The sequence below is a fragment of the Streptomyces sp. NPDC104309 genome (assembly GCF_055584025.1).
Map to the genome: position 1 here is coordinate 56,052 of NZ_JBVJMV010000024.1, position 55,183 is coordinate 111,234.

At 71.0% G+C, this 55,183-nt stretch carries 58 protein-coding genes and 1 riboswitch (1 of these 59 running past the window's edge); of the genes, 34 read left to right on the forward strand and 24 right to left on the reverse strand.

The features are described 5' to 3' along the window. The 6 genes from ACZ68L_RS29640 to ACZ68L_RS29665 all read right to left on the reverse strand — a co-directional run. A protein-coding gene (locus ACZ68L_RS29640) for a putative cobaltochelatase (RefSeq protein ID WP_469582667.1) crosses the window boundary here: on the reverse strand, positions 1–400 show its 5' end (the start). The gene continues 1,610 nt to the left of window position 1, outside the view; the window shows 400 of its 2,010 coding nt (coding positions 1–400); the start codon lies at positions 398–400; its stop codon lies off the left edge, out of view. 169 nt (positions 401–569) lie between these two features. After that, positions 570–4,235: a cobaltochelatase subunit CobN gene (gene cobN / locus ACZ68L_RS29645; RefSeq protein WP_469582839.1), complete on the reverse strand. Its 3,666-nt coding sequence runs from the start codon at positions 4,233–4,235 to the stop codon at positions 570–572. 8 nt (positions 4,236–4,243) lie between these two features. Further along, positions 4,244–5,785 (reverse strand): cobyric acid synthase, encoded by a 1,542-nt coding sequence (locus ACZ68L_RS29650; protein WP_469582670.1) that lies wholly within the window; start codon positions 5,783–5,785, stop codon positions 4,244–4,246. Then, on the reverse strand, positions 5,782–6,795 hold the full coding sequence (locus ACZ68L_RS29655; RefSeq protein WP_469582671.1) for a cobalamin biosynthesis protein: 1,014 nt from the start codon (positions 6,793–6,795) through the stop codon (positions 5,782–5,784). The genes ACZ68L_RS29650 and ACZ68L_RS29655 overlap by 4 nt, the downstream gene beginning before the upstream one ends. A gap of 145 nt (positions 6,796–6,940) precedes the next feature. After that, a riboswitch (cobalamin riboswitch) is annotated at positions 6,941–7,069 on the reverse strand. A gap of 172 nt (positions 7,070–7,241) precedes the next feature. Beyond that, positions 7,242–7,472, reverse strand: coding sequence for a hypothetical protein (locus ACZ68L_RS29660; protein ID WP_404246999.1), 231 nt, complete (start codon positions 7,470–7,472; stop codon positions 7,242–7,244). A 35-nt stretch (positions 7,473–7,507) separates the two neighbouring features. Then, complete coding sequence (locus tag ACZ68L_RS29665; RefSeq protein WP_469582674.1) at positions 7,508–8,785, reverse strand: inorganic phosphate transporter; 1,278 nt, start codon at positions 8,783–8,785, stop codon at positions 7,508–7,510. A gap of 263 nt (positions 8,786–9,048) precedes the next feature. Here ACZ68L_RS29665 and ACZ68L_RS29670 point away from each other — a divergent pair, with 263 nt between their 5' ends. The 3 genes from ACZ68L_RS29670 (at position 9,049) to ACZ68L_RS29680 (ending at position 12,413) form a co-directional block, all read left to right on the forward strand. Then, positions 9,049–9,708 (forward strand): class II aldolase/adducin family protein, encoded by a 660-nt coding sequence (locus ACZ68L_RS29670; protein WP_469582677.1) that lies wholly within the window; start codon positions 9,049–9,051, stop codon positions 9,706–9,708. 81 nt (positions 9,709–9,789) lie between these two features. Further along, the gene (locus ACZ68L_RS29675) at positions 9,790–10,917 is read left to right on the forward strand and encodes an alpha/beta hydrolase (RefSeq protein ID WP_469582680.1); all 1,128 of its coding nucleotides are present in this window, start codon (positions 9,790–9,792) and stop codon (positions 10,915–10,917) included. A gap of 185 nt (positions 10,918–11,102) precedes the next feature. Continuing rightward, positions 11,103–12,413, forward strand: coding sequence for a hypothetical protein (locus tag ACZ68L_RS29680; protein ID WP_469582842.1), 1,311 nt, complete (start codon positions 11,103–11,105; stop codon positions 12,411–12,413). A gap of 48 nt (positions 12,414–12,461) precedes the next feature. On the opposite strand, the gene ACZ68L_RS29685 is transcribed toward ACZ68L_RS29680, so the two are convergent. Beyond that, on the reverse strand, positions 12,462–12,875 hold the full coding sequence (locus ACZ68L_RS29685; RefSeq protein ID WP_469582683.1) for a VOC family protein: 414 nt from the start codon (positions 12,873–12,875) through the stop codon (positions 12,462–12,464). Between the two features lie 192 nt (positions 12,876–13,067). After that, positions 13,068–13,958, reverse strand: a complete 891-nt coding sequence (gene ypfJ, locus ACZ68L_RS29690; RefSeq protein WP_469582686.1) for a KPN_02809 family neutral zinc metallopeptidase — start codon at positions 13,956–13,958, stop codon at positions 13,068–13,070. Between the two features lie 269 nt (positions 13,959–14,227). On the opposite strand from ypfJ, the gene ACZ68L_RS29695 reads away from it, so the two are divergent. The 3 genes from ACZ68L_RS29695 (at position 14,228) to ACZ68L_RS29705 (ending at position 17,378) form a co-directional block, all read left to right on the forward strand. Beyond that, positions 14,228–15,826 carry an ABC-F family ATP-binding cassette domain-containing protein gene (locus ACZ68L_RS29695; protein WP_469582690.1) on the forward strand — a complete coding sequence of 533 codons (1,599 nt, stop codon included), beginning with the start codon at positions 14,228–14,230 and terminating at the stop codon, positions 15,824–15,826. Positions 15,827–16,168: 342 nt separating this feature from the next. Next, on the forward strand, positions 16,169–16,390 hold the full coding sequence (locus ACZ68L_RS29700; protein WP_469582694.1) for a helix-turn-helix domain-containing protein: 222 nt from the start codon (positions 16,169–16,171) through the stop codon (positions 16,388–16,390). A gap of 196 nt (positions 16,391–16,586) precedes the next feature. After that, positions 16,587–17,378 carry an enoyl-CoA hydratase/isomerase family protein gene (locus ACZ68L_RS29705; protein WP_469582697.1) on the forward strand — a complete coding sequence of 264 codons (792 nt, stop codon included), beginning with the start codon at positions 16,587–16,589 and terminating at the stop codon, positions 17,376–17,378. Between the two features lie 51 nt (positions 17,379–17,429). On the opposite strand, the gene ACZ68L_RS29710 is transcribed toward ACZ68L_RS29705, so the two are convergent. Beyond that, positions 17,430–18,134, reverse strand: coding sequence for a hypothetical protein (locus ACZ68L_RS29710; protein WP_469582698.1), 705 nt, complete (start codon positions 18,132–18,134; stop codon positions 17,430–17,432). 92 nt (positions 18,135–18,226) lie between these two features. Between ACZ68L_RS29710 and ACZ68L_RS29715 the strand changes: the two genes are divergently transcribed. Genes ACZ68L_RS29715 through amaP form a run of 5 tightly spaced genes read left to right on the forward strand, consistent with a single transcriptional unit; the run spans position 18,227 to position 20,550 of the window. Next, on the forward strand, positions 18,227–18,700 hold the full coding sequence (locus ACZ68L_RS29715; RefSeq protein ID WP_469582701.1) for an Asp23/Gls24 family envelope stress response protein: 474 nt from the start codon (positions 18,227–18,229) through the stop codon (positions 18,698–18,700). A gap of 32 nt (positions 18,701–18,732) precedes the next feature. Continuing rightward, on the forward strand, positions 18,733–18,924 hold the full coding sequence (locus ACZ68L_RS29720) for a hypothetical protein (protein ID WP_469582704.1): 192 nt from the start codon (positions 18,733–18,735) through the stop codon (positions 18,922–18,924). Positions 18,925–18,929: 5 nt separating this feature from the next. Beyond that, on the forward strand, positions 18,930–19,283 hold the full coding sequence (locus tag ACZ68L_RS29725; protein WP_469582706.1) for an Asp23/Gls24 family envelope stress response protein: 354 nt from the start codon (positions 18,930–18,932) through the stop codon (positions 19,281–19,283). After that, positions 19,280–19,966, forward strand: coding sequence for a DUF6286 domain-containing protein (locus ACZ68L_RS29730; RefSeq protein ID WP_469582709.1), 687 nt, complete (start codon positions 19,280–19,282; stop codon positions 19,964–19,966). The genes ACZ68L_RS29725 and ACZ68L_RS29730 overlap by 4 nt, the downstream gene beginning before the upstream one ends. A gap of 5 nt (positions 19,967–19,971) precedes the next feature. Beyond that, the gene (gene amaP / locus ACZ68L_RS29735; RefSeq protein WP_469582712.1) at positions 19,972–20,550 is read left to right on the forward strand and encodes an alkaline shock response membrane anchor protein AmaP; all 579 of its coding nucleotides are present in this window, start codon (positions 19,972–19,974) and stop codon (positions 20,548–20,550) included. 81 nt (positions 20,551–20,631) lie between these two features. Here amaP and ACZ68L_RS29740 read toward each other — a convergent pair whose 3' ends face one another. From ACZ68L_RS29740 to ACZ68L_RS29765, 6 genes are all read right to left on the reverse strand, one after another. Beyond that, positions 20,632–21,387 carry an SDR family oxidoreductase gene (locus ACZ68L_RS29740; protein WP_469582714.1) on the reverse strand — a complete coding sequence of 252 codons (756 nt, stop codon included), beginning with the start codon at positions 21,385–21,387 and terminating at the stop codon, positions 20,632–20,634. A gap of 5 nt (positions 21,388–21,392) precedes the next feature. Then, complete coding sequence (locus ACZ68L_RS29745; protein ID WP_469582717.1) at positions 21,393–23,192, reverse strand: glycoside hydrolase family 15 protein; 1,800 nt, start codon at positions 23,190–23,192, stop codon at positions 21,393–21,395. Positions 23,193–23,312: 120 nt separating this feature from the next. Then, entirely contained in the window at positions 23,313–24,137 is an 825-nt protein-coding gene (locus ACZ68L_RS29750; protein ID WP_469582843.1) for an SURF1 family cytochrome oxidase biogenesis protein, read from the reverse strand. Positions 24,138–24,209: 72 nt separating this feature from the next. Beyond that, positions 24,210–24,443 carry a hypothetical protein gene (locus tag ACZ68L_RS29755; protein ID WP_072482991.1) on the reverse strand — a complete coding sequence of 78 codons (234 nt, stop codon included), beginning with the start codon at positions 24,441–24,443 and terminating at the stop codon, positions 24,210–24,212. Between the two features lie 63 nt (positions 24,444–24,506). Further along, the gene (locus tag ACZ68L_RS29760) at positions 24,507–25,505 is read right to left on the reverse strand and encodes a DEDDh family exonuclease (protein WP_469582720.1); all 999 of its coding nucleotides are present in this window, start codon (positions 25,503–25,505) and stop codon (positions 24,507–24,509) included. A 29-nt stretch (positions 25,506–25,534) separates the two neighbouring features. Beyond that, positions 25,535–26,209 (reverse strand): TetR/AcrR family transcriptional regulator, encoded by a 675-nt coding sequence (locus tag ACZ68L_RS29765; RefSeq protein WP_469582723.1) that lies wholly within the window; start codon positions 26,207–26,209, stop codon positions 25,535–25,537. Between the two features lie 218 nt (positions 26,210–26,427). Between ACZ68L_RS29765 and ACZ68L_RS29770 the strand changes: the two genes are divergently transcribed. The 6 genes from ACZ68L_RS29770 to ACZ68L_RS29795 all read left to right on the forward strand — a co-directional run bounded on the left by ACZ68L_RS29770 (position 26,428) and on the right by ACZ68L_RS29795 (position 32,513). Continuing rightward, entirely contained in the window at positions 26,428–27,228 is an 801-nt protein-coding gene (locus tag ACZ68L_RS29770) for an acetoacetate decarboxylase family protein (protein WP_469582725.1), read from the forward strand. Beyond that, on the forward strand, positions 27,225–28,109 hold the full coding sequence (locus tag ACZ68L_RS29775; protein ID WP_469582727.1) for an SDR family NAD(P)-dependent oxidoreductase: 885 nt from the start codon (positions 27,225–27,227) through the stop codon (positions 28,107–28,109). The genes ACZ68L_RS29770 and ACZ68L_RS29775 overlap by 4 nt, the downstream gene beginning before the upstream one ends. A 10-nt stretch (positions 28,110–28,119) precedes the next feature. Continuing rightward, positions 28,120–29,397: an amidohydrolase family protein gene (locus ACZ68L_RS29780; RefSeq protein WP_469582730.1), complete on the forward strand. Its 1,278-nt coding sequence runs from the start codon at positions 28,120–28,122 to the stop codon at positions 29,395–29,397. Beyond that, complete coding sequence (locus ACZ68L_RS29785; protein WP_469582733.1) at positions 29,397–30,632, forward strand: amidohydrolase family protein; 1,236 nt, start codon at positions 29,397–29,399, stop codon at positions 30,630–30,632. Before ACZ68L_RS29780 ends, ACZ68L_RS29785 begins: the two co-directional genes overlap by 1 nt. A 25-nt stretch (positions 30,633–30,657) precedes the next feature. Next, positions 30,658–31,371: a VIT1/CCC1 transporter family protein gene (locus ACZ68L_RS29790; RefSeq protein WP_469582736.1), complete on the forward strand. Its 714-nt coding sequence runs from the start codon at positions 30,658–30,660 to the stop codon at positions 31,369–31,371. 236 nt (positions 31,372–31,607) lie between these two features. Beyond that, complete coding sequence (locus ACZ68L_RS29795) at positions 31,608–32,513, forward strand: DUF2199 domain-containing protein (protein ID WP_469582739.1); 906 nt, start codon at positions 31,608–31,610, stop codon at positions 32,511–32,513. Positions 32,514–32,687: 174 nt separating this feature from the next. On the opposite strand, the gene ACZ68L_RS29800 is transcribed toward ACZ68L_RS29795, so the two are convergent. Then, entirely contained in the window at positions 32,688–33,272 is a 585-nt protein-coding gene (locus tag ACZ68L_RS29800) for a TerD family protein (RefSeq protein WP_469582742.1), read from the reverse strand. Positions 33,273–33,633: 361 nt separating this feature from the next. On the opposite strand from ACZ68L_RS29800, the gene ACZ68L_RS29805 reads away from it, so the two are divergent. From ACZ68L_RS29805 to ACZ68L_RS29815, 3 genes are read left to right on the forward strand one after another with little or no spacing between them, the layout of a single operon-like run. Further along, positions 33,634–34,512 carry a sterol desaturase family protein gene (locus ACZ68L_RS29805; RefSeq protein ID WP_469582744.1) on the forward strand — a complete coding sequence of 293 codons (879 nt, stop codon included), beginning with the start codon at positions 33,634–33,636 and terminating at the stop codon, positions 34,510–34,512. Continuing rightward, on the forward strand, positions 34,509–35,198 hold the full coding sequence (locus ACZ68L_RS29810; RefSeq protein ID WP_469582747.1) for a lysoplasmalogenase: 690 nt from the start codon (positions 34,509–34,511) through the stop codon (positions 35,196–35,198). The genes ACZ68L_RS29805 and ACZ68L_RS29810 overlap by 4 nt, the downstream gene beginning before the upstream one ends. A gap of 21 nt (positions 35,199–35,219) precedes the next feature. Beyond that, entirely contained in the window at positions 35,220–36,263 is a 1,044-nt protein-coding gene (locus ACZ68L_RS29815; RefSeq protein WP_469582750.1) for a zinc-dependent alcohol dehydrogenase family protein, read from the forward strand. 188 nt (positions 36,264–36,451) lie between these two features. Here ACZ68L_RS29815 and ACZ68L_RS29820 read toward each other — a convergent pair whose 3' ends face one another. Continuing rightward, on the reverse strand, positions 36,452–37,987 hold the full coding sequence (locus tag ACZ68L_RS29820; protein WP_469582753.1) for a S8 family peptidase: 1,536 nt from the start codon (positions 37,985–37,987) through the stop codon (positions 36,452–36,454). A gap of 323 nt (positions 37,988–38,310) precedes the next feature. Between ACZ68L_RS29820 and ACZ68L_RS29825 the strand changes: the two genes are divergently transcribed. The 3 genes from ACZ68L_RS29825 to moaA all read left to right on the forward strand — a co-directional run bounded on the left by ACZ68L_RS29825 (position 38,311) and on the right by moaA (position 41,549). After that, positions 38,311–38,676, forward strand: a complete 366-nt coding sequence (locus ACZ68L_RS29825) for a DUF485 domain-containing protein (RefSeq protein WP_469582756.1) — start codon at positions 38,311–38,313, stop codon at positions 38,674–38,676. Beyond that, entirely contained in the window at positions 38,673–40,313 is a 1,641-nt protein-coding gene (locus ACZ68L_RS29830; protein ID WP_469582760.1) for a solute symporter family protein, read from the forward strand. Before ACZ68L_RS29825 ends, ACZ68L_RS29830 begins: the two co-directional genes overlap by 4 nt. Before the next feature lie 246 nt (positions 40,314–40,559). Beyond that, positions 40,560–41,549: a GTP 3',8-cyclase MoaA gene (gene moaA, locus ACZ68L_RS29835; RefSeq protein ID WP_469582846.1), complete on the forward strand. Its 990-nt coding sequence runs from the start codon at positions 40,560–40,562 to the stop codon at positions 41,547–41,549. An 80-nt stretch (positions 41,550–41,629) separates the two neighbouring features. On the opposite strand, the gene ACZ68L_RS29840 is transcribed toward moaA, so the two are convergent. Further along, complete coding sequence (locus ACZ68L_RS29840; RefSeq protein WP_361452713.1) at positions 41,630–41,887, reverse strand: hypothetical protein; 258 nt, start codon at positions 41,885–41,887, stop codon at positions 41,630–41,632. A gap of 404 nt (positions 41,888–42,291) precedes the next feature. Continuing rightward, a complete protein-coding gene (locus ACZ68L_RS29845; RefSeq protein WP_469582761.1) occupies positions 42,292–42,657 on the reverse strand; it encodes a DUF3099 domain-containing protein in 366 nt (121 codons plus the stop codon). Between the two features lie 245 nt (positions 42,658–42,902). Between ACZ68L_RS29845 and ACZ68L_RS29850 the strand changes: the two genes are divergently transcribed. After that, positions 42,903–43,178, forward strand: coding sequence for a GlsB/YeaQ/YmgE family stress response membrane protein (locus ACZ68L_RS29850; protein WP_376275484.1), 276 nt, complete (start codon positions 42,903–42,905; stop codon positions 43,176–43,178). A gap of 98 nt (positions 43,179–43,276) precedes the next feature. On the opposite strand, the gene tyrS is transcribed toward ACZ68L_RS29850, so the two are convergent. From tyrS to ACZ68L_RS29870, 4 genes are all read right to left on the reverse strand, one after another. Further along, the gene (tyrS, locus tag ACZ68L_RS29855) at positions 43,277–44,542 is read right to left on the reverse strand and encodes a tyrosine--tRNA ligase (protein ID WP_469582764.1); all 1,266 of its coding nucleotides are present in this window, start codon (positions 44,540–44,542) and stop codon (positions 43,277–43,279) included. A 220-nt stretch (positions 44,543–44,762) separates the two neighbouring features. Next, positions 44,763–46,157: a metallopeptidase TldD-related protein gene (locus ACZ68L_RS29860; protein WP_469582767.1), complete on the reverse strand. Its 1,395-nt coding sequence runs from the start codon at positions 46,155–46,157 to the stop codon at positions 44,763–44,765. Between the two features lie 82 nt (positions 46,158–46,239). Further along, on the reverse strand, positions 46,240–47,811 hold the full coding sequence (locus ACZ68L_RS29865) for a TldD/PmbA family protein (protein ID WP_469582769.1): 1,572 nt from the start codon (positions 47,809–47,811) through the stop codon (positions 46,240–46,242). A gap of 310 nt (positions 47,812–48,121) precedes the next feature. Further along, positions 48,122–48,310, reverse strand: a complete 189-nt coding sequence (locus tag ACZ68L_RS29870; protein ID WP_469582772.1) for a DUF397 domain-containing protein — start codon at positions 48,308–48,310, stop codon at positions 48,122–48,124. Here ACZ68L_RS29870 and ACZ68L_RS29875 point away from each other — a divergent pair. From ACZ68L_RS29875 to ACZ68L_RS29900, 6 genes are all read left to right on the forward strand, one after another. Continuing rightward, on the forward strand, positions 48,280–48,690 hold the full coding sequence (locus ACZ68L_RS29875) for an ATP-binding protein (protein WP_469582775.1): 411 nt from the start codon (positions 48,280–48,282) through the stop codon (positions 48,688–48,690). The genes ACZ68L_RS29870 and ACZ68L_RS29875 overlap by 31 nt on opposite strands. Before the next feature lie 137 nt (positions 48,691–48,827). Continuing rightward, positions 48,828–49,112, forward strand: a complete 285-nt coding sequence (locus ACZ68L_RS29880; RefSeq protein ID WP_266362518.1) for a type II toxin-antitoxin system Phd/YefM family antitoxin — start codon at positions 48,828–48,830, stop codon at positions 49,110–49,112. A gap of 5 nt (positions 49,113–49,117) precedes the next feature. Then, positions 49,118–49,501: a PIN domain-containing protein gene (locus ACZ68L_RS29885; protein ID WP_469582847.1), complete on the forward strand. Its 384-nt coding sequence runs from the start codon at positions 49,118–49,120 to the stop codon at positions 49,499–49,501. Between the two features lie 153 nt (positions 49,502–49,654). Next, on the forward strand, positions 49,655–50,374 hold the full coding sequence (gene fabG / locus ACZ68L_RS29890) for a 3-oxoacyl-[acyl-carrier-protein] reductase (RefSeq protein ID WP_351083715.1): 720 nt from the start codon (positions 49,655–49,657) through the stop codon (positions 50,372–50,374). Between the two features lie 5 nt (positions 50,375–50,379). After that, positions 50,380–51,147 (forward strand): enoyl-ACP reductase FabI, encoded by a 768-nt coding sequence (gene fabI, locus ACZ68L_RS29895; protein WP_469582779.1) that lies wholly within the window; start codon positions 50,380–50,382, stop codon positions 51,145–51,147. 168 nt (positions 51,148–51,315) lie between these two features. Further along, complete coding sequence (locus tag ACZ68L_RS29900; protein ID WP_469582782.1) at positions 51,316–51,693, forward strand: hypothetical protein; 378 nt, start codon at positions 51,316–51,318, stop codon at positions 51,691–51,693. Between the two features lie 42 nt (positions 51,694–51,735). Here the strand turns inward: ACZ68L_RS29900 and ACZ68L_RS29905 are convergent, their stop codons facing one another. Next, positions 51,736–52,410: a FadR/GntR family transcriptional regulator gene (locus ACZ68L_RS29905; RefSeq protein ID WP_469582785.1), complete on the reverse strand. Its 675-nt coding sequence runs from the start codon at positions 52,408–52,410 to the stop codon at positions 51,736–51,738. Positions 52,411–52,624: 214 nt separating this feature from the next. Here ACZ68L_RS29905 and ACZ68L_RS29910 point away from each other — a divergent pair, with 214 nt between their 5' ends. The 4 genes from ACZ68L_RS29910 (at position 52,625) to ACZ68L_RS29925 (ending at position 55,015) form a co-directional block, all read left to right on the forward strand. Then, complete coding sequence (locus ACZ68L_RS29910) at positions 52,625–53,929, forward strand: CynX/NimT family MFS transporter (RefSeq protein ID WP_469582787.1); 1,305 nt, start codon at positions 52,625–52,627, stop codon at positions 53,927–53,929. Positions 53,930–53,955: 26 nt separating this feature from the next. Then, positions 53,956–54,066, forward strand: coding sequence for an SGM_5486 family transporter-associated protein (locus tag ACZ68L_RS29915; RefSeq protein ID WP_361452851.1), 111 nt, complete (start codon positions 53,956–53,958; stop codon positions 54,064–54,066). A 149-nt stretch (positions 54,067–54,215) separates the two neighbouring features. After that, positions 54,216–54,422 (forward strand): hypothetical protein, encoded by a 207-nt coding sequence (locus tag ACZ68L_RS29920; protein WP_469582790.1) that lies wholly within the window; start codon positions 54,216–54,218, stop codon positions 54,420–54,422. A gap of 74 nt (positions 54,423–54,496) precedes the next feature. After that, a complete protein-coding gene (locus ACZ68L_RS29925; RefSeq protein WP_361452677.1) occupies positions 54,497–55,015 on the forward strand; it encodes a SixA phosphatase family protein in 519 nt (172 codons plus the stop codon). The last annotated feature ends 168 nt before the right edge of the window (positions 55,016–55,183 follow it).

Sequence of the window (55,183 nt, forward strand, 5' to 3'; positions counted from 1 at the left end):
GGATTCCGCGGTGCGAATCGGCGAGGAGGCCCGGTTCGAAGGACTTCACCCCTTCGGCGAGTGCTCGCTCGATGTCGAGCGCGCCGACGAGCCGGTCCTCCGAGGCACCCACGGGCAACTCGACCATACGGGCGCGGCGCAGCGTGCCCGGCCCCGGCTCATGCGGCCCGTCCGGGCACGCCGGGTCGGGTCCGGCCGGGTCGCACGAGAAGCGGCACCCGGGGACGACGTCCACCTCTGGCATGAGCGCCGAAAGGGCGCGTACGGCGGTGCTCTTGGCGGTCCCTTTCTCACCCCGCACAAGAACGCCGCCCACTTGCGGTGACACTGCGTTGAGCAGCAGTGCCAACCGCAGATCGTCCTGTCCGACGATGGCAGTGAAGGGATAGGGCGTGCTCATGCGGTGATCACTCCTTCGGCTGATTCATGGCAGCGCGTTGCGGGCACAGGCTGTGAGTTCGCCATGGTGGAAGCCTGGTCCCCGCCCCAGTGGGGATGGTCCGCGGTCCAGCAATTGCGGACGCAGTTCGCCGTCGTGCTCCCCGCCGCCGCGGGGATTTCATGGGAGATCACTCCTCTCCCTCCAGATCACCCTCGAGCTCGAGGTAGGTCTCCCGGAGCCGGTCCAGGGTCTCCTGGTCCGGCTCGGCCCACAGCCCCCGCTCGGCCGCCTCCAGCAGCCGCTCCGAAATCCCGCGCAGCGCCCAGGGGTTGGACTTCTTCATGAAGTCCCGGTTGGTCTCGTCGAACACGTACTCCGCCGACAGCTTCTCGTACATCCAGTCGTCGACGACCCCCGCCGTGGCGTCGTACCCGAAGAGGTAGTCCACGGTCGCGGCCATCTCGAAGGCGCCCTTGTACCCGTGCCGGCGCATGGCGGCCATCCACCGCGGGTTCACCACCCGCGCCCGGAACACCCGGTGCGTCTCCTCGCCCAGCGTCCGCGTCTTCACCTGGTCGGGCGTGGCGCTGTCGCCGACGTACGCCTCGGGCGACTCGCCGGTCAGATGCCGCACCATGGCGACCATGCCGCCGTGGTACTGGAAGTAGTCGTCGGCGTCGACCAGATCGTGTTCCCTGGTGTCGACGTTCTTCGCCGCCACCGCGATCCGCCGGAACGCCGTCTCCATGTCGCCGCGCGCCGCCCGCCCGTTGAGCCCGCGCCCGTACGCGTAACCGCCCCAGACCGCGTACACCTCGGCCAGGTCGGCGTCGCTGCGCCAGTTCCGCGCGTCGATCAGCGGCAGCAGCCCCGCCCCGTACGCCCCCGGCTTGGACCCGAAGATGCGGGCCGTGGCCCGCCGCCGGTCACCGTGGGCCGCCGTGTCCTCGTCGACGTGCGCCCGGACATGGTTGGCGTCGGCCGGCTCGTCCAGCTCCGCCACCGTCCGGACCGCGTCGTCGATCAGCCCCACCACATGCGGGAACGCGTCGCGGAAGAACCCGGAGATCCGCACCGTCACATCGATGCGCGGGCGCCCCAGCTCACTCACCGGCACGACCTCGAACCCGGTCACCCGCCGTGACGCGTCGTCCCACACCGGTCGGCAGCCGAGCAGCGCCAGGATCTCCGCGATGTCGTCGCCCTGCGTACGCATGGCGGAGGTGCCCCACACGGTCAGGCCGACCGACTTCGGGTAGTCGCCCGTGTCGGCGAGATACCGGGCGATCAGCGAGTCGGCGAGCGACTGACCGACCTCCCACGAGAGCCGCGACGGGATTGCCTTCGGGTCCACGGAGTAGAAGTTGCGTCCCGTCGGCAGCACGTTGACGAGCCCGCGCGTGGGGGAGCCCGACGGACCCGCCGGTACGAAGCCACCGTCCAGGGCCCGCAGGATGTGGTCGATCTCGTCCGTCGTCCGCGCCAGCCGGGGTACGACCTCCTCGCACGCGAAGCCCAGCACGGCCACCGCGTCCGGGAGTTCGGAGCCCAGCACGTCCCGTACCAGCCCCGCCACGGCGGCGATGTCCCAGCCGCGCTCCTCCATGCCCTCGGCGAGTCGGCGGCACAACTGCTCCAGCAGATCGATCGCGTCGGCGCCGGTGCGCGCCGGACCGTCGACCAGCTCGGTCAGCTCGGCCGGCACCTTCACCGCGGCGCCGGGCTCGGCCAGCAACTCCTTCTCGCCGAGCCCGAAGTGCCCGGCGATCGAGGCCCGCAGCCCCGGCAGCGCGTTCGCCGTGCCGCCCCACACCTGGGAGGCGCGCAGCACGGCCAGCACCAGGTTGACCCGCGCCTCGTCGACGGGACCGCCACCGAGGATGTGCAGGCCGTCGCGGATCTGGACGTCCTTGATCTCGCAGAGGTAGCCGTCGATGTGCATGACGAACGAGTCGAAGTCGTCGTCGCCCGGCTGTTCGTCGACATGGAGGTCGTGGTGCAGCTCGGCGGCCTTCACCAGCGTCCAGATCTGTGCCCGCACCGAGGGAGCCTTCGTCGGGTCGAGATCGCTGACCAGCGCGTACTCGTCGAGCAGCTGCTCCAGCTTGGCCAGGTCGCCGTAGGTGTCGGCACGGGCCATCGGCGGCACCAGATGGTCCACCACCGTGGCGTGTCCGCGCCGCTTGGCCTGGGTGCCCTCGCCCGGGTCGTTGACGATGAACGGGTAGATCAGCGGCAGTTCGCCGAGTACGGCGTCCGGGCCGCAGCCCGCGGACAGACCGAGGCCCTTGCCCGGCAGCCACTCCATCGTGCCGTGCTTGCCCATGTGGACGACGGCATCGGCGCCGAAGCCCCCCTCCGATGGTGCGACCTCCAGCCAGCGGTACGTCGCCATGTAGTGGTGCGACGGCGGCATGTCGGGGTCGTGGTAGATCGCGATCGGGTTCTCGCCGAAGCCGCGCGGCGGCTGGATCAGCACCACCACGTTCCCGAACTGCAACGAGGCGAGGACGATGTCGTCCCCGTCCACGTACAGCGAACCCGGCGGCTCGCCCCAGTGCTCCAGCATCGAGTCGCGCAGCTCCGGTTCCAGCGTGTCGAACCAGGCCCGGTAGTCGGCGAGCGGCACCCGCGCGGGTGCCGCGGCGAGCTGCTCCTCGGTCAGCCACTCCACGTCGTGGCCACCGGCGTTGATGAGTCGGTGGATGAGCTCGTCGCCGTTGTCGGGGTGCCCGTCGACCGCGTAACCGGCCTCGCGCAGGGCGTCCAGGACCCGTACCGCCGACGCGGGCGTGTCCAGTCCGACGGCGTTGCCGACACGGGAGTGCTTGGTCGGGTAGGCGGTGAAGACGAGGGCGAGCTTCTTCTCGGCGTTCGTCCTGTGCTTGAGGACGGCGTGGCGCACCGCGATTCCGGCGACACGCGCGGCGCGTTCGGGGTCGGCGCGGTACACCGGCACGTCGTCGGGTCCCTGCTCCTTGAAGGAGAACGGGACGGTGATCAGCCGGCCGTCGAACTCGGGGATCGCGACCTGCATCGCGGCGTCCATGGGGGAGAGCGCGGCGTCCGACGCCTCCCACGCGGCGCGCGAGGAGGTCAGGCACAGGCCCTGGAGCACGGGGACGTTCAGATCGGCCAGCGCCCCGATGTCCCAGGCCTCGTCGTCGCCCCCGGCGGAGGCGTCCGACGCGCGGGTGCCGCCCGCCGCGAGGACCGTGGCGACCAGGGCGTCCGCCCTGCCGAGCAGCTCGTACAGACCGGCGTCCGCGCCGCGCAGCGAACCGCAGTACACCGGCAGGGCGTTGGCGCCACGCGCCTCGACCGCGTCGCACAGCACGTCCACGAACGACGTGTTCCCGGACAGCTCGTGTGCCCGGTAGAACAGCACGCCGACGGTCGGGCGTCCCTCGATGAACTCGCGGTCGCCGTGCAGGCCCCACTCGGGCATCTTCTGCGGCTCGGCGAAGCCGTGGCCGGTCAGCAGGACGGTGTCGGAGAGGAAGCGGGCCAGCTCCACGAGGTTTCCGGGGCCGCCCTCCACGAGGTAGCGCAGCGCCTCGGCGACGACACCGGCGGGTACGGACGACTCGGCCATCAGCTCCGCGTCCGGCACGGCCTCGCCGCCCAGCAGCACGGTCGGGATACCGGACGCGTTGAGGACGGCCAGCCCGTCCTCCCAGGCGCGCTTGCCGCCGAGGAGGCGGACGACGGCGACGGAGGCGCCCTCGATCAGCGCGGGGAGTTCCTCGTGGGCGTCGATGCGGGTGGGGTTGCCGATCCGGTACGGCGCGCCGCAGGCGCGCGCGGCGAGGAGGTCCGTGTCGGCCGTCGACAACAACAGCACGGTGCTCATAGGGGCGTTCATGCGCGTGCTCCAGGTGCTCCGGGGGCGATGAAGGGAAGTCCTGAGGGCGCGCCCGACTCGATGAGCCGGAGCAGCGCGTCGGTGTCCGCGTGTTCTTCGATGAGGTCGCCGAGGCGGTCGAGCTGTTCCTCGCGCAGCACGCCGAAGGAGGTGTCGGGGGCGGGGACGAAGCGCCGTCCGGCGGCGCGCGCGATCTCGGTCAGGAAGCGGCGGCGGAACACGTCGCTCTCCAGCGCGCCGTGCCAGTGGGTGCCCCACACCGCGCCGACCCGGCAACCGTCCAGGCTGCGTCCTCGGTCATCGGAGATGAACGCTGCACCGCCGTGTACGTCCGCGACGCCGTGGTGGATCTCGTACCCCTCGACGGGGGCGCCGAGCGCCTCGCCGACGGGGCGGGCGAGGGTCTTCTCGCGGTCGAAGCGGATGCGTACGGGCAGCAGGCCGAGGCCGTCCACGTGCCCGGCCCGCGACTCGACCTCGTCCTCGATGTGTTCGCCGAGGATCTGGAAGCCGCCGCAGATGCCGAGGACCGGCCTGCCCTCGGCGGCGCGCCGGACCAGGGCGTCGGCGAGACCGCGCTCGCGCAGCCAGGCCAGCGCTTTCACGGTGCCACGGGTGCCCGGCACGATGACGAGGTCGGCGTCGGCCAGCTCCTCGGCGCGGTCCACGAACCGCACGACGACGCCCGGTTCGGCGGCCAGCGCGTCCACATCGGTGAAGTTCGACATCAGAGGCACGGCGCACACCGCCACGCGCAGCACGTCCTCGGCGTGCGGCGGCGCGACGACCGACTCGCGCACGGCCCCGCGCAGCGAGACGCGCAGCCCGTCCTCCTCGTCGATGCCGAGGCCGTGGGCGAAGGGCAGCACCCCGTACGTCCGCCGTCCGGTGATCCCGCGCAGCATCTCCAGGCCCGGCTCCAGCAGCGACACGTCGCCGCGGAACTTGTTGACGAGGTAGCCCGCGATCAGCGACTGGTCCTCGGCGTCGAGCAGCGCCGTCGTGCCGAAGAAGGAGGCGAAGACGCCCCCGCGGTCGATGTCGCCGACGACCACCACCGGGAAGCGGGCCGCGCGTGCGATGCCCATGTTCACGATGTCCGTGCGCCGCAGATTGATCTCGGCCGGACTGCCCGCCCCCTCGCAGATCACCACGTCATAGGTGCCCCGAAGCCGGTCCAGACAGTCCACGACCGTGGAGAGCAGCGCTTCCTGCCGGCCTCCGTGGTAGCCGCGGGCGCTCATCTCGCCGACCGGCCGTCCCATCAGGACGACCTGGCTGGAGCGGTCGCCGCCGGGCTTGAGCAGGACGGGGTTCATCAGCGCGGACGGCTCCACCCGGGCGGCCTGGGCCTGCATGGCCTGGGCGCGCCCGATCTCGGCGCCCTCGCGGGTGACGAACGAGTTCAGCGACATGTTCTGCGCCTTGAAGGGCGCCACCTTCACGCCCCGGCGCACGAGCCAGCGGCAGATGCCTGCCGTGACGACGCTCTTGCCCGCGTCCGAGGTGGTCCCGGCGACCAGCAGTCCGCCGCTCATGTCCGTCTCCGTCCTGCGATCCGGGTGTTCCCCGTGCGCGTTCCCGTGGTCCGGTGTCCCGCGACGCGTCGTGCGGCGAGGCCCGCGCCCAGCCGTCCCGCCACGCACACGCCCAGGGCGAGCGCGCTCACCCGGCGCGACAGCCGTACCGCGCGTTCGATGTCCTCGGTCTCCACCGCCCGGCCCGTCGCCCCGTTGAGGACGGGACGGCGCTCGACCCTCCCGCCGTACGCGAGGGTCCCGCCGAGCCGCACGCCGAGCGCGCCCGCGAACGCGGCCTCCACCGGGCCCGCGTTGGGGCTCGGGTGCTCGGCCGCGTCGGCCCGCCAGGCCCGTACCGCGCCACGTGGCCGCCCCCCGGTGGCCACGGCGAGCAGGGCCGTGAGCCGGGCTCCGGGCCAGCCCGCGACGTCGTCGAGGCGGGCGGAGGCCCAGCCGTAGCGCCGGTGGCGGGGCGACCTGTGGCCGACCATGGCGTCGAGGGTGTTGGCGGCCCGGAAGCCGACGAGCCCCGGCACCCCGGCCAGCGCGCCCCACACCAGGGCGCCGACCACCGCGTCCGAGGTGTTCTCGGCCACGGACTCCACCACGGCGCGGGCGATCTGCGGTCCGTCGAGGGAGTGCGGGTCGCGTCCACAGAGATGCGGCAGCCGCTCGCGGGCCAGTTCGAGGTCACCGGCCGCCAGGGCGTCGCCGATCGTCCGGGCCTCACGCCCCAGGGACGTGCCGCCGACGACGGACCAGGTGGCGGCCGCGGTCAGCGCGACACAGGCGGCGGGACGGCCGCGCACGGCACGGCTGATCAGCGCGGCACCCCCCGCGGCGCCTCCGGCCAGGACAAGGGTGTGCAGTGCGCCCCACCCGCGGTGGTCGCGCCACAGCCGGCGTTCGACGCTCGCCGCGGCCCGCCCGAAGGCGGCGACCGGATGCCCCCTGCGAGGGTCACCGAGCAGCAGATCGCCGATCAGACCGGCCGTGGCGCCGTACGCGAAAATGCGATCGGCACGCACGGCTCAACCGGCCGACGCGCCTCGAAGGACCTTCGTACAGGCGGCTCTCGACGAGAGCGCCACAGCAACGGACGCACGGCAGCCAGGCATGGCGATATGTCCTCACTCAGGGTCCGCGCCCTGGTTCGACGTGACCGGCGACGAGAGTCTCCTGGCTCCCGGATCCGCAGTACCCCCGGCCTTCCAGCCCGCTCGCGCGCGCCGTGACTTCCGGTGTGGGGGACTGCTCCCCGGTGACAGTGGCGGGACCGCGCCGGATTCGCACCGGCTTCCTCTGCTGTCGCCGTAATTGGCTCCGGCAGTCCACCACGCTCCGCGAACGCCCGTCAACTTGCTGTTGACCTGCGGCGGCGCAGTGTGCTGAGGCCCACATCGGGTCGGGCACACCGGAACGGGCCGGACACACGAGGTGTGTCCGGCCCGTCGGGGAGTGCGCGGGGGAGGGGTCAGGCGACGATCAGATAGATCCCGTACGCGACCGCCGCCGCGCACAGCCCGAAGCAGACGTACGCGCCGGCGCGGGCCAGCAGCAGCGAGCCGCCGGAGCCGCCCTGCGCCGCCGGTTCGGGCTGCTTGGAGAGACCGACGATGCCCAGGGTGAAGAGACCCACCAGCGCGACGGTGACGACGAGGGAGACGCCGAAGACGGAGCCGAGGGCTGCCCAGTCGATTTTCATGCTGATTCCTTAGACGGCCGGCCTGGACGGCTGACCTAGACGGTGGCGGGTCGCGCCGGGTCCTGGGGGGTGCCGGCCGGGGCCGGAATGGTGGTCTTGAGGTCCTGGGCCGTTGCCTGGGCCGTCGCCTGGGCCGCGGTGGGCGGCGGGCTGACGGCGGCGATGGCCGTGGTGACGACGCCCGCCGGTTCGGCCGCGCCGTCCGCCGGCGTGACATCGCCGTGGCCGACCGGCTTGCGGCGCGACACCAGCCAGATCGAGCCGGAGCCCGAGACCAGCAGCGCCGCGACGACGACGACACCCCAGGTGCCCTGTTTGGTGAGGAGTTCCGCGCCCGCGCCGACCAGGCCCGCGGCCGGCAGGGTCAGACCCCAGGCGACGAACATCCGGGTGGCGGTGGACCAGCGGACCACGCCGCCCTGACGGCCGAGACCCGCGCCCATCACGGCGCCGGAGCAGGACTGGGTGGTGGAGAGGGAGAAGCCGAGGTGCGAGGAGGCCAGGATGACCGTGGCCGCGCTGGTCTGGGCCGCGAAGCCCTGCGGCGGCCTGAGGTCGGTGAGGCCGCTGCCCATGGTGCGGATGATGCGCCAGCCGCCCAGGTAGGTGCCGAGCGCGATGGCCGTACCGGCGGCGACGATGACCCAGACCGGCGGGTTGGCGCCGGGGTGCAGGACGCCACCGGTGACCAGGGCCAGGGTGATGATGCCCATGGTCTTCTGCGCGTCGTTGGTGCCGTGGGCGAGGGAGACCAGTCCGGCGGAGGCGATCTGACCGGCGCGGTAGCCCTTGGCGGTGGCCTTCTCCTGGGCGTCGTTGCGGATCTTCCCGCCGATCCGGTACGTCAGCCTGGTGGCCAGCAGCGCGGCCAGGCCGGCGACGATCGGGGCGGCGACCGCGGGGAGCAGCACCTTGGTGACGACCGTGCCGCCGTCGACCGACGACCAGCCCGCCGACATCACGGCGGCACCGATCAGGCCGCCGAACAGGGCGTGCGAGGAGCTGGACGGCAGTCCGACCAGCCAGGTCAGCAGATTCCAGAGAATGGCGCCGACGAGTGCCGCGAAGATGACTTCTGTCCGCAACCCGTTCTCGTTGATGATTCCGCCGGAGATCGTCTTGGCGACCTCCACGGACAGGAACGCGCCGACGAGGTTGAGAACGGCGGACATGGCCACCGCTGTCTTCGGTCTGAGCGCACCGGTCGAGATGGTCGTGGCCATCGCGTTGGCGGTGTCGTGGAAACCGTTCGTGAAATCGAACACTAGAGCTGTCACGATCACAATCGCGAGGAGCAGCGTGATGTGTTCCATTTACCCAGGCAATCGTTCGACGTCATTGGCAGGTGGACCGTAGGCAACCTGGGTGAACGGAAGATGAACTGGGGAGGGCACTGTGGTGACTCCAAACGGAGCCGGGTCGCTCTGTTTGTCCTCCCCGGTGTGGCGGGCGCCCGGGACGGGGCCTCAAGGGGCCTGATTTCGGCCCTCGCCACCCCTTTTGCGAACTTCACCGGTTTGTGACTTCTGTGGCCGATCGCATGTCCGTTCGGCTCCCGGGCTGACAGGATCTCCGCATGAGCGAGCAGCAGCGGGACGCGATCGGACGGGCCTGGGACGCGGTCGTCGCCACCGCCCGCCGGACGGCGGCGGACGGCCTCGTCGTGGGAACCTCGGGAAACGTGTCGGCCCGGGTCGGCGGGACGGTCCTGGTCACCCCCAGCGGCGTGCCGTACGAGAGGCTCGGCCCCGAGGACGCCGTCGGTGTCGATCCGGAGGGCAACCGGGTCCTTGGTGAACTGGCCCCGACCAGCGAACTCCCGCTCCATCTCGCGGTCTACCGGAACAGCGACGCGGCCGCTGTCGTGCACACTCACGCGGTGCACGCCACGGCCGTCTCCACCCTGGTCCCCGAGGTGCCCCCGGTGCACTACGCCGCCGCCATGCTCGGCGGCACCGTCCGGGTCGCGGCCTACGCGCGCTACGGAACCGAGGAGCTGGCCGAGAACATGCTCGCCGCCCTGCGGGACCGCACGGGCTGCCTGCTCCAGAACCACGGGACCGTCACCTATGGAGCCACCCTCGAAGAGGCGTACGACCGGACCGCCCAGCTGGAATGGCTCTGCCGGCTCTGGCTCGCCGCGAGCTCCGTACCCGGACGCACCCCGAACCTCCTCTCCACGGCTCAGCTGCGCGACGTCCAGGAAGCTCTGAAGGGATACGGGCAGCCGGGCTGACCCGGCCCGTCCCGCCCCCGCCGGGCCACCGGACGGCCCCGTCGGCTGGCAGGGTGTGGGACACCCCACGACACTGGAGCCGTGCGCCCGGCAACAGTCACGGCAGCAGCCGTCACCACGATCCTCGGCGTCGGTGCGGCAGCGGTCGCCGCCGGCCGGTACGCCAGCGACGCCGCCCTCAGGGCGCCGTCCGGACGACCGCTCCCCGCCGACCGCAGACTCACCGTGCACGCCACGGCCGCCGGGCAGATCACCCTGACCCGCTCCTTCGCCGCCCTGCGGCCCGGCACGTACGGACTGGTGGGCGACGACATCCACGCCGTGGTCGGCCCGGTGATCGAACACGCCCACCACGCCCCCGACACCGTCGTCCGCAGACTGGAACGCGTCAACCGGGGCAGCCTGGAACCCGGCGCCGAGGTCCGGATCACCCCGCAGCTGTACAGCGGCGACCCCTCCTCGGCCCTCGGCCTCGAACACCAGGAGGTCGAGATCCCCGGGGAACTCGGCACCCTGCCCGCCTGGTTCCTGCCAGGCCCCCGCGGCACCTGGGTGATCACCGTGCACGGACTCGGGACCACCAGGGAACACCCCATGAACGTCATGGAGTTCCTGCACGATCTGCGCCTGCCCGTGCTCGACCTCGCCTACCGCGGCGACCCCGGGGCCCCGCGTTCCCCCGACGGCCTCGCCCACCTCGGCGAATCCGAATGGCGCGACCTGGACGCGGCGATCCGCTTCGCCGTGCGGTACGGAGCCGAGAAGGTCGTCCTGCACGGCTGGTCCACCGGCTCCTCGATGGCGCTGCACGCGGCCGTCAACTCCGCGCTGCGCGACCGGATCGGGGGTCTCGTCCTCGACTCCCCGGTCCTGGACTGGGCCACCACGCTGCGCGCGCTGGCCGCGGCCCGCGGTGTCCCCGCCGCGTTGCTGCCGCTCGCCGTCCGGGCCGCGCAGGGGCAGACCGGGGTGCGCGGCGCCCGGCTCCTGGACGGCTCCCTCGCACCGGCGCTGCGTGCCCCGACCCTGATCTTCCACGGCCCGGACGACACCCTGGCCCCCTGGCAGCCCTCCCGCGATCTCGCCGCCCGCCGCCCGGAACTGGTCGCGCTGCACGCCGTACCGCAGGCTCCGCATGCGGCGATGTGGAATGCCGATCCGGTTCACTACGAAGAGGCCCTGCGCCGCTTCCTCACGCCCCTGATGTGAGCTGATGCCAGGGATCGGCCGATTGGTGCCGGAGCCGGCCCGGCACCCCTCCTCCCGCTGATTCGGGTTCCGTTTGGGCTTTCGGGCCGTCAGGGGCAAGACTGCTCCCCGTGACGTCCCGTACTCCGCGCGACTCCAGGCTGCGACTTGTCCGCCCGCGACCCCTCGCCACCGCTCGCAAGGCCGTGACCACCCGGCGCACCAGGCCGGCCCCGCGCCCCCCGGAGGGCACCCCGCCCCGGGCGGAACTGGCCCGTCAGGCCAGGACGGCCCTCGCCGACGCCGTACGGATCGCCCGCTGGGCGGCGGACGGCGCGATCCCCGGCGCTCCGCCGCCGGCCGCCCACGCTCTCGAACGGGCCGCGACGGCCCTGGAGTTGTCCCCGGCCCAGGCGCGCTCCGGCTGGGACCGGGCCCGCCTCGCCGGTCTCGTCGAACTGCACGGGGGCACCGCACGTCCCGGCTGGCGGCTGCGCGCCTGGGACCGCGACGACTCCGCCGTGCTGCGCGGCTGGGTGGCGCTCTTCGACGCCTGGTCGCTCGTCCACCCCGCGCCCGACGGCATCGAGTCCACCGCGGTCGCCGAGGCCGTCGAGGCCGTGCCGCAGGTGCTCTCCCTCCTCCAGCTCTCGGCCGGCCCGGTCACCGTGCCCGCCCTCCTGGACCTTCTCGGCCAGCGCGTCGCGGAACTCCACGAGGAACGCTGCGAGGTGCCGTACGGACCGGAGGCGACGCCCGAGCCGGCCGAAGCCGCCCCCGCGGCGCACCCCGCCGCCCTGGTCGCCCTTCTTCTGGACTGGGCCCTGGAGGGGCTGGCCGCCGTCGGAGCGCTCACCCTGGGCGCCGGGCACGCCACCCTCACCCCGCTCGGCAACTGGGCGGTCTGGGTCAAGCTGGAACAGATCTGCGTCGCGGCCCAGAGCCCGGCCGGGAACATCGAACAGTCCGCCGCCGACATGCTCCTCGGCTGCGCCCGGCTCACCCCCGGCCCGGCCCGCGACGAATACCGCGCCTGGCTCGCCGCCCGCCCCGTCGGCAGCGCCGTCGCCGAACTCCTCGCCGTCGCCCGGGGCGAGGACGCGCTGCTGCGCGGGCTCGCCTTCGAGGCGCTCCGGGTGGTCGGCGCCCCCGCCGAACCCGAGGTGCGCTCCGTCGCCGATGACCCCTCGCTGCGCCCCTACGCGCTGCTGTGGCTGGCCGAGTACGAGGGAACCGACCCCGAGGACGCCCAGGACGTCCTCAGCCGGGAGGAGGCCACCTGGCTCTGGGTGGACACCGCCGCGGCCGTCGCCGACCACGGGGAGACCGGGCTGCTGGTCCGCCATCTCGACTCGGCCGTCCAGGGCACCGTCCCGGCGCTGCTGGACGAGGTACGGGCCGTCGGGCACCCGCGCACCGTGCAGGTCCTGGTCGCCCTGGCCGCCGCGCACCCGGACCCCGCACTGGCCAAAGCGGTGCGCCGGGCCGCGTTCCAGGTGCACACGGGCGGCGCGTAGCACGGTGTTCCCGCGCCGGACGGGCCCGGTCCCGGGCCCGTCCGGCCGTCAGCCGGCCGACCCCGGTGCGTACGTCCCGAAGCTCCACACATTGCCCTCCGCGTCGCGCGCCATGTAGTCGCGCGAGCCGTAGTCCTGGTCCGTGGGCGGCATCAGGATCTCCACCCCGTGCTCCACGGCGCGGGCATGGTGCGCGTCGACCTCGGCCACCACGACGTAGACACCGGCCGGACCCGCGTCCCGCATCGCCTTGGCGAAGGCACCCTCGCGACCCTTGGAGCCCAGCATCACCCTGCCGTTGCCGCAGGACAGCTCCGCGTGGAGCACCTGGCCGTTCTCCCCCTCGTACACCGCTTCCTGGGTGAAGCCGAGGCCCTCGGTCAGCGTCTTGATCGCGGCCTTCGCGTCGTCGTACAGAATCGTCGGATAGATCGTCGGAACGCCGGCCGGTGCGCCTGCCATGGCGCTCACCTCTTCCCGTACTCCTATGAACCGTTTGCCTGAATTCTGTGATCTGCGTCTCAGATCCGCGTCTCAGTCTTCCACCGGCCACGGACAACGGCCCGGCATGGCCCGTCCCGCCCGTCCCGCCCGTCCCGCCCGTCCCGCCCGTCCCGGGGTACCGGCCCCGCGGCCCGGCCCGAACGGCCGGGTTCAGCGGAAGGTGTTGCAGTCGGCCATGTCGCCGCTACGGAAACCGGCGGTGAACCACTGCTGCCGCTGCGCGGCCGAGCCGTGCGTCCAGGACTCCGGCGTGACCCGGCCCTGGAACCCCTCCTGGATCCGGTCGTCCCCGACCGCGGCAGCCGCGTCGAGCCCGTCCCGGATGTCCGACCGCGTCAGCGAGGTGATCAGCGGCCGACCGGTCGACCCGTCGGGCGTCGTCGTCGCGCGATGCGCCCAGACCCCGGCGTAGCAGTCCGCCTGCGGTTCCACCCTGACCGCGTTGCTGTTGGCGCCGGTGCGGCTGTCCTGCGCCCGGCTCAGCGTCCCCATGAGGTCCTGCACATGGTGTCCGTACTCATGGGCGACGACGTACGCCTGGGCGAACGGGCCGCCGCCGGAGCCGAACTTCGTCCGCAGTTCGTCGAAGAACCCGAGGTCCAGATAGACCTGCCGGTCGCCAGGGCAGTAGAACGGCCCGACCGCCGAGGTCGCGGAGCCGCACGCGGTGCCGATCCGGTCGGTGAACAGGACCGTCCGGGCGTCCGTGTACGTTCCGCCCCGCCGCCGGAACTCCTGCCCCCAGTAGTCCTGCACGCTGTTGACCACCGCGACGATCCGGCAGTCCTCCCTGGTGTTCGCGTCCTGCCCGGTCCGGCAGGACCGCTGCACCTGCGCGGCCGAGGAGGCGGTCGCCGTCGTGCCCGAGCCGCCGGACGACAGGCCGAGCTGATCGGGGCCGACACCGAAGAGCAGCCCCAGGACCAGCGCGATGAGCCCCACGATGCCGCCGCCCACGGTGGCCCTGCCACCGGGGACACGGCAGCCACGCACGTCCTGGACCTCGGACGTGTCCAGGTCCGCGTCGTCGTCGAACTGCATGGGGCACCACCTTCTGCTCCGGCCCTGGTGGTCTCACCACCTCCGCCGAGTATTGGGTAGTTCACACCGCAATGCCCTTTTTCGTCGCGCGGTGGAGTGGAGCGGCGGCACTGAGCGAGTTCCGGGCAAGTGCCGCGACCGCATGCGGAAAATCAGTTGCACACCGCCAGTAGAATGACCCGTATGGCAATTCTCTTTGTGCATTAGACGGCGTCGAGACACCTCCGCCCTCGTCCCGTTCGCCGTCCAAACTGCCCTGGAGTTTTACCGTGATCACCGCTTCCGGCATCGAGCTGCGCGCCGGCGCCCGCATCCTCATCGAGTCCGCCTCCTTCCGCATCTCCAAGGGGGACCGCGTCGGCCTCGTCGGCCGCAACGGAGCGGGCAAGACCACCCTCACCAAGTGCCTGGCGGGCGAGGGCAACCCCGCGGGCGGCAGCATCACGCGCTCCGGCGAGGTCGGCTATCTCCCGCAGGACCCGCGCACCGGCGACCTCGACGTACTCGCCCGGGACCGCATCCTCTCCGCCCGCGGTCTCGACGAGATCCTGCGCAAGATGCGTGAGAACGAGGAACGGATGGCGAACGGCAAGGGCGCCACCCGCGAGAAGGCGATGAAGAAGTACGAGCGCCTGGAGACGGAGTTCCTCACCAAGGGCGGTTACGCCGCCGAGGCCGAGGCCGCCACCATCGCCGCCGCGCTCAGCCTGCCCGACCGGGTGCTCGGACAGCCGCTCCACACGCTCTCCGGCGGTCAGCGCCGCCGCGTCGAGCTGGCCCGCATCCTGTTCTCGGACGCCGACATCCTGCTGCTCGACGAGCCGACCAACCACCTCGACGCCGACTCGATCGTCTGGCTGCGCGACTACCTCAAGACCTACCGCGGCGGCTTCATCGTGATCTCCCACGACGTCGAGCTCGTCGAGACGGTCGTCAACAAGGTCTTCTACCTCGACGCCAACCGCTCGCAGATCGACGTCTACAACATGGGCTGGAAGCTCTACCAGCAGCAGCGCGAGGCGGACGAGAAGCGCCGCAAGCGCGAGCGGCAGAACGCCGAGAAGAAGGCCGCGGCCCTCAACTCGCAGGCCGACAAGATGCGCGCCAAGGCCACCAAGACCGTCGCCGCGCAGAACATGGCCAAGCGCGCCGAGCGGCTGCTCTCCGGCCTGGAGGCCGTCCGGGTCTCCGACAAGGTCGCCAAGCTGCGCTTCCCCGAGCCCTCGCCGTGCGGCAGGACCCCCCTGATGGCGGAGGGACTGTCCAAGTCGTACGGCTCGCTCGAAATCTTCACCGATGTGGACCTCGCCATCGACAAGGGCTCCCGGGTCGTCATCCTCGGACTCAACGGCGCGGGCAAGACCACGCTGCTCCGGCTCCTCGGCGGCGCCGAGAAGCCCGACACCGGCCAGGTCATCGAGGGCCACGGACTCAAGCTCGGCTACTACGCCCAGGAGCACGAGACCCTCGACCCGGATCGCTCCGTGCTGGAGAACATGCGCTCCGCGGCGCCCGACCTCGACCTCGTCGACGTCCGCAAGACGCTGGGCTCGTTCCTCTTCTCCGGCGACGACGTCGACAAGCCCGCCGGAGTCCTCTCCGGCGGTGAGAAGACCCGTCTCGCGCTGGCGACCCTGGTGGTCTCCTCCGCCAACGTGCTGCTCCTGGACGAGCCGACGAACAACCTCGACCCGGCCAGCCGCGAGGAGATCCTCGGCGCGCTGCGCACCTACAAGGGCGCCGTCGTCCTCGTCACGCACGACGAGGGGGCGGTCGAGGCCCTCCAGCCGGAGCGCATCATCCTGCTGCCGGACGGGGTCGAGGACCTGTGGGGCGCGGACTACCGGGACCTGGTCGCCCTGGCCTGATCCCCGTCCGGTCACCGTCTGATCCACTCCGTATGGATCATTCGGCCTACGCGTGATCCATCATCTGCGTGAGTACGTCTCGTACCTCGGCGCGGCGCCCGGCAGATACCTGCCGGGCGCACCCGTTCGGGGCCGGCGATCCCCGTGTGGCCCTGACCTGGCGGTTCATCCCGGGCTTGTCCCCACCCCTCGCCACAGCCCCACGGAATGCGGGATTCCGGTCGTGTCGGCCCTTTCCCCGGGCGGTAATCCGGTTGCACGGACCTTGCCGAATGGGTGGCCAGGAAGCTCCCGAGGGGTGATCATGAGAGTCCAGAGCGCACTTCCCATGAGGAGGCACGGGTGGCCGAGACTCTGAAGAAGGGCAGCCGGGTTACCGGCGCCGCGCGCGACAAGCTCGCGGCAGACCTGAAGAAGAAGTACGACTCCGGTGCGAGCATCCGGGCGTTGGCCGAAGAGACCGGCCGCTCCTACGGATTCGTCCACCGGATGCTCAGTGAGGCCGGAGTCACGCTGCGTGGACGCGGCGGAGCTACACGAGGCAAGAAGGCCGCCACGGCCTGACGGCCCTCGGCGGATCGGGGCAGGGCCGTCAGGTCCGTCCCGGGGCTCACCGGTTTCGGCGGTGGCCACCCGGTCGATCGTGATGTCGATCGGGTGGTTACTGTTCAGTCACTTAGGGTCTCTCGTCTGGATCAGGCCTGATCCGAACGAGAGACCCTGGCTCGACCTGCTGACTGACCCGAACCGGAGGCGCTCCATGACCTCGCTCGACTCTGTGCTCGACCAGGACGGCGTACGACTCACCGTCGATGACGCGGTTGCCACGGTGACCCTCACCAATCCGGCCAAGCGCAACGCTCAGTCCCCCGCTCTGTGGCGGGCGTTGACGGAGGCCGGTCGGGCGCTGCCCGGCAGTGTGCGGGTCGTCGTGCTCCGTGGCGAGGGCAAGTCCTTCTCCGCGGGCCTCGACCGGCAGGCGTTCACCCCCGAGGGGTTCGACGGCGAGCCGTCCTTCCTCGACATGGCGCGCGGCCCGGAGACCGAGCTCGACGCGACCATCGCCGAGTACCAGGAGGCGTTCACCTGGTGGCGCCGCAACGACATCGTGTCGATCGCGGCCGTCCAGGGGCATGCGATCGGTGCCGGCTTCCAGCTCGCCCTCGCCTGCGATCTGCGGATCGTCGCCGAGGACGTGCAGTTCGCCATGCGTGAGACCAGCCTCGGTCTCGTCCCCGATCTCACGGGCACCCACCCCCTGGTGCACCTGGTGGGGTACGCCCGCGCACTCGAAATCTGCGCCACGGGCCGCTTCGTGCACGCCGAGGAGGCCGAGCGCACCGGGCTGGCCAACCTCGTGGTCCCCGGCGACGAGCTGGACGCCGCGGCCCGCGACCTGGCCGGCGCGCTGCTGGCCGCCCCGCGCGACGCGGTCGTGGAGACCAAGGCGCTGCTGAGCGGCGCCGGCTCCCGTGGTTACGAGGAGCAGCGCACCGCCGAACGCGCCGCGCAGGGTCGCCGACTGCGCGACCTGGCGGGCATCACCGACTGAGCGCCGACGACCGCCGTCGCGGGGCGGGCGCTTTCGCGCCCCCTCCGGCGGTCAGCCCCGCCCCGCCACCGCCGTGACCAGCACCGCGACCGAGGGGTGTCCGTCCACCGCGGCCGCCACCGCGCCGCGCACCGCACGTGCCACGTCGAGCGCCCGATGGTCCGGGTCCGTCGCCAGCTCGACCCGTACGTGATCAGGCCCGGTGTGCACGGCGTCGCCCAGTACCCGGGTCAGCGTCACGACACCGGGAACAGCCGCGGCGGCGATCCCCGCCGCACCCTGCGGTCTCGCCGTGGGCACGTCGGCCGGTGCGGGCGCCCGCACCGGTCGGGCCGGGGCGTCCAGCAGTTCCGTCACCCGGAGATCGACCTCGGCGACCACCAGGCCCAGCCGCTGCCCGGCCGCCGTCAGCAACGCCGAGCGCAGCGCCGACGCCGCCGCGGGCAGCGGCCGGTCCGACATCGCCGACATGGTCGCCTCCATCCGCAGCGGCCCCGGCGACAGCGCGCTCGGCGGCGGTTCCACCTCCGGGGCCGGGGCCCCGTCCGGATCCGCCACCCGGATCCTGAGCTCCCCGAGCACCGGACCGGGTCCCGGTCCGCCCACCGCGTCACGCAGCACCGCCACCGCGGCCCGCTCCGAGATCCATGCCCCGTCCGCCGGACCGCCCAGCGGAAGCAGCCGGCCCGGTCCGAGCCGTCGCCGAACCGCCGCCGTCCACCCGTCGGCCCTGCGCGGGCTGTCAGCCGTTGTCATTTACCCAGCCTGCCGCATCCATGGCGCGAGACGGGGCAAGCGCACCTAATGTGGGCAACGAGGTCCAACCTGCCCCGAAGGGAAGAGTGGCGATGACCGACACCCCACAGCGGAACCGTCCCGACAGCCCCGACAAGGAAACGAGCACGCTCATCAAGCGCGGCGGCGGAGACCCCGCCACCCGTGGCCGCACGACCATCTCCGACGGTGTCGTCGAGAAGATCGCGGGAATGGCGGCGCGCGACGTGGTCGGCGTCCACGCGATGGGCAGCGGCCTCTCGCGCACGTTCGGAGCGGTGCGCGACCGGGTACCCGGTGGTGGCAGGTCCGTCACCCGCGGCGTGAAGGCGGAGGTCGGTGAATCACAGACCGCGCTCGATCTGGAGATCGTCGTCGACTACGGCGTCTCGATCGGCGATGTCGCCCGCGACGTACGGGAGAACGTGATCGCGGCGGTCGAGCGGATGACCGGCCTGGAAGTCGTCGAGGTCAATATCGCGGTGAGCGATGTGAAGCTGCCCGACGAGCCCGACGACGAGGACCAGCCCGAGCCACGTCTCCAGTAGGCCTCCCACCGGAGGCAGTTGAGGAGCACACGATGAGCATGGCGGTGGTCGGCATGGTGGCCGGCATGGCGCTCGGATTCGCCGGGTACTTCGGCGGATTCGGGGCCTTTCTCCTGGTGGCGGCGCTGGGGGCGATCGGCTTCGTCGCCGGTCGCTTCCTGGAGGGTGACCTGGATCCCGGCGACTTCTTCCGCGGTCGCGAGCGCGGCGACCGCCGGCGGTGACGGCGTTGTCGGGGGTGAGCGGCCGGGTGGTCGCCGGTGAGCGCGGAGAGACCAGGATCGCCGACCGGGTGGTTGCGAAGATCGCCGCACAGGCGGCGAAGGAGGCGATCGACGAGCCGCCGCAGGAGGGCGCCTCGCCGCGCGCCACGGTCACGGTGCACCGGGACACCGCCCGGGTGCGGGTGAGCCTGGAGCTCGGATACCCCACCGACATCGGCCGCCAGTGCGGCGGGGTGCGTCGGCATGTCGTCGAGCGGGTAAAGGCGTTGGCGGGGATGGAGGTGCCCGAGGTCTCCGTGCAGGTCGAGCGTCTGCATCCGACGGGAGCGAGTATCGCGGCACAGGGGAGGGTCCGATGACCGAGCCCCAGGACCCGGAACACGGCACACGACGGCCACCCACCGCCCGGCCCGTCGAACAGGGGGACATGCTCGAACTCGACCAGTCCGCCTCCTGTGCCGCGTACGACCCGGTGCTCGCCGGGCAGGACGGCGACGGCAGGGCGCGCCGTTTCTGGTCCGCGCGCCGCATCCCCGCGGCGGTCCTCGCCCTGGTGGTCCTCGGCGCCACCGGGCTGCTGCTCTACGACGTGGCGGCGGTACGGGCCGACCGCCCGGCGATGAAGTGGCGCCGCACGCTGGCCGACGAACTCGCCCACCGGCCGCTGGACGACGTCTGGGTGCTGGCCGGCGCGGCGGCCGCCGCGGCGATCGGCCTGTGGCTGCTGGTGCTCGCCGTCACCCCCGGACTCCGCGCCCTGCTGCCGATGCGCCGCGACCGGCCCGGCGTACGGGCCGGACTCGACCGGGCCGCGGCGGCTCTGGCCCTGCGCGACCGGGCCGTCGAGATCTCCGGTGTGCAGTCGGTACGGGTCCGGATGAGCCGGGCCACGGTGGTGGTGCGTGCGGTGTCGCACTTCCGTGAGCTCGACGACGTACGGGCCGATCTGGACACCGTGCTCGCGACCGGCATCAAGGAACTGGGGCTGGCCAGGCCGCCGAGGCTGTCCGTGCATGTCCGCCGTCCCACCGGAAAGGGGTGAGCCCGTTGCTCAGGACCGTCAACCGGGTACTGCTCGGCCTGGCCGGAGTGGTGCTGATCTGCGTCGGCGGCGCGGTGCTCGCCGCCGGGCTCGGTCTCTCCGTGCCGTCCTGGTGGCCCTGGTACGGCAGGAGCGATGTGCTCCTCAGCGCGGCCGACCGGGACCGCTGGCGCGGCGAGGGCTGGTGGTGGCCGGCGGTGATCGCGGCCCTGGCGATCGTGGTCGTCCTCGCCCTGTGGTGGCTGCTGGCCCAGCCGCGCCGAGCCCGCCTCGCCGAGGTGCTGGTGGACAGCGGTGACGGCGAGGGCGCGCTGCTCAGGGGCCGGGCCCTGGAAGGCGTGCTCGCCGACGAGGCGGGAAGCCTGGACGGCGTGGCCCGCGCCCAGGTCGTGCTGACCGGACGGCGCAGTGCGCCGCACGCCAGGATCCGTCTGCTGATGGAGCCGCACGCGGCGCCGGACGAGACGCTCGGCCGCCTCACCGACGAGGCGCTGGCCCATGCACGGGATTCCGCGGGGCTGGCGCAGCTGCCGGCCGAGGTGCGGTTGAGGGCGGTCAAGCACCGTGCGGAAAGGGTGAGTTGACGGGTCTCGCGGTGGCTGTCCACGATGACCGGACGGGGACGAGGAAGGTGCCCCGCCCGGTCATCGGCGCAGCGGTCCGGTTCAGAAGCCGTGCCGGGAGCCGCCGTCGACCGGCAGCATGACGCCCGTCAGATACGACGCCGCGGGCGAGAGCAGGAACGCCGCCGTCCGGCCGAACTCCTCCGGAGTCCCGTAACGCCGCAGCGGGATACGCGCCTCATTGGCCGCACGGGACGCCTCCGCGTCGCCCGAGAGCGCGTCCAGCTCGCGCACCCGGTCCGTGTCGATCCGGGCCGGGAGCACGCCCACCACCCGGATGCCCCGGGGGCCGAGCTCGTCGGCCAGGGACTTGGCGAATCCGGCCAGACCGGGGCGCAGACCGTTGGAGATCGTCAGCCCGCCGATCGGCTCGTGCACGGAGCCGGAGAGCACGAAACCGATGACGCCGCCCTCGCCGAGCGTGGCCGCCGCGGCCCTGGCCAGGCGCACCGCGCCCAGGAACACCGACTCGAAGGCCGACTGCCACTGCTCGTCGGTGTTGTCGGCGACGAAGCCGGGCGCCGGTCCGCCGACGCTGATCAGAATGCCGTCGAGCTGTCCGAAGCGCTCGTGCGCGCCGTCCACCAGGCGCTGCGCGGAGGCGGGGTCGCCATTGTCGGCGGCGACGCCGACGGCGTCCGGTCCCAGCTCGGCGGCGGCCGCCTCGGCGCGCTTCTCGTCCCGACCGGTGATGATCACCCTCGCGCCGTCCTCGGCCAGCGCCCGAGCGGTGGCGTTGCCCAGCCCCCGGGTCGCCCCGGTGATGATGTACACACGGTCCTTCAGTCCCAGATCCATGCGCCCTATCCTGCCGCGTCGGCCTCCAGCGTGTCCTCCCCGCCCAGTGCCATGGCGGTGCCCACCAGCCCGATGTGGCTGAACGCCTGCGGGAAGTTGCCGAGCTGCCGGTGACCCACGGTGTCGTACTCCTCGGCGAGCAGCCCCACATCGTTGCACAGTGCCAGCAGCCGCTCGAAGAGATTCCTGGCCTCCTCGGTGCGCCCGGTCAGATGCAGGGCGTCGGCCAGCCAGAACGAACACGCCAGAAAGGCCCCTTCGCTGCCGGGCAGCCCGTCGATCGAGGAGCCGTCCGTGCTGTAGCGGCGGATCAGGCAGTCGCTGCCCAGCTCCTCCCGGACCGCGTCGACCGTCCCGATCACCCGGGGATCGTCCGGTGGCAGGAAGCCGGTCCGGGGGATCAGCAGCGTCGCGGCGTCCAGATTCCGGGAGCCGTAGGACTGCGTGAAGGTGTTCCGCACCGGGTCGAATCCCTTCTCGCACACCTCCCGGTGCACGGCGTCCCGCATCACCCGCCACCGTTCCGCGTCGCCGGCCAGCGAGGGGTTCTTCTCCAGGGCGCGCACGGCACGGTCGGCGGCGACCCAGGCCATCACCTTGGAGTGCACGAAGTGGCGGCGCTGGCCACGGATCTCCCACAGGCCCTCGTCCGGCTCGCGCCAGGTCGACTCCAGGAAGCCGAGCAGGCTGAGCTGCAGATTCCAGGCGTGCGGTTTGTCGTCCAGACCCGCCTCGCGCGCGAGCCGCAGCGAGTCGATGACCTCGCCGTACACATCCAGCTGGCGCTGGCGGACCGCGGCGTTGCCGATCCGGACCGGGGTGGAGTTCTCGTAACCGCGCAGCCACGGCAGCTCCGACTCGGGCAGTCGGCGCTCGCCCGCCAGGCCGTACATGATCTGCAGATCGGCCGGGTCCCCGGCGACGGCCCGCAGCAGCCAGTCCCGCCAGGCGGCGGCCTCCTCCAGATAGCCCGCCGAGATGAGAGCGCCGAGGGTGAGCGTGGAGTCCCGCAGCCAGCAGAAGCGGTAGTCCCAGTTGCGTACGCCGCCGATCTCCTCGGGCAGCGAGGTGGTGGGAGCCGCCACGATGCCGCCGGTCGGGGCGAAGGTGAGCGCCTTCAGCGTGATCAGCGAGCGGATCACCGCCTCCCGGTACGGGCCCCGGTACTTGCACCGTGCGGACCACTCGGCCCAGTCGGACAGGGTGTTCCCCAGGGCTTCGAACGGGTCGACGAGATCGGGGCGGGGCGAGTGCGAGGGGTGCCAGGTCAGGACGAACGCCACCCGCTCGCCGGTGGAGACGGTGAACGACGAGCAGGTGGAGAACTGCTGGCCCCACGTCTTGACCGGTGGCTCGCTGCGCAGCCAGGCGGAGTCCGGTCCCGCGACCGCCACCCGGTGCCCCTGTGAGCGGCGCACCCACGGCACCACCGTGCCGAAGTCGAAGCGCAGCCGGATCACGGAGGTCATGTCGACGGTGCCGCTGATGCCCTCGATGATCCGCATGACATCGGGTTCCTGGTCGCGCTGCGGCATGAAGTCGATGACCTTGACCGTGCCGGTACGGGTCACCCAGTACGTCTCCAGGACGAGGGAGTCACCCGCATAGCGGCGCCGGGTGCAGGAGTCGGCGCCCTTCGGGGCGATCCGCCAGTGGCCGTTGTCCTCGTCGCCGAGGAGGGCCGCGAAACAGGCGCCCGAATCGAAGCGAGGCAGACAGAGCCAGTCCACAGAACCGTTCCTGCCGACCAGGGCGGCTGTCTGCAGATCGCCGATGAGGGCGTAGTCCTCGATGCGTGGGGTCACGTTCTGGCGTGTTCCCGCACCTGGGCCCCGTTAAGCAGTTCCTGTCCCACGAGAAGCGGGGGTCACGCCGACACAGAGCCCGGACGGCCGGGCTCGGGCCGTCGCGGGTTCCGGCCGGGCTCAGGCCGTCGCGGGTTCCGGCTGCTCCGGCTGCTGCGGGCCGGACGTTTCCCGCTCCCCGGCGGCGGCCTTGGCCGCGGCCTCCATCCGGTCGCGCTTCTCCCTGCGGGCGAGGACCACGAAGCCGACCGGAACACCGGCGGCGAACAGCCACCACTGCACGGCGTACGCCATGTGCGGGCCGATCGAGCTGTCGTCGGGGGAGGCGATCAGTTCCGGGGAGTCACCGGCCGGCTCGGGGGCGGTCTGCTCGATGTACCCGCCGAGCACCGGCCGGGAGAGCCGCTTGGCCTCCTGGGAGCTGTTGATCAGCATCACCTGGCGGTCCGGCAGGTCCGAGATGTCCTTGATGCCGCTGGCGCTCGTCGTCTCGTCGGCCTCGAGCCGTCCGGTGACGGTCACCTCGCCCTTGGGCGCGGCGGGCACGTCGGGGAAGGCGCGCTGACTGTCGGCGGAGGGCACCCAGCCGCGGTTGACCAGGACCGTGCCGCCGCCCTTGAGGTCGAGCGGGATCAGTACGTGGACACCGATCCGGCCGTCGGTGGAGGTCCTGCGGCGTACGACCACCTCGTGCGCGTTGTCGTACGTACCCGTGGCCGTCACCGTGCGCCAGTAGTCGGAGCGCGGGACCGTGTGACCCGGGGAGGTGAGCGAGGCGACCGAAACCGGTTTCGCCTTGAGGTTCCGGGAGATCAGGGCGTTCTGCGCGACCTTGTGCTCATGCCGGTGCAGCTGCCAGAAGCCGAGCTCGACCATCGTGGGAATCAGCACGAGGCAGAGGAGGGCGAGGATCAGCCACTGCCGCGTCAACAGGAAGCGGTACACCCCATGACCGTACAACTGCGTCATGGGGTGCATCGCGCAGGGGTGGGGGAAGGGGGCGCGGCGGCCGGTGAATCAGACTTTGTCGATGATGCCCACCTTCCCCTCGGCGCGGGCGCAGTGACCGCCGCAGAACCAGTGCCCGTCGACCTCGACGCCCTGGCCGATGATCTGGACCCTGCAGTGTTCACAGATGGGCGCCATGCGGTGAATGGCGCAGGAGAAGCAGTCGAAGACGTGCACGGCGCCCTGCGCGTGCACCTCGAAGGACATGCCGTAGTCGTTTCCGCAAACCTCGCAACGTGCCATGCGCCACAGGGTGGGACGCCGGGACTGCGGCGGGCGAGCGGCGGGCGGGCGAGTCGCCCCGGTTCACTCCGATGACGGCGCGGCCGGCTGCGTCCGTGCCGGCGCCACATCACGCAGCAGATGCGTGAAGGCGCTCTCGTCCAGGACCGGGGTGCCGAACGACTTCGCCTTCACCGTTTTCGACGTCGCCGAGTCCGGGTCATTGGTGACGAGCAGACTGGTCAGCCGGGACACGCTGGTCGCCACGTGCAGCCCGGCCTCCACGGCGCGGTCCTCCAACAGCTCGCGGTCGACGGAGGTGTCCCCGGAGAACGCCACCCGCATGCCCTGCATGAGGGGTTTGTCCTTCTCGTACCGTCCGGGGTTCGGATACGGGCACGCCGGACGCTTGCGTGAGGGACGCCAGCTGTTCTGACCGTACGAAGGCTGGTACCCGATCCGGGGCGTGACCGGGGAGTCCGACCACTCGGTCAGCGGCCGGCACTCCAGCAGCGGCAGCCGCACCCCGCCCCGCGCCGCCGCGTGCAGACTCGGCCGGAACGCCTCGGCCAGCACCCTGGCGTCGTCCAGCGCGTGGTGGGCGCGCTGCTGCACGACCCCGAAGTGCGCGGCGAGGGACTCCAGCTTGTGGTTGGGCAGCGGCAGCCGCAGCTCCTTGGAGAGCGCGATGGTGCACAGCCGGTGCTCGACGGGCGCGGTGACCGAGGCCCGTGCGTACTCCCGGGCCAGCATCGACCAGTCGAAGGCCGCGTTGTGCGCGACGAGCACACGGCCCGCGAGGCGTTCGGACAGTTCGGCGGCGACCTCCGGGAAGAGCGGAGCGCCTTCGAGGACATCGCTGGTCAGCCCGTGGATCCAGACAGGACCGGGATCACGCTGGGGGTTGACGAGGGTGTACCAGTGGTCCTCGACATCGCCCTGCGCGTCCAGGCGGTAGACGGCGGCGGACACTATCCGGTCGTCCCGTGCGAGTCCGGTGGTCTCCACGTCGACGACCGCGTACCCCTGCGGGTACGCGGTCGGCCACGGTGCTGCGGTCTGGCGGTCGTCGAGCATGGTCACAGAGAATACGGGCCGCGACTGACAGTCTCCTATTCGGCCGTCTCCCGCTCCGGCGCGGGGGTTCCGGGGCGCGACGCCTGCTGTACGGGGCCGGCCAGCAGTCCCGCCACCAGGGCCCGTACGGAGTCCGCGAACAGCCGGTCCGGATCGGCGGGCCGGGCCAGCGCGCGGGCCAGCGCCGGGTCGTCGTCCGAGGTGGCCACGGTCCACAGATCGCCCTCGCCGGGGGACTGCGCGGGAGAACGCTCGCGGTTGCGTTCGACGAGCAGGAAGCCGACGGTGTGGAACTGCACCGCCCGGACCGCGGCGGCCGCCCGCGCCCCGCGCAGCCCCGCGGCGTGCACCTCGTGGACGAGGGCCTGCTGTGCGGGGAGGAACATCCGCTCGGTGAGGCCGCGTTCATGGACCATCGCGATCAGATGCGGACGGGCCCGCAGTTCACGGCGCAGACCGCGGGCGACGGAGACGATGCGGGACGCCGGGGTCCGGCCGGCCGGGCGGAGGGTGCCCATCTCCCGTACGGTGCGCTCGACCAGGGCGTCCAGCAACGACTCGCGGTTGCCGACGTGCCAGTAGATCGACGTGACCGCCGTGCCGAGTTCGGCGGCGAGTTGGCGCATGGTGAGGGACTGCGAGCCGTGCCGCCTCACCAGGGCGGCGGCCGTTTCCAGGACCTCTTCGCGGGTCAGCGACGATCGCGGCACAGCGCTCCTTGGTTCCCGAACTCCGTTACGTGCATGCCTATTTACCCTTCATCGACGACGGTGTAACTGTGTTACAGAACCGCACGAAGAGCGGGACGCGAGGTCGCGAAGTCGCGAAGTCGCGGAGAGACGGAGACGACACGTCACGGAGACACGGAGACACGAAGAACCGGTTCACGGCCGACCGTTTCAGGGACGGCCGAGAAGGGTGGTACTGCATGGCACGTGTACGGTACGGCGCGCGCACCACGGCCGAGATCGCGACGGCCCGCGCGGCCCGCTCCAAGCTCCCCGACATCTGGTCCACCGGTGTGGTGGCCCTCTGGGAGAGCGACCCCGACGCGGTGGCGGCCGTTCTCCCGCCGCCCCTCGAACCCGCCGGACGCCCGCTGGTCCGGGCCAACATCAGTACGGTCGAACTGCCCGGCTATCCACTCGGTGCGGGATCCGTCTCCGTCGCCGCCGTCCACGACGGGCACGAGGGCTGGTATCCGCTCGTCATGCCGATGACCCACGAACGGGCGCTGATCGGCGGCCGTGAGGTGTTCGGCGAACCGAAGAAGCTCGGCGAGGTGACCGTCGAACGCGACGGTCTCGTCGTCCGCGCCGCGCTCGCCCGGCACGGCATCGCGTTCGTCGAGGTGCGCGGCGCGGTCAGCGGATCGCTCCCGCTGCCGGAACCGACGCCCAAGCTCGACTTCTACTTCAAGTTCCTGCCCGCCGTGGACGGCGAGGGCTTCGACTCCGACCCCGTCCTGGTCCACTGCACCCGCCACGAGAAGGTCCGCAGGCTGGAGAGGATCTCGGGCGATGTGGTGCTGCGCGAGTCGGTGTACGACCCGGTCGCGGACCTCCCCGTACGCCGGCTGGTCGACCTCACCATCGGCGAGAAGACCAGCGACCAGCGGGGCGAAGCCGTGGCGCGGGTGAGCGCCGAGGCGCTGCTGCCGTACATCCACCAGCGTTACGACGACCCGCAGCAGATCCACGACGGCCCGCCGGAAGGGAGCGTCCGATGAGGCTGGAGGAGGGGCAGGTCGCCGTCGTCACCGGTGCGGCGAGCGGCGTCGGCCTCGCGCTGGCGCGCAGGTTCGCGGCCGAGGGACTGAAGGTCGTCCTCGCCGATGTGGAGGAGGGCGCGCTGGACCGGGCGGCGGGCGAACTGCGCCGGGACGGCGCGCGGGTGCTGGCCCGGGTCGTCGACGTCGGCGAGCGGGAGTCCGTACAGGCCCTGGCCGAAGCCGCGTACGACACCTTCGGCGCGGTGCACGTGCTGTGCAACAACGCCGGTGTCGGCTCCGGGGCCGAGGGCCGGATGTGGGAGCACGAGCCGAACGACTGGAAGTGGGCCTTCGCCGTCAACGTGTGGGGTGTCTTCCACGGCATCCAGGCGTTCGTGCCCCGCATGATCGCGGACGGCGGCCCGGGACATGTCGTCAACACCTCCTCCGGCGACGGCGGGATCGCCCCGCTGCCGACCGCCTCCGTGTACGCGGTCACCAAGTCCGCCGTCGTCACGATGACCGAGTCGCTGTATGCGCATCTGAAGGCGGAGGGGGCGCCGGTCGGCGCCTCGGTGCTCTTCCCTGGCCCGCACATGCTCCGCACCGGGCTGTGGGAGTCGCACCGCAACCGGCCCGAGCGGTACGCCAAGGAGCGCCCGCGCAGGACCCCGTACCGCAGCCTCGACCAGTGGGAGTCCGCCATGAGGGCGGCGGGCCACGAGGTGGAGTTCACCCCGGTCGAGGACGTCGCGCAGACCGTCCTGGACGGGATACGCGCCGACCGCTTCTGGATGCTCCCGGAGAGCGAGCACAGCGACCGGCAGATCCGCGCCAGGTCGCAGTCGATGCTCGACCGGGCCGACCCGTCGTACCTGGAGAGTTTCATACTCGACTGAGGAGCGAGCGATGACCGACGACCCGTACCTGATCATCTCCTCCGACTGCCATGCCGGACTCCCCACCGAGGAGTACCGGCCCTATCTCGACCCCCGTTTCCACCGGGAGTTCGACGACTTCCTCGCCGGCCGCGACCGCCGCCGCGAGGAGATGACCCGCCTCGGAGTGCGCAACGAGGCCTTCGCCGACAAGTGGTTCCATGACAACGCGGAAGGCCTGAAGGGCGGTTGGGACGCCGCTCGACGGCTGAAGGAACTGGACGGCGACGGGGTGGCGGCCGAGGTCGTCTTCCCGGACGCGGACGCCGTCGACAGCCGGACCGCCGCCCCGTTCGGCGTCGGCCTCGGGCTCTCCGGCGACCAGGACCCGGAGTTGGGCATGGCGGGCGCGCAGGCCCACAACCGCTGGTTGGCCGACTTCGTCTCGCAGAACCCCGAACGCCACTGCGGGGTCGCCCTGTTGCCCGTCACCGGCGAGGTCGACCGGGTCGTCGCGGAGATCCACCGGGCGAAGGAGTCCGGGCTCGGCGCGCTCATGATCCCCTCCATGTGGGTGGACAAGGCCCCTTACCACGACCGCCGTTACGACCCCGTGTGGGCGGCCGCCGCCGAGACGGCCATGCCGGTCGTCACGCACTCCGGCGCGGCCCCGCGCCACGAGTACGGAGACCACCTCGGCATCTACGTCTCCGAGGTCACCTGGTGGCCGTCCCGCCCGCTCTGGTTCCTGCTCTGGTCGGGAGCCTTCGAACGCCACCCCGGGCTGCGGTTCGGCGTCGCCGAGTCCGGCTGCTGGTGGCTGCCGAATCTCCTCTGGTTCATGGACCGGCTCTATCTCGGTGCCCACGGCGGAAAGAAGCTCTCGCCGTTCGCCGAACTGAAGCGGCCCCCGCACGAGTACCTCGACCGCCAGGTCTTCGTCTGCGCCACCAACACCAAACGCCGCGAACTCGCCCAGCGGTACGAGATCGGTGTCGACAACATCCTGTGGGGCAGCGACTTCCCCCACCCGGAAGGCACCTGGCCGAACACCGCCCAGTGGCTGCGCGACACCTTCCACGACATCCCCGTCGCCGAGACCCGCCGTATGCTGGGCCTCGCCGCCGCGGACGTCTTCGGCTTCGACACGGCGAAGCTCGCCCCGATCGCCGAGCGCATCGGCCCCACCCCCGGGGACCTGGGCCAGAGCCCCGACCAGACGGCGGTCGAGGCGTCCTGGGCCAGGTCGCGCGAAGTGGGCCGGCACTGGCTGACCGACCACGACTTCCCGGTCCTGGGGGCCGACTGATGGACCGTCAGGTGGATCGCTACACCGTCATCTCCGCCGACTGCCACGCCGGAGCCGACCTCCTCGACTACCGGCCGTACCTGGAGACGAAGCACCACGACGACTTCGACGCGTGGGCGGCGGCCTACGTCAACCCGTACGAGGACCTCCTCGCCGACACCGCCGACCGCAACTGGAACTCCGCACGCCGCCTCGCGGAGCTGGAGGCGGACGGCATCGTCGCGGAGGTCGTCTTCCCCAACACCATCCCGCCCTTCTTCCCTTCCGCCGCCCTGATGGCGCCCGCGCCCTCCCGGGCCGAGTACGAGCGGCGCTGGGCGGGCCTGCGCGCCCACAACCGCTGGCTCGCCGACTTCTGCGCGCAGGCACCGGGCCGGCGCGCGGGTGTCGCGCAGATCCTCCTCAACGATCCCGAGGAGGCCGTCCGGGAGGTCCGCCGCGCCAAGGAGGCGGGCCTGACCGGCGGCATCCTGCTGCCCGGCGCCCCGCCAGGCTCCGGCATCCCGGAGCTGTACTCCCAGGTGTACGACCCGCTGTGGGCGGTCTGCGAGGAACTGGACGTACCGGTGAACCACCACGGCGGCTCGGCCTCCCCGCCGCTCGGCGACGAACCGGCGGCCCGCGCCGTCTTCATGGTGGAGACCACCTGGTTCTCGCACCGGGCGCTGTGGCACCTGGTCTTCGGCGGGGCGTTCCGCCGCCATCCCGGACTGAAACTCGTCCTCACCGAACAGGGCTCCGGCTGGATCCCGGGTGTCGTGGAGATGCTGGACTACTACCACGGCCGGCTGGTGGCGGCGGCCGGACGGACCTCCACCGCCGAGTCCAAGTTCGGTGCGGGGCTTGCCGCTTCCATGGGCGCGAGCCCGAGCGAGGTGTGGCGCGACAACTGCTACGTCGGCGCCAGCTTCATGCGACCGCACGAGGTGCCGCTGCGCGAGCGCATCGGTCTCGACAAGATCATGTGGGGCAGCGACTACCCGCACGACGAGGGCACCCATCCGTACTCCCGGGAGGGCCTGCGGATCGCGTACGCGGGCCTGCCGCCCGCGGAGATCGCGGCGATGACCGGCGGCAACGCCGCCCGCGTCTACGGCTTCGACCTGGCCGCCCTCGACCGCATCGCCGCCGTCGTCGGCCCGACGGTGGACGAGATGGCCGAACCCCTGAAGGACGCCCCGCCCGACGCGACCAGCCCCGCCTTCGCGCCCGGCGGGTCGGTACGCGTCTGGTGACAGGGCGGGGTGAGAGCATCCCCGGGTGACGGGTAACCAGACGCATGACGAAGCACACACCAACGGGCTCGGCGCGCGGCTGAACTGGCTGCGCGCCGCGGTCCTCGGCGCGAACGACGGTGTGGTCTCCACCGCGGGCCTGGTCGTCGGTGTGGCCGGCGCGACCGGCGACCGCAGCACCCTGCTCACGGCGGGCCTGGCCGGACTGCTGGCCGGCTCCATGTCGATGGCGGCGGGCGAGTACGTCTCGGTGTCCACCCAGCGCGATTCGGAGCAGGCCGCGCTGGCGATGGAGAAGCGGGAGCTGGCCGACGCCCCGGAGGCCGAACTCATCGAACTCACCGGCCTGTTGGAGGGCAAGGGGCTGAGCCGGGAGGTCGCCCGCGAGGCCGCGCTCCAGCTGACCGAACGCGACGCGCTCCGCGCCCACGCGGAGGTGGAGCTGGGTATCGACCCGGACGAGCTGACGAACCCGTGGCACGCGGCGGGCGCGAGCTTCCTGGCCTTCACGGTGGGTGCGTTGCTGCCGCTGCTGGCGATCGTGCTGCCCCCGGCGTCATTGCGGCTGATCGTGACCGTGCTGTCGGTACTGGCGGCGCTGGCACTGACGGGCTGGTGGAGCGCCCGCCTGGGCGAGGCGGCGGCAGGGCCGGCGGTGCTGCGGAACATGAGCGGGGGAGCGTTGGCGATGGCGGTCACGTACGCGGCGGGGGAGTTGTTGGGGGCGGTGGGGGTCTGACGGTCCTTCGTCCGGATCAGGCCGGATCGGCGAGCGGGGCCCGGTGCCGCGGACACGATCTGAGGGCTGTCCCGTGATCCCTCGTGGATCGGCGCGCGGCGTCGGATGCGGTGCATCGCAAGGCGAAGGTACGTCCGCATACTGGATCTATGCGGACGTTCCGACAACGCGGCGAGGTGCCGTAGTTGTCGTCACGCGCCCGCCAGGGGTTATGGGACAGCCCTTAGGCTGGCGGCGTGACCAGCCATCTGCCCTCCTGTTCCTGCTGCGGCGACTCCCTCACGGACGAACGGCGCATCGACGTCGGATTCAATCTGCCCGACGCCGCCCTCGCCGCACCCGAAGAGGCCCGGCACCGGCTCGGCCCCTCCGCGCTGCTCCGGGTGGACGGCGTCGGCTCCTTCATCCGCTGTCTGCTGCCTGTCCGGCTGACGCACGAGACCGAGCTGGTCCTGGGCACATGGCTGGAGGTCGACGAGGCCACTCTCCGGAAGGCCCACGACCTGTGGGAGGACCACGGTTACGTGGATCTCGCCTTCGGCGGGAGGCTCGCCAACAGGATCCGCCCTTGGGGCGACGAGCTGCTGGGCGCCCCGTTCACCGCCCAGGTCGCCGACCCCGAGGAGCTGCCCCACCTCGTCACCGGCCACGACCCGGCAGCCGCCCGGGTCCTGGCGGACACCTGGGACCGGGACCATGTCCTCAGCCGCTTCCCGCACCAACTCCCCGTCGACGTCCGTACCGACCTCGGCGACCGCTGGTCCGTCGTCCGCACCGCGGGCCTCACCGCCCGGTTCACCGACGGAACGGACCAGTTCACCGGGCCGGACCGCAGCGCCGCCGTGACCGTGTTCACGGACGCCGACCCGGAACGTTCCCCCGAGGACTTCCTCTCCGCACTGCTCGCCGGCTCCCCCGACACGCTTCCCGCGCAGCGGCTCACCGAGCCCCTGCCCGGCGGCCTCCGCCACGCCTTCTGGCTGACGCCGGACGACCACGGCCGGGAGCGGCACGAGTTCTACGGCTTCGCGGTACCGGCCTCCGGCACCGCCGCAGGGGTGTTCTGCACCCACGAGGACCCCGTCGGCCTCGCCTGGGCCCAGCAGGTCTGGCGGTCCTTGGACTGGGCCGGCCCTTCCTGATCCGAACGAGAGGCCCTGGCCCGAAGGCAACGGCGAGGACATGCGCCATGACGGCATCCAGCGGGTCGGGGCTCTCGTCCCGCACGGGGGCCGGCGGCGGCAGTACCGTGCCCCGGCGGCGCGGGCCGGGTCCCGGGGCCGGGCGCCACTCGGACGCCCGGCCCCGGGGACGTACTACTTGCTGACGGCGAAGCGCATCAGGGCATGTTCGTCGCCCTGCTTGATCTTCCCCGTCACATTGATCACTTCGAGTTTCCACGTGTCGCCGACCCGTACGGCCTTGGCCACCGCGCAGCCGTTGTCCTGGGTGAGCATGCTGGGCCATATGTCGGCGACCTGCTGCGAGCTCCCCCCGGTCGCGTCATAGACCTTGAAACTGATGTTGCGGGCCTTCTGGAAGGAGCTGCCCTTCTTGAAGGCGGCGGCGACGAACACGATCGACGTGATGTTGCGCGGGATGCGCGCGAACTCGACCGTGACGGTCTCGTCGTCGCCGTCCCCGCGCCCGGTCTGGTTGTCGCCGCTGTGCACCAGGGAGCCGTTTCCCATGGGGTCCAGCGAGTCGAGGCCGGCCAGGCGCACCGGGTCCCCGTCCTGCGTGGCGATGGCGATCAGGTCGAGGTCCGTTCCGGCCTTGCGGCGGAGCAGGCCCATGACACCGCCGCTGGTGCCGGCCGTGGGGTCCCAGGACGCGCCGATGGACAGATGGGTCACTCCGTCCAGGTCTGCGGGGCCGTCTTCCTTGGTGAGTGTGATCATGTATGAGCCATCCTTCTGTCACGGGGACTACAACACGCAGAGTGTGCCTGGCGCCTCGGCGGTTCCCGGCGACGGGTCCCCATGGGCGCGCACGGGGGCGCCGCACGCTCCGGGAGGTCCGCGCCGGGCTTCGGCGCCACCACCAGTGCCCGGGTGACCGTCGCGTTCGCCGTCGTGACCGAGCGAATCCTCGCAACTGCCGGGCCCCGCACGGCGGTTCTTCACCTGCGGAAGCTCCGGTACAGGGGTCGTCCGGCGTCCGCATTGGCAGAAGTCACCAAAGACTGCTGACAGCGCGTCTCGCATACTTGTTGGTAACAACGTCTAGTCCGCAGCCGACCTGCGGCTCTACGGTGCTCGCATGCCGCCGAACCTGCCCGATGTCGTGCTCTGGTCCATACCGGCCTTCGTGCTGCTCACCGTCCTCGAAATGGCACTCCATCATTTCCGTCCCGATGAGGAAGCCGCCGGATACGAGGCGAAGGACGCCGTCACCAGCATCACCATGGGGCTCGGCAGCCTGGTCTTCGACCTGCTGTGGAAAGTGCCCATCGTCGCCCTCTACACCGCGGTCTACGAGCTGACCCCGCTCCGCGTCCCCGTGCTGTGGTGGACCGTCCTGCTGATGCTGCTCGCGCAGGACTTCTTCTACTACTGGTCCCACCGGGGCCACCACGTCATCCGGATCCTCTGGGCCTGCCACGTGGTCCACCACTCCAGCCGGAAGTTCAACCTCTCCACCGCGCTGCGCCAGCCCTGGACGTCGCTGACCGTCTGGCCGTTCTACGTGCCGCTGATCGCCTGCGGGGTCCACCCGGCCGCGCTGGCGTTCTGCTCGTCGGCGAACCTCGTCTACCAGTTCTGGGTGCACACGGAGCGCGTCGACAAGCTCCCCCGGCCCCTCGAATTCGTACTGAACACGCCGTCCCACCACCGCGTGCACCACGCGTCGCAGGGCGGCTACCTGGACCGGAACTTCGGCGGCATCCTGATCGTGTGGGACCGGCTCTTCGGGTCCTTCATCGCCGAGACGGAGCGGCCCGTGTACGGGCTCACCAAGAACATCGACACGTTCAACCCGCTCCGCGTCGCCACCCACGAGTACGCCGCCATCGCCCGCGACGTGCGCGCGGCGGGCAGTTGGGGCGAGCGCGCCGGGCGGATCTTCCGCGGTCCCGGCTGGCAGCCGTCCAGAACGGTCGCACCCACGCCCCTCCCCGTCCAGGAGCGCACCGGATGAGCGCCGACGCCGTACCGGACCGGCGGGAACGTCTCGTACGACCGCTGCTCCTCGCCTTCCTGCTGGCCACCGCCGTCGACCTGTTCGGCGTGCTCGCCGACGTCCCGGTCGCCCACCTCGTCGCGAAGCCCCTGCTGATGCCGCTGCTGGCCGGGTACGCCGCAGCCCGGCGCGGCCCCCGGCTGCTGATCGCGGCACTCCTGTTCGGCTGGGGCGGCGACACGCTCCTGCTGCCCGACGCCGACGTCACCTTCCTCATCGGGATGGGTTCCTTCGCCGCAGGGCACGTCTGCTACCTGCTGCTCTTCGGACGTGCCAGGAGCTCCCCGACCGTCGGGGTGGTGTACGCGGCCGTCCTGGTCACCGTCGTCGCGCTGCTCTGGAGCGGATTGCCGGCGGACATGCGGATTCCGATGACCGGCTACAGCCTGCTGCTCACGGCCATGGCCTACCGGGCCGGCACCCGCGGCCGGTACGCGGCCGTCGGCGGGGCGCTCTTCCTGCTCTCCGACACGCTCATCGCCACCGGCGTCGCCGACTGGCCGCAGCTGCCCGCCCCCGACTTCTGGATCATGCTCACCTACATCGCCGCGCAGTTCCTGCTGACCGCCGGAGCGCTGGCACCCGGTGCGAAATGGGCCGGTGTCACTCCCGGGGCGTACCGTGAACGGAGTATCAGCATCTGAGATCAGCGAGGACCCCCACCCATGCGCGCCACCGTCATCCACGCCCCCCACGACATACGGGTGCAAGAAGTGCCGGACCCGTCGATCCAGCAGCCCACCGATGTGGTCCTGCGGGTCCTGCGGGCCTGTATCTGCGGCAGCGACCTGTGGGCCTACCGCGGCGAGGCCGCCCGGCAGCCCGGCCAGCGGATCGGGCACGAGTTCCTCGGGATCGTCGAGGAGGCGGGCTCCGAGGTGGCCGGCTTCGCCGTCGGTGACCTCGTCGTCGCGCCCTTCGTCTGGTCCGACGGCACCTGCGCGTACTGCGCGGAGGGCCTGACCACCTCCTGCCCGCAGGGCGGCTTCTGGGGCTCCGTCGGCTCCGACGGCGGGCAGGGCGAGGCCGTCCGCGTCCCGTTCGCCGACGGCACGCTGGTCAAGCTCCCCGCGGCCGCGGCCTCCGACGACCGTCTGCTCACCGCGCTGCTGGCCCTGTCCGACGTGCTGGGCACCGGACACCACGCCGCCGTCGGCGCGGGCGTGAAGACCGGCAGCACGGTCGCGGTCGTCGGTGACGGGGCGGTCGGCCTGTGCGGCGTCCTGGCCGCCAAGCGGCTCGGCGCCGAGCGGATCATCGCGCTCGGCCGCCACCAGGTGCGTACGGACATCGCCCGCACCTTCGGCGCCACGGACGTCGTCGCCGAGCGCGGCGAGGCGGCCGTCGAAGCCGTACGGGAACTGCTCGGCGGCGAGGGTGCCCACGCCGTGATCGAGGCCGTCGGCACCGAGCAGTCGATGCGCACCGCCGTCGGGATCACCCGCGACGGCGGTGCCATCGGCTACGTCGGCGTACCGCACGGCAGCGGCACCGGCCTGGACCTCGGCGTCATGTTCGACCGGAACATCTCCCTGCGCGGCGGCGTCGCCCCTGTGCGCACGTACATTCCGGAGCTGCTTCCCGACGTGCTGTCCGGCACGGTCGACCCCTCGCCCGTCTTCGACCTGACCATAGGTCTCGACGACGTTCCCGTCGGCTACAAGGCGATGGACGAGCGCACGGCGCTGAAGGTGCTCATCAAGCCGTGAGCCAGGCGGCCGCGACCAGTCGCGCCTGCGTCATGCCCGCACTATGGCACTGAGTGCCAGCATCGGAAAGGGGCGCCGGGAGAGCCCGTTACGGCGCTGTGAAAGGACGGCGGGCGGGGCCGGTACGGCGCTGCGAAAGGACGGCGGGCGGGGCCGGTGACTCCGGCCCCGCCCACTGCGTCGCGTTCCTACCAGCTGACCGCGTTCAGCGCGTTCACCACACCGGCCCCGTAGAAGCCGTTGTGGTTCTTGCTGCCCTCGCAGACGGCGTCGATCTTGCCGTCGCCGTTGATGTCGTACGGAGCGCCGCACGCGGTGGCGTCGGACTCGGCCGCCAGAAGCGCCTTCACCACGGCCGCCGAGGCGTGCGGGTGCGTCGACTTGATCAGGGCCGCGACTCCCGCGACGTGCGGGGAGGCCATCGACGTACCGGCCTTGTAGCCGTACTTGCCGCCCGGCAGCGTGGACAGGATCAGACCGCTCGTGGCGGGCGGTGCGGGCGTCTGGTAGACCGTCGAGTCACCGCCCGGGGCGGCCACGTCGATGACGCCGTTCCCGTAGTTCGAGTACGAGGACTTCAGCCCCTTGGCACCGGTCGCGGAGACGGTCACGACGCCCGGCAGCATCGCCGGGATGTCGAGGCACTCGCGCGGGTTGATCGTCCGCTTCACGGCAGTGGTGTCGTTCGGGCTGGTCGTGTCGTCGATCGCGCCGGAGGCCAGGTCGAAGTTGCTGTTGCCGGCCGAGGCGATGTTCACCGTGCCCTCGTGCTCCGCGTACCGGGTGGCGCGGGCGACGGCCTCGACCAGGGCGCCCTGGTCGGGGTCGTTCTTGCAGTTGAACATCCACGGGTCGGTGTAATAGCTGTTGTTGGTGACGTCGACGCCGTGCTCGCCGGCCCAGACGAAGGCGCAGACGATCGACTCGGTGTAGAAGAAGCCGTCCGGGTTCGCCACCTTGATCCCGGCGACCTTCACGCCCGGCGCGACCCCCGTGACCCCGATGCCGTTCTTCGCGGCGGCGATGGTGCCCGCGACATGCGTGCCGTGGTCGCTCTCACCGGTCTTCGGACGCCAGGAACCGTCCGTGGTGTCCGGCGCCCCGGACACGCAGTTCGCCGAGGCCGAGCGGGAGAAGTTCGGTGCGAGGTCCGGGTGGGTGTCGTCGACGCCCGTGTCGATGACACCGACCGTGACCTTGCTGCTGCCCAGCGTCTTCTGGTGCGCCTGGTCCGCCTTGATGGCGGGCAGATCCCACTGCAGGGGCTCCATCGGGTCCTGGCCCGCAGTCGCCTCCGCCGCCGCGCTCCGCGCCTGCTCGGCGGTGAGCGGCTGCTCGACCCCGATGTCCGTGGTGGCCTGCGGGACGATCGGATTGGTGCGGGTGGCCCCCGCCGAATCGACGCCCTTGACCCGGCGGATCGACTTCGCGAAGTCCGGGTTCTGGGAGTGGACGACGATGACGCCGATCTGTTCGTAGGCGACCACGACCGTGCCACCGGCCTCGGCGATCGCCTTCTTCACCTGCTTGACGGTCCCGTGGTTGCTCCGCGTGTTGACCACGTACGAGAGCTTCGGGCCGTCCGCCGAAACCGCCGCTGTGGGTTGCGCGTCCACCGGTGCGGCAGAGGCGGCCCCGGTCGGCAGGAAGCCGAGCGAGGCCGTGAGTGCCAATCCGACAGGCAGCGTCAGCGCGCGCGTCCGTCTGGATCCCAGATGAGCCATGGGGTCTCCACATCATCCGTGCCGGGCGACCGGACACGGGGTGTGTCCAGTCGCGTACATGACGAGTGAAGCTATCGCTGATCATCCTTGCTGATCAATGAGTTCTCGGCAATGAATTCGAAGGATCCGTTCGAAGAGGTGCGGGGACGGGTTGGGCCGGATGGCCGCGAAGAGGCAGTCGGAGAAGTCCGGTTGTGCGGTGAACCGCTTCGCCGTGCCGTCCGTGCCGTTGTCAGGGGAAGCGCACCATCGTCCCCGGCCATCGAGGTTCCCCAGTGAAATCCACCGTCCCCACCACCGCACCCGCGTCGCGAGGAGATTCCGTGACTACCGATGCACCGCCGCCCGAGGTCAGTACGGACATCCGCACTGCCCAGCCCACGACCGAGGCGTTCATCGCGACGCAGGAGAGCGCGGAGTTCGGCGAACTGCGCCACGCGCACCGCTCGTTCGCCTTCCCGCTGACCATCGCCTTCGTCCTCTGGTACCTGCTGTACGTGCTGCTGTCCAACTACGCGGGCGGCTTCATGGGCGCCAAGGTCTACGCCAACATCAACGTGGCCTTCGTCTTCGGCCTCGCCCAGTTCGTCACCACGTTCCTCATCGCCTGGCTCTACTCGCGCCATGCGGCCGCGAAGCTCGACCCGAGGGCCGAGGCCATCAAGTCCCGTATGGAGGCCGACGCATGAGCGCCGTGTACCACTCGCACTCCGCCCTCCAGCTGGCCGCCTCCTCGACCACCGAGCACCGGCCGCTGATCATCACGCTCTTCGCCGTGTTCGTCGCCGCGACGCTGGGCATCACCGTCTGGGCCGGCCGGCAGACCAAGAGCGCCTCCGACTTCTACGCCGGCGGCCGGCAGTTCACCGCCTTCCAGAACGGACTCGCGGTCTCCGGCGACTACATGTCGGCGGCCTCGTTCCTCGGGATCGCCGGGGCCATCGCCCTCTTCGGCTACGACGGCTTCCTGTACTCCATCGGCTTCCTCGTCGCCTGGCTGGTGGCCCTGCTGCTGGTCGCCGAGCCACTGCGCAACTCGGGCCGCTACACGATGGGTGACGTCCTCGCCTACCGGATGCGGCAGCGCCCGGTCCGTACCGCCTCCGGCGTCTCCACCATCGTCGTCTCGATCTTCTATCTGCTGGCGCAGATGGCGGGCGCGGGCGTCCTGGTCTCCCTGCTCCTCGGCATCACCAGCGACGCGGGCAAGATCCTCATCGTCGCGCTGGTCGGCGTGCTGATGATCGTGTACGTCACCATCGGCGGCATGAAGGGCACCACCTGGGTCCAGATGGTCAAGGCCGTGCTGCTCATCGCGGGCGCGCTCCTGATGACCTTCCTGGTGCTGCTGAAGTTCGACTTCAACATCTCCGACCTGCTGGGCACGGCCGCCACGAAGAGCGGCCACGGAGCGGCGTTCCTGGAGCCCGGACTCAAGTACGGCGCCACCGGCACCTCGAAGCTGGACTTCCTCTCCCTCGGCATCGCCCTGGTCCTGGGCACCGCCGGGCTGCCGCACATCCTGATCCGCTTCTACACGGTGCCGACCGCCAAGGCCGCCCGTAAGTCGGTCAACTGGGCCATCGGCATCATCGGCGCCTTCTACCTGATGACGATCGCGCTGGGCTTCGGCGCCGCGGCTCTGATCGGCCCGGACGAGATCAAGGCGAAGAACCCGGCCGGGAACGCGGCCGCCCCGCAGCTCGCCGAGTATCTCGGCGGGGTCGGCTCCACGGGCGGCGCCGTGCTGCTGGCCGTGATCTCGGCCGTCGCCTTCGCCACCATCCTCGCCGTCGTCGCGGGCCTCACCCTCGCCTCCTCGTCCTCCTTCGCGCACGACATCTACGCCAACGTCATCCGCAAGGGCAAGGCCACCGAGAGGGAGGAGATGCGGGCCGCCCGCTGGGCCACCGTCCTCATCGGCGCGGTCGCCATCGTCCTCGGTGCCTTCGCGCGCGACATGAACGTCGCCGGACTGGTGGCACTCGCCTTCGCCGTCGCCGCCTCCGCCAACCTGCCGACGATCCTCTACAGCCTCTTCTGGAAGCGCTTCACGACCCAGGGCGCGCTGTGGTCGATCTACGGCGGCCTGGCCTGCTCCGTGATCCTGGTGCTGTTCTCGCCCGTCGTCTCCGGAAACCCGAAGACCTCGATGTTCAAGGGCGTCGACTTCGCCTGGTTCCCGCTGGAGAACCCGGGGCTGATCTCCATCCCGCTGGGCTTCCTGCTCGGCTGGATCGGCTCCCTCCTCTCGAAGGAGGAACCGGACAAGGGCAAGTACGCCGAACTGGAGGTCAAGTCCCTCACCGGAGTCGGAGCGCACTGACCGGGGAAGAACCCGGCGAGAGGTCCGCGCCGGGCCTCACCCCCTTCCACGGCCGTGTCGTAGAGTCCTACGACACGGCCGTGCCGCTCCTCGTGTCATACGAGCCCCGTCCGATGTCACAGGTCTCGCGTAGTCTCGAAAGAGTCAGCCGAAAGCGCCGACCGGGACATCCGACCGGACGGGCGAGCGGGAACGCCGGACGTGCCGGACACGGCGGCCGGACAGCAACTGGGGGAGGGGACCCACATGCTCATCGACACCTACGATCGGGTCGCCACCGACCTGCGCGTGTCGCTGACCGACCGGTGCAATCTGCGGTGCACGTACTGCATGCCGGAGGAAGGCCTGCAGTGGCTGGCCAAGCCCGACCTGCTGAGCGACGACGAGATCGTCCGGCTGGTCGGCATCGCCGTCACCCGGCTCGGCATCACCGAAGTCCGCTTCACCGGCGGTGAGCCGCTGCTGCGCCCCGGCCTGGTCTCCATCGTCGAGCGGTGCGCGGCCCTGAGCCCACGCCCCAGGATGTCGCTCACCACCAACGGCATCGGACTGAAGCGCACGGCGGCGGCGCTCAAGGCCGTCGGCCTGGACCGGGTCAACGTCTCGCTGGACACCCTGCGCCCCGATGTCTTCAAGACACTCACCCGCCGCGACCGCCACCACGACGTGCTGGCCGGCCTCGAAGCCGCCCGCGAGGCCGGACTCACCCCGGTCAAGGTCAACACCGTCCTGATGCCGGGACTCAACGACGACGAGGCGCCCGACCTGCTGGCCTGGGCCGTCGAGCACGGCTACGAGCTCCGCTTCATCGAGCAGATGCCGCTCGACGCACAACACGGCTGGAAGCGCGACGGCATGATCACGGCAGGCGACATACTCCGGTCGCTGCGCACCCGCTTCACCCTCACCGAGGAGGGTGACGACCGGCGCGGCTCCGCCCCCGCCGAGCGCTGGCTCGTCGACAACGGACCCCATCGCGTCGGTGTCATCGCCTCCGTCACCCGTCCCTTCTGCCGGGCCTGCGACCGCACCAGGCTCACCGCCGACGGCCAGGTGCGCACCTGCCTGTTCGCCCGCGAGGAGACCGATCTGCGTGGCGCCCTGCGCTCCGACGCGCCGGATGAGGAGATCGCCCGGATCTGGACGGAGGCGATGTGGGGGAAGAAGGCCGGATCCGGTCTGGACGACCCGTCCTTCCTGCAGCCGGACCGGCCGATGTCGGCGATCGGAGGCTGAGGCTGAGGCGATCGAGGACCGAGGGGCAGGCGGCCCCGGCGAGGCCGAGGGGGGCCGGGCCCGGCCCGCGACCTTCCCTCCTACGGCCTGCCCGATCCTGGCCCGTCGGACTCCCATTCCGCCAGCTTCACCACATCCTTGAGGAAGCCCCGGACATCCAGGAACGAGGACAGATGCTCCCGGTGCTCCTCGCAGGCCAGCCAGGTCTTCCGACGCTCAGGGGTGTGCAGCTTCGGGTTGTTCCAGGCCAGCACCCACACGGCGTCGGTCCGGCAGCCCTTGGCGGAACAGATGGGGGCGGCGGCAGCGCTCTCGGCCGCGGATTCAGGGGAGTTCACGGCTCAATCGTAGGGTCTTTCGTTCGGACCGGTTCGGCATGGTCCAAACAAGAGGCCCTGGGCCGGAGCCGGTTCCGGTCTCCCGGCCGACCTGCGCGGCGGGCGGCCCGAACGCATCCTCGACCGGAGAAAAAGCGACGCCGAGCAGCCACGGGGGGAGCTGCCCGGCGTCGGTCCGTCGCTCCGACGGGGGATGCGGAGCGCGTACGAAGTATGTCACGCAGACGGGGGTGCGGTGCACCGTAACTTCACGATTGATCTGAGGTTTTCACGAGCCTCGGGTGCGGTGCGGCCTCAGCTGTGCTTATACCGAATCCTCACGCCCGCAGCCGACTCCCCATGGCTCATGCCGAGGGCCCGTGGCTCACGAGGATCGCCTTCGGCTCATGCCGAGGGCCCGTGGCTCACGACGCTTCCCCGCCATGACGGCCCCCGTCGGCCTCCGGACCGGATTCGGTGGCACCGGACACGGGCGCGGCATCAAGCACCGGCCGCGTCGGCGCCGGGACGAAGGTCGAAGGAAGCGAAGGGGTGTTCTCCCGGCCCGCGTTGGCGATGACCACCGCCACGTACGGGAGCAGAACCCCGAGTGCCAGTGCCACGATCGCGACGTACCGCTCCACGTTCCAGAGCACGGCGGCCAGGACCACCGAAACCGTCCGCACCGACATCGAGATCACATAGCGCCGCTGCCTGCCGCGCACATCGTCCGCGAGCCCCTGCCGGGCCCCCGTGATCCGGAAGACCTCGGCATCGCCCTGCTTCCGCATCACGTCTCCACCACCCTTCCCTCAGCACCGAGTGGACCGGGGGACCTCGTTCCCGCGCCGGACACTCCCCGGACCGGACCGTATCCACGGTACGCCCGGCGTCCGACGGCTTCGAGACCGGGGCGCGCCACTTTCGCGCAATCGGCGGCCATGCGGCACATACGGACGTGCCCGGCATGCGGCGTACGGCCCACCGGCAGAGACTGGGCCCACATGCGCGACATCGCGTCGCACGAGGAGGCGACATGGGCTGGTTGTGGGCAATCATCGTGGGCCTGGTGCTCGGTGTGATCGCGAGGGCGATCCTGCCCGGCAAACAGAACATCCCACTCTGGTTGACGACGGTCTTCGGCATCCTGGGCAGTGTCCTCGGCAATGCCGTCGCCACCTGGATCGGCGTCAACGACACCAAGGGCATCGACTGGACGCGTCATCTGTTCCAGCTGATCGGCGCGGTGGTCATCGTCGGTGTCGGCGACATGCTGTGGACGTCGTTCCGCGGCACCAAACAGAGAGCCTGAGCCGAGCGGGAGGCCTGGGGCACCGGGCCGCGACCCACCGCTGAACGCACTGCGGCCGGACACGCGTCACGCGTGCCCGGCCGCAGTGCGTTCAGGGATCAGCCGGTGACCTCGACGGCGGCGAGGTTCTTCTTGCCCCGGCGCAGCACCAGCCAGCGCCCGTGCAGCAGTTCCTCGCGGGCCGGCGCGCTCTCGCCGTCCGTGACCTTGACGTTGTTCACGTACGCGCCGCCCTCCTTCACCGTGCGGCGGGCGCCCGACTTGCTCGGCGCCAGGCCGACCTCCACGAGGAGGTCCACCAGTGGGCCCAGCTCGGTGACCTGCGCGTGCGGCACCTCGGACAGCGCGGCGCTCAGCGTCGCCTCGTCCAGCTCGCCCAGCTCGCCCTGGCCGAAGAGTGCCTTCGACGCCGCGATGACCGCGGCGCACTGATCGGCGCCGTGCACCAGCGTCGTCAACTCCTCGGCCAGCGCGCGCTGCGCCGTCCGGGCCTGCGGACGCTCCTGTGTGACCTTCTCCAGCTCCTCCAGCTCCGCGGGGCTGAGGAAACTGAGGATGCGCATGTACCGGGAGATGTCCCGGTCGTCGACGTTCAGCCAGAACTGGTAGAACGCGTACGGCGTCGTCATCGACGGGTCGAGCCAGACGGCACCGCTCTCGGACTTGCCGAACTTGGTCCCGTCCGCCTTCGTCATCAGCGGCGTCGCCAGTGCGTGCACCTCGGCGCCCGGCTCCAGGCGGTGGATCAGGTCGAGGCCCGCGGTGAGGTTGCCCCACTGGTCGCTGCCGCCCTGCTGGAGGGTGCAGCCGTAGCGCCGGTACAGCTCCAGGTAGTCCATGCTCTGGAGCAACTGGTAGCTGAACTCGGTGTAGCTGATGCCCTCGTCGGACTCCAGCCGACGGGCGATGGAGTCCTTGGTCAGCATCTTGTTGACGCGGAAGTGCTTGCCGATGTCCCGGAGGAACTCGATCGCGGACATGCCCGCGGTCCAGTCCAGGTTGTTCACCATGACCGCCGCGTTCTCGCCCTCGAAGGACAGGAACGGCTCGATCTGGGAGCGCAGCCGCGACACCCAGTTGGCCACCGTCTCCGGGTCGTTCAGCGTGCGCTCGGCGGTCGGCCTCGGGTCACCGATCTGGCCGGTGGCGCCACCCACCAGAGCGAGCGGCCGCAGACCGGCCCGCTGGAGCCGGCGCATGGTGAGCACCTGCACCAGATGGCCGACGTGCAGACTCGCCGCGGTGGGGTCGTAGCCGCAATAGAACGTGACGGGACCGTCCGCGAGAGCCTTGCGCAGTGCGTCCTCGTCAGTGGACTGGGCGAACAGCCCACGCCACTTCAGCTCGTCGACGATGTCCGTCACGGTTCCGTGTCTCCTCAGCTACGTGTGTCGAAAGGCAACAGCCAGTCTAAGGGCTGTCCCGTAACCCCTGGCGGGCGCACGACGACAGCTAGGGCACCTCGCCGTGTTGCCGGAACGTCCGCATACGTCCAGTATGCGAAGGTCCCTTCGTCTTGCGATGCACGGGCATCTGACGCCGCGCGCTCATCCACCGGGGATGACGGGACAGCCCTGAGGCGGGTCACACGCCCGGACTCACCGAGCTCATGTTGAAGTCCGGGATCCGCAGCGCGGGCATGGCGGCCCGGGTGAACCAGTCGCACCACTCGCGCGGCAGCGTCTTCTCCGTACGGCCCGCCTCCGTGGCCCGCGACAGCAGGTCCACCGGCGACTCGTTGAACCGGAAGTTGTTCACCTCCCCGACGACCTCGCCGTCCTCGACGAGGTACACCCCGTCGCGGGTCAGCCCGGTCAGCAGCAGCGTCGCCGGATCGACCTCCCGGATGTACCACATGCAGGTCAGCAGCAGCCCGCGGCCGGTCGTCGCGGCCACCATCTCCTCCAGGGACCGCTCACCCCCGCCTTCGAGCACCAGGTTGTCGATCATCGGCGCGACCGGCAGCCCGGTCAGCCCCGCCGTGTGCCGGGTGGTCGTCAGGTGCTCCAGCCGGCCGTCCCGGATCCACTCGGTCGACGTCAGCGGCAGACCGTTGTCGAAGACGGAGGCCCCGTCCCCGGAGGCATGGGCGATCACGAACGGTGCCGACTCCAGGCCCGGTGCGTGCGGGTCGCTGCGCAGCGAGAGCGGCAGCTCGGACAGGGTCTCGCCGATCCTGGTACCGCCGCCCGGCCTGGAGAACACCGTCCGGCCCTCCGCGGCGTCCCGTGCCGTCGACGACCACAGCTGGTAGATCAGCAGATCGGCCACGGCGGTCGGCGGCAGCAGCGTCTCGTACCGCCCGGCGGGCAGTTCGATGCGGCGCTCGGCCCAGCGCAGCCGCCGCGCCAGCTCGGCGTCGAGCTCGGCGGGGTCGACGTCCTTGAAATCGCGCGTGGAGCGGCCCGCCCAGGTCGAACGGGTCCGGTCGGGGGATTTGGCGTTGAGTTCCAGCGTTCCGTTCGGCTGATCGTGCCGCAGCCGCAGCCCCGTCGACGTACCGAGGTACGTCGAGGTCAGCTGGTGGTGGGCGAAGCCGTACAGCTCCCGGCCGCCGGACCGGGCACGGGCGAAGGCGTCGCCGAGCGCCGGGGCGAACTCCGCGAAGACGTCCGAGCCCGTCTCGGCCGGCCCGTCCGTGAAATCGGGCGACGCGGGCACCCCGGTGACCAGTGGCTGCGCGTCCTCCGCCGGACCGGCCCCGCGTGCGGCGGCCTCGGCTGCCCGCACCAGCGGTTCCAGATCGTCGGCGGTGACCGCGGACCGGGACACCACACCGGACGCGGCGCCCTGCGCGCCGTCGACGGTCGCGATGACGGTCAGGGTCCGCCCCCGCGTCACCCCGTTCGTCGTGAGCGCGTTGCCGGCCCAGCGCAGATTCGCGGACGACTCCTCGTCGGCGATGACCACGCAGCCGTCGGCGGTGGACAGTTCGAGCGCCCGCTCGACGATCTCGTGCGGCTTGCTGACGCGGCTCATCGTCCGGCCTCCTGCGTCGTGTTGAGACTGTGCTGTTCCGGGAGTCGGCCCCCGGACCCCCGGCCGGTTCCGTGGTGACCGCTCATCGTCCGGCCTCCTGCGTCGTGTTGAGGATGTTCACGCCTCGGAAGAGGGCGGAGGGGCAGCCGTGCGAGACCGCCGCGACCTGGCCCGGCTGGGCCTTGCCGCAGTTGAAGGCGCCGCCCAGGACATACGTCTGCGGGCCGCCGACCTTCTCCATCGAGCCCCAGAAGTCCGTCGTCGTCGCCTGGTACGCGACGTCCCGCAGCTGACCCGCCAGCCTGCCGTTCTCGATGCGGAAGAACCGCTGCCCGGTGAACTGGAAGTTGTAGCGCTGCATGTCGATGGACCAGGACCGGTCGCCGACCACGTAGATCCCGCGCTCCACCCCGCCGATCAGATCCTCCGTGGACAGCCCGCCCGGATCCGGCCGTAGCGACACGTTCGCCATCCGCTGGACGGGGACATGGGCCGGCGAGTCCGCGTACGCGCAGCCGTTGGAACGGCCCAGACCCGTCAGCTTCGCGATCCGCCGGTCCAGCTGGTACCCGACCAGTGTCCCGTCCTTGATCAGGTCCCAGGACTGCGCCTCGACGCCCTCGTCGTCGTACCCGATGGTCGCGAGCCCGTGCTCGGCGGTGCGGTCGCCCGTCACATTCATCACGGGGGAGCCGTACGCCAGCTTCCCCAGCTGGTCGAAGGTGGCGAACGAGGTCCCGGCGTACGCCGCCTCGTACCCCAGCGCCCGGTCCAGCTCGGTGGCGTGGCCGATCGACTCATGGATGGTCAGCCAGAGGTTGGACGGGTCGATGACCAGGTCGTACGTTCCCGCCTCGACGCTCGGCGCCCGCATCTTCTCGGCCAGCAGCCCGGGAATCCGCTCCAGCTCGTCGTCCCAGTCCCAGCCGGTCCCGGTCAGGTACTCCCAGCCGCGGCCGACCGGCGGGGCGATCGTCCGCATCGAGTCGAACTCACCGGTGGTCGCGTCCACGGCGACCGCGGTGAGCTGCGGATGCAGCCGCACCCGCTGCTGGGTGGTGACGGTGCCCGCCGTGTCCGCGTAGAACTTGTTCTCGTGGACGGTCATCAGGGAGGCGTCCACATGTGCGACACCCTCGGCAGCCAGGAGCCGGCTGCTCCACTCGGCGAGCAGCCCCGCCTTCTCCTCGTCCGGTACGTCGAAGGGATCGATGTCGTAGGCCGAGACCCAGGTCCGCTCACCGTGCACCGGCTCGTCCGCCAGCTCGACCCGCCCACCCGTCTCCCGCCACCGCCCCTCAGAGGAAGCGCTTCGCGCGCTCTCGTCGGACCCGGCCGCCGCGATCACCTTCGCCGACAGCTTCGCCATGGCGACGGCCTGCGAGGCCACCTTCGCCGCGGCGTCCATCGTCAGATCCACGCCGGACGCGAACCCCCACGCCCCGCCGTGCACCACGCGCACCGCGTACCCGAGATCGGTGGTGTCCGACGTCCCGGCGGGCCGGGCGTCCCGCAACCGCCAGGACGCGCTGCGCACCCGCTCGAAGCGGAAGTCGGCATGCGCGGCCCCCAGCGCACGCGCGCGGGCCAGCGCCGCGTCGGCGAGGGCCCGCAGGGGCAGAGCGAGAAACGACTGATCGACCTGATGAGCCATGTAGAACTCCGTCTTTTCGGCATGTGTCCGCAGTGAACAATGCCGTGCGCCGAGGCCGATCGGCCACAGGTTTCGCCGGACGCGCACGCCGGGCTCGCCAACCGGCTCGGCGCGGGCCCCCGAGTCCTGGATCCGATCGCGGTTCCTCGAACAGAGTTCCATCTCCTACGAGGTGGACCCTCGGGCAAGCCGCCTCGGCCGACGCGCCGGACTTCCTCGGGGCGAGGAGGGTACACGTACCCGTGCACAGCACCGGCCGTCCGCCCCGACGGCATCCTCGGGCGGACGGCCGTTCGCGTGCCGCGACCGATCACAGATCGCCGTCGATCACGCCCGCCCTGAATGCGGCCCACCCCGAGGCCGTGAACCGCAGGGGGGTGCGTGCGGGGTCTTTCGAGTCGCGTACGGCCCTGCCGCCATCGGGAAGACCAGGACCCGCAGTCCCCGCCACCCGCCGCCGGGCGCTACGTGCGCTACCGGAGCCGCGGCTTCGCGGCACACATCAACGCCTCCGGCCCGAACCTCCGCTCCGTACGGGAGCTGACCGCCAAGGCCCTGGCCGAGCTCGGTGTGCAGGGCGACGTGGCCGACACCGCACAGCTCGTCGTGTCGGAGCTCGTCGGGAACGCAGTCCGGGCCTGCGGGGATCACGTGCCTGTCGTGGTGGAGGTGTACGCCGCGGCCTTCGGGGTCGCGGTCAATGTCCATGACCCGGACCCCCGCACCGTTCCGCGTCGTCGCGGTATCGCGCTGGACGACGCGGAGGCCGAGGCGGGTCGCGGTCTCGCGCTGCTGGATCTGCTCGCACCGGGCTGGCACGTGGTCCGGTCGTCGATCGGCAAGCAGGTCCGGTGCCGGGTCCCCTGCCCGGACGGGTGAGCCTCGCGGGGCGGGGGCGGTGGGGGGCCAAGGGGCGTCGCCTGGCGGGGTTGCCCGGACCTGTGCCGATGCTCCCCGTTGTAGGTACGATTCAAAAATATAGGTACATTCTGCGGTGGTTGCCGAAGGGAGCCCCGATGAGCACGATCTCCGTCCGCGAATTCTCGTACAACCCGAGTGCCGTCTTCGCCCGCGTGGAGAAGGGAGAGGCGATTCAGGTGACAAGACACGGCAACGTCATCGCCATACTGCTTCCCGGTACCGGGGCCTCGGAGCGCTATGCCCCGCTCGTCGCGCAGGGGCAGATCAGGCTGAAGCCGGCCACGACGGCCGATCTCGACCGGCTGCCGGTCTGTGAGCCGCCGGAAGATGTCTCTCCCCTGGATATTCTGCTCGCCGACCGTGAGGACGATCCGCGTTGATCTACATGGACAGCTCGGCGATCGTCACCCTGCTGAGTGGTCGCGATCATGCTCGCGCGCTGCGAGCTCATCTCGCGGGGCGAGCCGCGGCACCTCTGGCAACCAGCAGTCTCGGCTTCGTAGAGACGGTTCGGACCTTGGACCAGGTCGGTAGCTTCCCCCATCTCATGGGGGATCTGACCAGGGACTTCACCGAGATCCTGCTGACCGACGAAGTGCGGGACGCGGCTGCTGTCCTGTCGGGCAGAGTGCGGACTCTCGATGCGATTCACGTCGCCAGTGCCCAGGTGCTGGGTGCGTCGCTCGACGTACTCATCAGTTACGACAAACGGATGCTGGAAGTTGCCGAGAGCGTCGGTCTGCCTGTCGAGGCGCCGGGCTTTCGCTGAGTGCAGGCCCGCGTGGGAAACGTTCGGTCAGGGTGGGCACTGTAGGAACCCCACAGTGCCCGGCGGAAGGCGCTGTCAGGGGCCGATTCCCTGTGGGGCGGGTGGTACCGATAGGTTTTCGAGGTACCAGACCGCTATCGAAAGGGTGATCCGTTGAGCCGCTCGGTTCTCGTCACCGGAGGAAACCGGGGCATCGGCCTCGCCATCGCCCGCGCTTTCGCCGACAACGGCGACAAGGTCGCGATCACGTACCGCTCGGGCGAGCCTCCCCAGATCCTCACCGAGGCGGGCGTTCTGGCCGTCCGCTGCGACATCACGGACGCCGAACAAGTGGAGCAGGCCTACAAGGAGATCGAGGAGAAGCACGGTCCCGTCGAGGTACTGGTCGCCAACGCCGGTATCACCAAGGACCAGTTGCTGATGCGGATGTCCGAGGAGGACTTCACGTCCGTACTCGACACCAACCTCACCGGCACCTTCCGGGTCGTCAAGCGTGCCAACCGCGGCATGCTGCGCGCCAAGAAGGGCCGCGTCGTCCTCATCTCCTCCGTCGTCGGGCTCCTCGGCTCGGCCGGGCAGGCGAACTACGCCGCCTCCAAGGCGGGTCTGGTCGGCTTCGCCCGGTCGCTGGCCCGTGAGCTCGGCTCGCGGAACATCACCTTCAACGTCGTCGCACCCGGTTTCGTCGACACCGACATGACCCAGGTGCTCACCGAGGAGCAGCGCAAGGGCATCGTGTCCCAGGTGCCGCTCGGCCGCTACGCGCAGCCCGAGGAGATCGCCGCCGCGGTGCGCTTCCTCGCCTCCGACGACGCGTCGTACATCACTGGAGCCGTCATTCCCGTTGACGGCGGATTGGGCATGGGTCACTGATCACCATGAGCGGAATTCTCGACGGCAAGCGCATCCTCATCACCGGTGTGCTGATGGAGTCGTCCATCGCCTTCCACACCGCAAAGGTGGCCCAGGAGCAGGGCGCCGAGATCATCCTCACCGCCTTCCCCCGGCCCACGCTGACGGAGCGCATCGCCAAGAAGCTGCCGAAGCCGGCCAAGGTCATCGAGCTGGACGTGACCAACGCCGAGCACCTGGACCGCCTCGCCGGTCTGGTCCGGGACGAGCTCGGTTCGCTCGACGGCGTCGTGCACTCCATCGGTTTCGCGCCGCAGGACGCGCTCGGCGGCAACTTCCTGAACACCCCGTTCGAGTCCGTCTCCACCGCGATGCACGTCTCGGCGTTCTCGTTGAAGTCGCTCGCCATGGCCTGCAAGCCGCTGATGAGCGAGGGCGGCTCGATCGTCGGTCTCACCTTCGACGCGCAGTTCGCCTGGCCGCAGTACGACTGGATGGGCCCGGCCAAGGCCGCGCTGGAGGCCACCTCCCGCTACCTCGCCCGCGACCTGGGCAAGGACGACATCCGCTGCAACCTGATCTCGGCCGGACCGATCGGCTCCATGGCCGCGAAGTCCATCCCGGGCTTCTCCGAGCTCGCGGACGTGTGGAACACCCGCTCCCCGCTGTCCTGGGACATGGCGGACCCGGAGCCGGCCGGCCGCGGCGTCGTCGCCCTGCTCTCGGACTTCTTCCCGAAGACCACGGGCGAGATCATCCACGTCGACGGTGGCGTGCACATGATGGGCGCCTGATCCTGCACAACAGGCTGTGACACGGCCGCGTACCGCCTCTGAGCAGGCGGTACGCGGCCGTCGTACGTCCACACCCGGCCCCGACCCGCTCAAGTCGAAATGATGGTCGATCCACCGCAGAATGTGATGGAACCGGACTTTTGGTCAGGCTGCGGGGAGGAGGTCGCTGTGCGCTCCACACGTCGCCGCACCCGAATCCTGCTGGCCGCCTCGGCGGCCGTCGCCGCGCTTGCCGCCCCCGTGGGCATAACCGTGGCGGGGCGGACAGCAGCCGGCGCGCCCGCACCCGCCGCACCCACCCCGGAGCCCTCCGGCGCCGAATGCCGTACCTCGGTCCAGGGCTCCCGGGTTGTCGCCTACTGCCACAACCCGTACCCCTCCACCGACCGCGTGCAGCTGCACACCGAGTGCCGCCGCTGGTGGGACATAGACGCGGACTCCACCCCGGTCGATGTGAAACCGGGGCAGACCGTGCGGATCGACGACCGCTGCTGGAAGGAAATAGGCGCTGTCTGGGTCACACACCGGGTTCAGGACTCCGTCTGATGCCTCCGCGGCGTTCTCCTCGCGCACTTCGACGCCGACCCCTCACACCCGGTCCACCAGACAGCTCAGCGCATGACTCGCGGCCTCGGCCGCTGCCGTCTCCGCGTCCCCCGCCCGGATCGCCTCGACCAGTCGGCCGTGGTCCATGAGGCTCTCCGGCCCCAGCTCGGGTCCGACATCGCCCCTGAGGTAGTCGCGCAGCAGATCGCCCAGGTCGGCGTAGAGCCCGGTCAGCACGTCGTTGTGCGAGGCCGCGACCACGGCCAGATGGAGCGTCGCGTCCGCCGCGACGAACGCTTCGGCGTCGCCCGCGGCCCAGGTCTCCTCCCGGCGTGCCATGAGCGCGTCCATCTGCTTCAGATCCCGCTCGGTGCGCCGTGCGGCGGCCAGCCGCGCGGCCGACGACTCCAGGGTGGAGCGCAGCTCGGCGACATGGCGCGGATCGGCGGTGGCGAAGCGGCGGTGCATCACCCCGGCCAGTTCGCTGGTGGCGACGACATAGGTGCCCGAACCCTGGCGGATGTCGAGCAGGCCGTTGTGCGCGAGCGCGCGGACGGCCTCACGGACGGTGTTACGGGCCACCCCCAGCTGCTGTACCAGCTCGGGCTCGGTGGGAATCCGTGAACCCACGGGCCACTCGCCCGAGGTGATCTGATTCCTCAGCTGGGCAATCACCTGGTCGGCGAGTGCCGAACGCCGCGGTGACGTCAGCGCCATGGTGCTCCTTGCTCGGGTCGCTGGGTAATGACTCGGGTCGGGGTGATGATTCGGGTCGCTGGGTAATGAGGGTGCTCGGTGTGACGGGTGCTCGGTGCGTCGGAAGGGGACAGGGGTACGGGGTCTACGGGGTCGCCCTGCCGGGAGTGAATGGTCTCAGAGCCGGGCTCGAAAGATTGGACAATCAATCATCCCATGATTCTATGATGACTGCATGCCCGACGACGAGACCCAGCCGCAGACCCGGACCCTGAGCCCCGCCACCACAGCGGACGCCCCCACGAACACCCCGGCCCCACACGCCTCACAGGCCCCGCTGACCACCCCCGAGGCCTCCCCGTGGCTGCTCCGGCTGGTCGCCGTCGGGCTCGTGCTCGCCGCGCTCAATCTCCGCCCCGCCATCACCAGCCTCGGCGCCCTCCTCGAAGAGGTGCAGGACGGCCTGCGCATGAGTGGCAGCGTCGCCGGCGTCCTCACCTCCGTACCGCCGCTCTGCTTCGCGATCTTCGGCGTCATGGCGCCGCGCCTCGCTCGCCGCTTCGGCCCGGGTGCGATCGTCTGCGCCGGAATGATCGCCATCACGGCCGGTCTGGTGATCCGCCCGCTCGTCGGCGGCACGGCCGGCTTCGTCGCCGCGAGCGCCCTCGCACTCATGGGCATCGCCGTCAGCAATGTCCTGATGCCGGTGATCGTCAAGCGCTGGTTCCCGGACCGCGTCGGCTCCATGACCGGGCTCTACTCGATGTCCCTGGCCCTCGGCACCTCGCTCGCCGCCGCCCTGACCGTGCCCATGACCCATGCGCTGGGTGGCAGCTGGAGGGCGGGCCTCGGTATCTGGGCCGCGCTCGCCGCCGCCGCGGTCCTGCCGTGGATCCCGCTGGTACGGGACCGGCGCCGCGTCGCGGGGCAGACCGCCGCCCACCATCAGGAAGCCCCGGCGCTCAAGATCGTCCGTAGCCGTACCGCGTGGGGGCTCGCCTGCTTCTTCGGCCTGCAGGCCACCGCCGCGTACATCACCATGGGATGGATGCCGCAGATCTTCCGCGACGCCGGAGTCTCGGCCGGCACCGCGGGCGTCCTGCTCGCCGTGACCATGGCGATGGGTGTCCCGCTCGCCTTCGTCATCCCCCGGGTCGCCGCCCGCATGAAGAACCAGGGCCCGATCGTCGTCGTCCTCGCTGCCTGCGGCCTCGTCGGGTACGCGGGCCTGTACCTCGCACCCGTCGGCGGGGCCTGGGCCTGGGCGCTGCTGCTGGGCATTTCGAACTGCGCCTTCCCGCTCGCCCTGACCATGATCGGCATGCGGTCCCGCAGCGGCGCCGGAGTGGTCCAGCTGTCCGCGTTCGCGCAGTCCACCGGCTATCTGATCTCGATCCCGGGGCCGCTGCTCGTCGGTGTGCTCCACCAGCACAGCGGCGGCTGGGGGCTGCCGATCGCCCTGATGGCGGGCCTCATGGTGCCGCAGATGGTGGCCGGAATCCTGGCGGGGAGGGACCGGACGATCGAGGACGAATGCTGAGATGCGAGACTGGGCCCATGTCTCCTGTGCTCGACCCGAATCCGCAGAACGGTCAGAAGAAGCTCCTCCTCGTACTGGGGGCGATGCTGCTGGTCACCGTGATCATCTCGGTGATCGCCACGGTCGCGTCCCCCTGAGTCGCGCGTCCGGCGGCCGATGGTGGGGCTGTCCCCACCATCCCCTAGGGGGCCAGGGTCAGGGTGAAGTGGGTGGGTCACCGGATGGGACCGGTGCCGCCGCGTCCGTAGGTTCGAGGTATCAGAACCGATGACCCACGGAGGCGGACATGTCGGCCCGTACGCACACCCGGTCCACCCACCCGGCCACGGGCAGCGTCGAGGTCCGGCTGCCGTGGTGGGCCGTCGCGCTGCCCGCGATCGGGTTCGCCGCGCTCCTGCTGATGATCGTGGGATCCGGTGAGGCCCACGCGGCGACGACCGACCCCGCGGTCGGCCGGTTGCTTGAGCGAATCGTGGCCTTCGTGACCCGCTGACGGCGCTCACGCTCACCGTCCGAGCCCTTCAACACCCTGCGACGGGCGGCACGTTTCGTGCGAAGCTGAGGTGTATGAGCGTCGATACACCTCGCAGGATCGTCCTTCTCAGACACGCAAAGGCGGAATGGTCGCAGGACTCGGACCATGAGCGGCCACTCGCGGAGCGCGGCCGCAAAGACGCCCCCGTCGCGGGCCGCAAGCTCGTCGACTCCGGGATCGTGCTCGATCTGGCCCTCTGCTCGACGGCGGCCAGGACGCGAGAGACGTGGAAGCTGGCGGTGCACGAGATGCCGCACCGACCCAGGACCGTGTACGAGGAGCGACTGTACGAGGCGTCCCTCGGCGAACTGATCGCGCTGATCAACGAGACCCCCGACGATGTGCGCGATCTCCTCGTCATCGGCCACAACCCCGGCATGCACGCCGTCGCCGACGCCCTCTCGGAATCGGCCGAGGGCGACGCCCTTTCCCGGATGAACCGCGGAGGGTTCCCGACCGCAGCCTTCGCCGTCGTCGAGTTCTCCGGCTCCTGGAAGGGCGTGGAGCACGGGGTGGGCAAGCTGGTCGAGTACTGGACGCCGAACGACTGATCCCGCCGTTGTACGGCCCGTGCCGTTGTGCGGCCCGTGCCGTTGTACGGTTTCGCCGTCGTGCGACTCCCCCGTCGCAAGAGCAGGACCCCGGTGCGGAAACGGAAACCACCGGGGCACTGCTTTTACGTGAGTGCGCGGGTGCGCGGGTACGTGAGGGAGCGTGTA

Bases quoted from the DNA above. Each gene is read 5' to 3' on its own strand.
- ACZ68L_RS29660 (WP_404246999.1), bottom strand. From the start codon at position 7,472: ATGAAAATCGACTGGGCAGCCCTCGGCTCCGTCTTCGGCGTCTCCCTC.
- ACZ68L_RS29905 (WP_469582785.1), bottom strand. From the start codon at position 52,410: ATGGCGCTGACGTCACCGCGGCGTTCGGCACTCGCCGACCAGGTGATT.
- ACZ68L_RS29830 (WP_469582760.1), top strand. From the start codon at position 38,673: ATGAGCGCCGTGTACCACTCGCACTCCGCCCTCCAGCTGGCCGCCTCC.
- ACZ68L_RS29780 (WP_469582730.1), top strand. From the start codon at position 28,120: ATGACCGACGACCCGTACCTGATCATCTCCTCCGACTGCCATGCCGGA.
- ACZ68L_RS29845 (WP_469582761.1), bottom strand. From the start codon at position 42,657: ATGCGGAAGCAGGGCGATGCCGAGGTCTTCCGGATCACGGGGGCCCGG.
- ACZ68L_RS29710 (WP_469582698.1), bottom strand. From the start codon at position 18,134: ATGACAACGGCTGACAGCCCGCGCAGGGCCGACGGGTGGACGGCGGCG.
- cobN (WP_469582839.1), bottom strand. From the start codon at position 4,235: ATGAGCACCGTGCTGTTGTTGTCGACGGCCGACACGGACCTCCTCGCC.
- ACZ68L_RS29805 (WP_469582744.1), top strand. From the start codon at position 33,634: ATGCCGCCGAACCTGCCCGATGTCGTGCTCTGGTCCATACCGGCCTTC.
- ACZ68L_RS29865 (WP_469582769.1), bottom strand. From the start codon at position 47,811: ATGGCTCATCAGGTCGATCAGTCGTTTCTCGCTCTGCCCCTGCGGGCC.
- ACZ68L_RS29775 (WP_469582727.1), top strand. From the start codon at position 27,225: ATGAGGCTGGAGGAGGGGCAGGTCGCCGTCGTCACCGGTGCGGCGAGC.
- ACZ68L_RS29715 (WP_469582701.1), top strand. From the start codon at position 18,227: ATGACCGACACCCCACAGCGGAACCGTCCCGACAGCCCCGACAAGGAA.
- ACZ68L_RS29665 (WP_469582674.1), bottom strand. From the start codon at position 8,785: ATGGAACACATCACGCTGCTCCTCGCGATTGTGATCGTGACAGCTCTA.
- ACZ68L_RS29770 (WP_469582725.1), top strand. From the start codon at position 26,428: ATGGCACGTGTACGGTACGGCGCGCGCACCACGGCCGAGATCGCGACG.
- fabI (WP_469582779.1), top strand. From the start codon at position 50,380: ATGAGCGGAATTCTCGACGGCAAGCGCATCCTCATCACCGGTGTGCTG.
- ACZ68L_RS29860 (WP_469582767.1), bottom strand. From the start codon at position 46,157: ATGAGCCGCGTCAGCAAGCCGCACGAGATCGTCGAGCGGGCGCTCGAA.
- ACZ68L_RS29880 (WP_266362518.1), top strand. From the start codon at position 48,828: ATGAGCACGATCTCCGTCCGCGAATTCTCGTACAACCCGAGTGCCGTC.
- ACZ68L_RS29820 (WP_469582753.1), bottom strand. From the start codon at position 37,987: ATGGCTCATCTGGGATCCAGACGGACGCGCGCGCTGACGCTGCCTGTC.
- ACZ68L_RS29810 (WP_469582747.1), top strand. From the start codon at position 34,509: ATGAGCGCCGACGCCGTACCGGACCGGCGGGAACGTCTCGTACGACCG.
- ACZ68L_RS29740 (WP_469582714.1), bottom strand. From the start codon at position 21,387: ATGGATCTGGGACTGAAGGACCGTGTGTACATCATCACCGGGGCGACC.
- ACZ68L_RS29650 (WP_469582670.1), bottom strand. From the start codon at position 5,785: ATGAGCGGCGGACTGCTGGTCGCCGGGACCACCTCGGACGCGGGCAAG.
- ACZ68L_RS29670 (WP_469582677.1), top strand. From the start codon at position 9,049: ATGAGCGAGCAGCAGCGGGACGCGATCGGACGGGCCTGGGACGCGGTC.
- ACZ68L_RS29800 (WP_469582742.1), bottom strand. From the start codon at position 33,272: ATGATCACACTCACCAAGGAAGACGGCCCCGCAGACCTGGACGGAGTG.
- ACZ68L_RS29755 (WP_072482991.1), bottom strand. From the start codon at position 24,443: ATGGCACGTTGCGAGGTTTGCGGAAACGACTACGGCATGTCCTTCGAG.
- ACZ68L_RS29925 (WP_361452677.1), top strand. From the start codon at position 54,497: ATGAGCGTCGATACACCTCGCAGGATCGTCCTTCTCAGACACGCAAAG.
- ACZ68L_RS29785 (WP_469582733.1), top strand. From the start codon at position 29,397: ATGGACCGTCAGGTGGATCGCTACACCGTCATCTCCGCCGACTGCCAC.
- ACZ68L_RS29730 (WP_469582709.1), top strand. From the start codon at position 19,280: ATGACCGAGCCCCAGGACCCGGAACACGGCACACGACGGCCACCCACC.
- ACZ68L_RS29720 (WP_469582704.1), top strand. From the start codon at position 18,733: ATGAGCATGGCGGTGGTCGGCATGGTGGCCGGCATGGCGCTCGGATTC.
- ACZ68L_RS29885 (WP_469582847.1), top strand. From the start codon at position 49,118: ATGGACAGCTCGGCGATCGTCACCCTGCTGAGTGGTCGCGATCATGCT.
- ACZ68L_RS29815 (WP_469582750.1), top strand. From the start codon at position 35,220: ATGCGCGCCACCGTCATCCACGCCCCCCACGACATACGGGTGCAAGAA.
- ACZ68L_RS29850 (WP_376275484.1), top strand. From the start codon at position 42,903: ATGGGCTGGTTGTGGGCAATCATCGTGGGCCTGGTGCTCGGTGTGATC.
- ACZ68L_RS29685 (WP_469582683.1), bottom strand. From the start codon at position 12,875: ATGGCAGGCGCACCGGCCGGCGTTCCGACGATCTATCCGACGATTCTG.
- ACZ68L_RS29920 (WP_469582790.1), top strand. From the start codon at position 54,216: ATGTCGGCCCGTACGCACACCCGGTCCACCCACCCGGCCACGGGCAGC.
- ACZ68L_RS29705 (WP_469582697.1), top strand. From the start codon at position 16,587: ATGACCTCGCTCGACTCTGTGCTCGACCAGGACGGCGTACGACTCACC.
- ACZ68L_RS29910 (WP_469582787.1), top strand. From the start codon at position 52,625: ATGCCCGACGACGAGACCCAGCCGCAGACCCGGACCCTGAGCCCCGCC.
- ypfJ (WP_469582686.1), bottom strand. From the start codon at position 13,958: ATGCAGTTCGACGACGACGCGGACCTGGACACGTCCGAGGTCCAGGAC.
- moaA (WP_469582846.1), top strand. From the start codon at position 40,560: ATGCTCATCGACACCTACGATCGGGTCGCCACCGACCTGCGCGTGTCG.